The sequence below is a fragment of the Streptomyces sp. NPDC053541 genome (assembly GCF_044544705.1).
Classification (GTDB): Bacteria; Actinomycetota; Actinomycetes; order Streptomycetales; family Streptomycetaceae; genus Streptomyces.
Window position 1 is genome coordinate 387264 of record NZ_JBITXM010000001.1, and the last position, 55922, is coordinate 443185.

General features: G+C 72.8%; 56 protein-coding genes and 4 tRNA genes (2 of these 60 cut by a window edge). 40 read left to right on the top strand and 20 right to left on the bottom strand.

Going from position 1 to position 55922, the window contains the following annotated elements; translation table 11 throughout:
- On the bottom strand, nt 1–454 hold the 5' portion of the coding sequence (locus ACIGW2_RS01955) for an alpha/beta hydrolase (protein ID WP_391653246.1). The gene continues 449 nt to the left of window position 1, outside the view; only the first 454 of its 903 coding nucleotides appear in the window; its start codon is at nt 452–454; its stop codon lies beyond the left edge, outside the window.
- Nucleotides 455–572: 118 nt separating this feature from the next.
- On the opposite strand from ACIGW2_RS01955, the gene ACIGW2_RS01960 reads away from it, so the two are divergent.
- Nucleotides 573–1652 (top strand): helix-turn-helix domain-containing protein, encoded by a 1080-nt coding sequence (locus tag ACIGW2_RS01960; RefSeq protein ID WP_391653245.1) that lies wholly within the window; start codon nt 573–575, stop codon nt 1650–1652.
- Here the strand turns inward: ACIGW2_RS01960 and ACIGW2_RS01965 are convergent.
- A complete protein-coding gene (locus ACIGW2_RS01965; RefSeq protein WP_399840584.1) occupies nt 1649–2698 on the bottom strand; it encodes a HEAT repeat domain-containing protein in 1050 nt (349 codons plus the stop codon). The genes ACIGW2_RS01960 and ACIGW2_RS01965 overlap by 4 nt on opposite strands.
- Before the next feature lie 99 nt (nt 2699–2797).
- On the opposite strand from ACIGW2_RS01965, the gene ACIGW2_RS01970 reads away from it, so the two are divergent.
- Nucleotides 2798–3334: a DUF1203 domain-containing protein gene (locus tag ACIGW2_RS01970; protein WP_399840586.1), complete on the top strand. Its 537-nt coding sequence runs from the start codon at nt 2798–2800 to the stop codon at nt 3332–3334.
- Nucleotides 3335–3344: 10 nt separating this feature from the next.
- Nucleotides 3345–4046 carry a DUF6882 domain-containing protein gene (locus tag ACIGW2_RS01975; RefSeq protein WP_391653242.1) on the top strand — a complete coding sequence of 234 codons (702 nt, stop codon included), beginning with the start codon at nt 3345–3347 and terminating at the stop codon, nt 4044–4046.
- 93 nt (nt 4047–4139) lie between these two features.
- On the opposite strand, the gene ACIGW2_RS01980 is transcribed toward ACIGW2_RS01975, so the two are convergent.
- Nucleotides 4140–4592 carry a VOC family protein gene (locus ACIGW2_RS01980; protein WP_361575005.1) on the bottom strand — a complete coding sequence of 151 codons (453 nt, stop codon included), beginning with the start codon at nt 4590–4592 and terminating at the stop codon, nt 4140–4142.
- A 129-nt stretch (nt 4593–4721) separates the two neighbouring features.
- Here ACIGW2_RS01980 and ACIGW2_RS01985 point away from each other — a divergent pair, with 129 nt between their 5' ends.
- Nucleotides 4722–5039 (top strand): DUF6401 family natural product biosynthesis protein, encoded by a 318-nt coding sequence (locus ACIGW2_RS01985; RefSeq protein WP_361575008.1) that lies wholly within the window; start codon nt 4722–4724, stop codon nt 5037–5039.
- A 647-nt stretch (nt 5040–5686) separates the two neighbouring features.
- Here ACIGW2_RS01985 and ACIGW2_RS01990 read toward each other — a convergent pair.
- From ACIGW2_RS01990 to ACIGW2_RS02000, 3 genes are all read right to left on the bottom strand, one after another.
- A complete protein-coding gene (locus ACIGW2_RS01990; protein WP_391653240.1) occupies nt 5687–6526 on the bottom strand; it encodes a hypothetical protein in 840 nt (279 codons plus the stop codon).
- 96 nt (nt 6527–6622) lie between these two features.
- Nucleotides 6623–7675, bottom strand: a complete 1053-nt coding sequence (gene rarD / locus ACIGW2_RS01995) for an EamA family transporter RarD (protein WP_399840927.1) — start codon at nt 7673–7675, stop codon at nt 6623–6625.
- 197 nt (nt 7676–7872) lie between these two features.
- Complete coding sequence (locus ACIGW2_RS02000) at nt 7873–8748, bottom strand: SDR family oxidoreductase (RefSeq protein WP_391653239.1); 876 nt, start codon at nt 8746–8748, stop codon at nt 7873–7875.
- Between the two features lie 97 nt (nt 8749–8845).
- Here ACIGW2_RS02000 and ACIGW2_RS02005 point away from each other — a divergent pair, with 97 nt between their 5' ends.
- The 4 genes from ACIGW2_RS02005 to ACIGW2_RS02020 all read left to right on the top strand — a co-directional run bounded on the left by ACIGW2_RS02005 (nt 8846) and on the right by ACIGW2_RS02020 (nt 14595).
- Nucleotides 8846–9238, top strand: a complete 393-nt coding sequence (locus ACIGW2_RS02005; protein WP_399840589.1) for a winged helix-turn-helix transcriptional regulator — start codon at nt 8846–8848, stop codon at nt 9236–9238.
- A 91-nt stretch (nt 9239–9329) separates the two neighbouring features.
- Nucleotides 9330–10154 (top strand): hypothetical protein, encoded by an 825-nt coding sequence (locus ACIGW2_RS02010; RefSeq protein WP_391653237.1) that lies wholly within the window; start codon nt 9330–9332, stop codon nt 10152–10154.
- Entirely contained in the window at nt 10151–12397 is a 2247-nt protein-coding gene (locus ACIGW2_RS02015; protein WP_399840590.1) for a bifunctional serine/threonine-protein kinase/ABC transporter substrate-binding protein, read from the top strand. Before ACIGW2_RS02010 ends, ACIGW2_RS02015 begins: the two co-directional genes overlap by 4 nt.
- 2 nt (nt 12398–12399) lie before the next feature.
- Entirely contained in the window at nt 12400–14595 is a 2196-nt protein-coding gene (locus ACIGW2_RS02020) for a bifunctional serine/threonine-protein kinase/ABC transporter substrate-binding protein (protein WP_399840592.1), read from the top strand.
- A 15-nt stretch (nt 14596–14610) separates the two neighbouring features.
- Here ACIGW2_RS02020 and ACIGW2_RS02025 read toward each other — a convergent pair whose 3' ends face one another.
- The 5 genes from ACIGW2_RS02025 to ACIGW2_RS02045 all read right to left on the bottom strand — a co-directional run bounded on the left by ACIGW2_RS02025 (nt 14611) and on the right by ACIGW2_RS02045 (nt 21771).
- Complete coding sequence (locus ACIGW2_RS02025) at nt 14611–15663, bottom strand: 2-oxoacid:ferredoxin oxidoreductase subunit beta (protein WP_399840594.1); 1053 nt, start codon at nt 15661–15663, stop codon at nt 14611–14613.
- The gene (locus ACIGW2_RS02030; protein ID WP_391653233.1) at nt 15656–17593 is read right to left on the bottom strand and encodes a 2-oxoacid:acceptor oxidoreductase subunit alpha; all 1938 of its coding nucleotides are present in this window, start codon (nt 17591–17593) and stop codon (nt 15656–15658) included. The genes ACIGW2_RS02025 and ACIGW2_RS02030 overlap by 8 nt, the downstream gene beginning before the upstream one ends.
- A 295-nt stretch (nt 17594–17888) precedes the next feature.
- Complete coding sequence (locus tag ACIGW2_RS02035) at nt 17889–18548, bottom strand: response regulator transcription factor (protein WP_265864081.1); 660 nt, start codon at nt 18546–18548, stop codon at nt 17889–17891.
- Nucleotides 18549–18753: 205 nt separating this feature from the next.
- Complete coding sequence (locus tag ACIGW2_RS02040) at nt 18754–20040, bottom strand: sensor histidine kinase (RefSeq protein WP_399840596.1); 1287 nt, start codon at nt 20038–20040, stop codon at nt 18754–18756.
- A 549-nt stretch (nt 20041–20589) separates the two neighbouring features.
- Complete coding sequence (locus ACIGW2_RS02045) at nt 20590–21771, bottom strand: sensor histidine kinase (RefSeq protein ID WP_391653231.1); 1182 nt, start codon at nt 21769–21771, stop codon at nt 20590–20592.
- A gap of 152 nt (nt 21772–21923) precedes the next feature.
- Here ACIGW2_RS02045 and ndhC point away from each other — a divergent pair, with 152 nt between their 5' ends.
- The 14 genes from ndhC (at nt 21924) to ACIGW2_RS02115 (ending at nt 34695) form a co-directional block, all read left to right on the top strand.
- Nucleotides 21924–22388, top strand: a complete 465-nt coding sequence (ndhC, locus tag ACIGW2_RS02050; protein WP_391653230.1) for an NADH-quinone oxidoreductase subunit A — start codon at nt 21924–21926, stop codon at nt 22386–22388.
- The gene (locus tag ACIGW2_RS02055; protein ID WP_361575043.1) at nt 22379–22954 is read left to right on the top strand and encodes an NADH-quinone oxidoreductase subunit B family protein; all 576 of its coding nucleotides are present in this window, start codon (nt 22379–22381) and stop codon (nt 22952–22954) included. Before ndhC ends, ACIGW2_RS02055 begins: the two co-directional genes overlap by 10 nt.
- Entirely contained in the window at nt 22951–24054 is a 1104-nt protein-coding gene (locus ACIGW2_RS02060; RefSeq protein WP_399840599.1) for an NADH-quinone oxidoreductase subunit C, read from the top strand. The genes ACIGW2_RS02055 and ACIGW2_RS02060 overlap by 4 nt, the downstream gene beginning before the upstream one ends.
- The gene (locus tag ACIGW2_RS02065; RefSeq protein ID WP_399840600.1) at nt 24051–25019 is read left to right on the top strand and encodes an NADH-quinone oxidoreductase subunit H; all 969 of its coding nucleotides are present in this window, start codon (nt 24051–24053) and stop codon (nt 25017–25019) included. The genes ACIGW2_RS02060 and ACIGW2_RS02065 overlap by 4 nt, the downstream gene beginning before the upstream one ends.
- A gap of 2 nt (nt 25020–25021) precedes the next feature.
- Complete coding sequence (locus ACIGW2_RS02070) at nt 25022–25615, top strand: NuoI/complex I 23 kDa subunit family protein (protein ID WP_399840602.1); 594 nt, start codon at nt 25022–25024, stop codon at nt 25613–25615.
- Nucleotides 25612–26175 carry an NADH-quinone oxidoreductase subunit J gene (locus tag ACIGW2_RS02075; RefSeq protein WP_391653226.1) on the top strand — a complete coding sequence of 188 codons (564 nt, stop codon included), beginning with the start codon at nt 25612–25614 and terminating at the stop codon, nt 26173–26175. Before ACIGW2_RS02070 ends, ACIGW2_RS02075 begins: the two co-directional genes overlap by 4 nt.
- Nucleotides 26175–26540, top strand: coding sequence for an NADH-quinone oxidoreductase subunit NuoK (gene nuoK / locus ACIGW2_RS02080; RefSeq protein ID WP_361575057.1), 366 nt, complete (start codon nt 26175–26177; stop codon nt 26538–26540). Before ACIGW2_RS02075 ends, nuoK begins: the two co-directional genes overlap by 1 nt.
- Nucleotides 26537–28573 carry an NADH-quinone oxidoreductase subunit L gene (locus ACIGW2_RS02085; RefSeq protein WP_399840603.1) on the top strand — a complete coding sequence of 679 codons (2037 nt, stop codon included), beginning with the start codon at nt 26537–26539 and terminating at the stop codon, nt 28571–28573. The genes nuoK and ACIGW2_RS02085 overlap by 4 nt, the downstream gene beginning before the upstream one ends.
- A 27-nt stretch (nt 28574–28600) precedes the next feature.
- Nucleotides 28601–30154, top strand: a complete 1554-nt coding sequence (locus ACIGW2_RS02090; RefSeq protein ID WP_391653369.1) for a NuoM family protein — start codon at nt 28601–28603, stop codon at nt 30152–30154.
- A complete protein-coding gene (locus ACIGW2_RS02095) occupies nt 30151–31728 on the top strand; it encodes an NADH-quinone oxidoreductase subunit N (protein WP_399840604.1) in 1578 nt (525 codons plus the stop codon). The genes ACIGW2_RS02090 and ACIGW2_RS02095 overlap by 4 nt, the downstream gene beginning before the upstream one ends.
- Nucleotides 31729–31780: 52 nt before the next feature.
- A complete protein-coding gene (mscL, locus tag ACIGW2_RS02100) occupies nt 31781–32251 on the top strand; it encodes a large conductance mechanosensitive channel protein MscL (protein WP_399840605.1) in 471 nt (156 codons plus the stop codon).
- A gap of 166 nt (nt 32252–32417) precedes the next feature.
- Nucleotides 32418–33281, top strand: coding sequence for a zinc metalloprotease HtpX (gene htpX, locus ACIGW2_RS02105; RefSeq protein ID WP_361575069.1), 864 nt, complete (start codon nt 32418–32420; stop codon nt 33279–33281).
- A complete protein-coding gene (locus tag ACIGW2_RS02110) occupies nt 33278–33691 on the top strand; it encodes a YccF domain-containing protein (protein ID WP_391653221.1) in 414 nt (137 codons plus the stop codon). Before htpX ends, ACIGW2_RS02110 begins: the two co-directional genes overlap by 4 nt.
- On the top strand, nt 33691–34695 hold the full coding sequence (locus ACIGW2_RS02115; protein WP_399840606.1) for a hypothetical protein: 1005 nt from the start codon (nt 33691–33693) through the stop codon (nt 34693–34695). Before ACIGW2_RS02110 ends, ACIGW2_RS02115 begins: the two co-directional genes overlap by 1 nt.
- Here ACIGW2_RS02115 and ACIGW2_RS02120 read toward each other — a convergent pair.
- Nucleotides 34661–35893, bottom strand: a complete 1233-nt coding sequence (locus ACIGW2_RS02120) for an APC family permease (protein ID WP_399840607.1) — start codon at nt 35891–35893, stop codon at nt 34661–34663. The genes ACIGW2_RS02115 and ACIGW2_RS02120 overlap by 35 nt on opposite strands.
- Nucleotides 35894–35951: 58 nt before the next feature.
- Here ACIGW2_RS02120 and ACIGW2_RS02125 point away from each other — a divergent pair, with 58 nt between their 5' ends.
- On the top strand, nt 35952–36221 hold the full coding sequence (locus ACIGW2_RS02125; protein ID WP_356063673.1) for a GlsB/YeaQ/YmgE family stress response membrane protein: 270 nt from the start codon (nt 35952–35954) through the stop codon (nt 36219–36221).
- Nucleotides 36222–36237: 16 nt separating this feature from the next.
- Here the strand turns inward: ACIGW2_RS02125 and ACIGW2_RS02130 are convergent, their stop codons facing one another.
- From ACIGW2_RS02130 to ACIGW2_RS02140, 3 genes are all read right to left on the bottom strand, one after another.
- Nucleotides 36238–36870, bottom strand: a complete 633-nt coding sequence (locus ACIGW2_RS02130) for an alpha-ketoglutarate-dependent dioxygenase AlkB family protein (protein ID WP_399840609.1) — start codon at nt 36868–36870, stop codon at nt 36238–36240.
- Entirely contained in the window at nt 36863–37378 is a 516-nt protein-coding gene (locus ACIGW2_RS02135) for a methylated-DNA--[protein]-cysteine S-methyltransferase (RefSeq protein ID WP_399840610.1), read from the bottom strand. The genes ACIGW2_RS02130 and ACIGW2_RS02135 overlap by 8 nt, the downstream gene beginning before the upstream one ends.
- Nucleotides 37379–37444: 66 nt before the next feature.
- Complete coding sequence (locus ACIGW2_RS02140; RefSeq protein ID WP_356063680.1) at nt 37445–37936, bottom strand: YajQ family cyclic di-GMP-binding protein; 492 nt, start codon at nt 37934–37936, stop codon at nt 37445–37447.
- A 169-nt stretch (nt 37937–38105) separates the two neighbouring features.
- On the opposite strand from ACIGW2_RS02140, the gene ACIGW2_RS02145 reads away from it, so the two are divergent.
- Nucleotides 38106–38187 (top strand) — tRNA-Tyr (locus tag ACIGW2_RS02145).
- A gap of 72 nt (nt 38188–38259) precedes the next feature.
- On the opposite strand, the gene ACIGW2_RS02150 is transcribed toward ACIGW2_RS02145, so the two are convergent.
- Nucleotides 38260–38916: an NAD(P)H-binding protein gene (locus ACIGW2_RS02150; protein ID WP_391653216.1), complete on the bottom strand. Its 657-nt coding sequence runs from the start codon at nt 38914–38916 to the stop codon at nt 38260–38262.
- Between the two features lie 2 nt (nt 38917–38918).
- Nucleotides 38919–40202: an amidohydrolase family protein gene (locus ACIGW2_RS02155; protein ID WP_391653215.1), complete on the bottom strand. Its 1284-nt coding sequence runs from the start codon at nt 40200–40202 to the stop codon at nt 38919–38921.
- 252 nt (nt 40203–40454) lie between these two features.
- On the opposite strand from ACIGW2_RS02155, the gene ACIGW2_RS02160 reads away from it, so the two are divergent.
- From ACIGW2_RS02160 to ACIGW2_RS02185, 6 genes are all read left to right on the top strand, one after another.
- Nucleotides 40455–40527, top strand: a tRNA-Thr gene (locus tag ACIGW2_RS02160).
- Nucleotides 40528–40571: 44 nt separating this feature from the next.
- A tRNA-Met gene (locus tag ACIGW2_RS02165) sits at nt 40572–40644 on the top strand.
- Nucleotides 40645–40761: 117 nt separating this feature from the next.
- The gene (gene rpmG, locus ACIGW2_RS02170; protein WP_003948671.1) at nt 40762–40926 is read left to right on the top strand and encodes a 50S ribosomal protein L33; all 165 of its coding nucleotides are present in this window, start codon (nt 40762–40764) and stop codon (nt 40924–40926) included.
- 88 nt (nt 40927–41014) lie between these two features.
- Complete coding sequence (locus ACIGW2_RS02175) at nt 41015–41467, top strand: MaoC family dehydratase N-terminal domain-containing protein (RefSeq protein ID WP_391653214.1); 453 nt, start codon at nt 41015–41017, stop codon at nt 41465–41467.
- Nucleotides 41468–41469: 2 nt separating this feature from the next.
- Nucleotides 41470–41898 carry a MaoC family dehydratase gene (locus tag ACIGW2_RS02180; protein WP_391653213.1) on the top strand — a complete coding sequence of 143 codons (429 nt, stop codon included), beginning with the start codon at nt 41470–41472 and terminating at the stop codon, nt 41896–41898.
- A gap of 63 nt (nt 41899–41961) precedes the next feature.
- Nucleotides 41962–43020 carry a UDP-N-acetylmuramate dehydrogenase gene (locus tag ACIGW2_RS02185; protein ID WP_391653212.1) on the top strand — a complete coding sequence of 353 codons (1059 nt, stop codon included), beginning with the start codon at nt 41962–41964 and terminating at the stop codon, nt 43018–43020.
- Here ACIGW2_RS02185 and ACIGW2_RS02190 read toward each other — a convergent pair.
- Nucleotides 43017–43655, bottom strand: a complete 639-nt coding sequence (locus tag ACIGW2_RS02190) for an NAD(P)-dependent oxidoreductase (protein WP_399840612.1) — start codon at nt 43653–43655, stop codon at nt 43017–43019. The genes ACIGW2_RS02185 and ACIGW2_RS02190 overlap by 4 nt on opposite strands.
- 101 nt (nt 43656–43756) lie before the next feature.
- Here ACIGW2_RS02190 and ACIGW2_RS02195 point away from each other — a divergent pair, with 101 nt between their 5' ends.
- Nucleotides 43757–44353, top strand: a complete 597-nt coding sequence (locus ACIGW2_RS02195; protein ID WP_391653210.1) for a TetR/AcrR family transcriptional regulator — start codon at nt 43757–43759, stop codon at nt 44351–44353.
- Between the two features lies 1 nt (nt 44354).
- Here ACIGW2_RS02195 and ACIGW2_RS02200 read toward each other — a convergent pair whose 3' ends face one another.
- Together ACIGW2_RS02200 and ACIGW2_RS02205 are read right to left on the bottom strand one after the other, a co-directional pair.
- Nucleotides 44355–45386, bottom strand: a complete 1032-nt coding sequence (locus ACIGW2_RS02200; protein ID WP_399840614.1) for an adenosine deaminase — start codon at nt 45384–45386, stop codon at nt 44355–44357.
- 140 nt (nt 45387–45526) lie between these two features.
- Nucleotides 45527–46753 carry a pyridoxal phosphate-dependent aminotransferase gene (locus ACIGW2_RS02205; RefSeq protein ID WP_361575113.1) on the bottom strand — a complete coding sequence of 409 codons (1227 nt, stop codon included), beginning with the start codon at nt 46751–46753 and terminating at the stop codon, nt 45527–45529.
- 225 nt (nt 46754–46978) lie between these two features.
- Here ACIGW2_RS02205 and ACIGW2_RS02210 point away from each other — a divergent pair.
- From ACIGW2_RS02210 to ACIGW2_RS02250, 9 genes are all read left to right on the top strand, one after another.
- A tRNA-Trp gene (locus ACIGW2_RS02210) sits at nt 46979–47051 on the top strand.
- Between the two features lie 106 nt (nt 47052–47157).
- Entirely contained in the window at nt 47158–47442 is a 285-nt protein-coding gene (secE, locus tag ACIGW2_RS02215; RefSeq protein WP_356063698.1) for a preprotein translocase subunit SecE, read from the top strand.
- Nucleotides 47443–47486: 44 nt separating this feature from the next.
- Entirely contained in the window at nt 47487–48383 is an 897-nt protein-coding gene (nusG, locus tag ACIGW2_RS02220; RefSeq protein WP_361575116.1) for a transcription termination/antitermination protein NusG, read from the top strand.
- A 158-nt stretch (nt 48384–48541) separates the two neighbouring features.
- On the top strand, nt 48542–48976 hold the full coding sequence (rplK, locus tag ACIGW2_RS02225) for a 50S ribosomal protein L11 (RefSeq protein ID WP_128980827.1): 435 nt from the start codon (nt 48542–48544) through the stop codon (nt 48974–48976).
- An 80-nt stretch (nt 48977–49056) separates the two neighbouring features.
- On the top strand, nt 49057–49785 hold the full coding sequence (rplA, locus tag ACIGW2_RS02230) for a 50S ribosomal protein L1 (protein WP_361575120.1): 729 nt from the start codon (nt 49057–49059) through the stop codon (nt 49783–49785).
- Between the two features lie 320 nt (nt 49786–50105).
- Complete coding sequence (gene rplJ, locus ACIGW2_RS02235) at nt 50106–50636, top strand: 50S ribosomal protein L10 (RefSeq protein ID WP_361575123.1); 531 nt, start codon at nt 50106–50108, stop codon at nt 50634–50636.
- Between the two features lie 119 nt (nt 50637–50755).
- Nucleotides 50756–51142, top strand: a complete 387-nt coding sequence (gene rplL / locus ACIGW2_RS02240; protein ID WP_356063708.1) for a 50S ribosomal protein L7/L12 — start codon at nt 50756–50758, stop codon at nt 51140–51142.
- Nucleotides 51143–51685: 543 nt separating this feature from the next.
- Entirely contained in the window at nt 51686–55168 is a 3483-nt protein-coding gene (rpoB, locus tag ACIGW2_RS02245; protein WP_356063710.1) for a DNA-directed RNA polymerase subunit beta, read from the top strand.
- 102 nt (nt 55169–55270) lie between these two features.
- A protein-coding gene (locus ACIGW2_RS02250) for a DNA-directed RNA polymerase subunit beta' (protein WP_361575128.1) crosses the window boundary here: on the top strand, nt 55271–55922 show its 5' end (the start). It continues 3248 nt past the right edge of the window; the window shows 652 of its 3900 coding nt (coding positions 1–652); its start codon is at nt 55271–55273; the stop codon falls past the right edge of the window.

The following is a 55922-nucleotide window of genomic DNA, read 5'->3' on the forward strand; positions in this document are numbered from 1 at the left end:
CGCCGGCGCTGTGCCCGGCGACCGCGATCCGCGCCGGGTCGACGCCGAGCCGGCCGGCCCGCGCGGCGGCCCAGGAGAGCACGGCGCAGGCGTCGTCCAGGGAGGCGGGGAAGGGGTTCTCCGGGGACAGCCGGTAGCCGACGGAGAGCACCACCGCGCCGGAGGTGAGGGCGAGCCGGGTGGCCCACGGGTGCTCGCTGTCCACGTCGCCCGTGACGTGCCCGCCGCCGTGCAGCCAGACGACGGCGCCGCGCGCCCCGTGCGGGCGGTAGACCCGGACCGGCACGTCCGGACCGCCGGCGACCGGCACCGCGACGTCCTCGATCTCCAGGCCGGTGACGTCGGGCAGCGGCACGGAGGCGGCGAGCTCGGAGAAGAGGGAGCGGACGCCGGCCGGGTCGGCGAAGTCGGCGTGCGGGAACAGCGGTACGAATGCTTCGAGTTCGGGATCCATGACGCCCATCCTCACGACCCGGCCGCGACGGGTCAGCCGCCGTCCGTCGCGCATGCGGGACCGATCGCGCACCGATCGGCGCGGCGCGGCCCGGGCCGGGGCCTCTAGGCTTCCGGGCATGGAGGCACTGGCCCTGCGGCTGTCGGGACTCGATCCGTACGTCGGCGGCGCGATCCGGATCGTCGCGTTCTACGACACGCTGATGCGCCGCCGCGTCGACCTCCCGGCGCTCGCCCGCGCCTCGGCCGGCCTGGCGGAGTGCGTCACCGGAATCCGGCTGCACGGCACCGGGCGGGTGGTCCGGGCGTCGCCCCTGGGCACGGAGGCCACCGGGCCGGCGGCGGGGGAGGAGGGGGCGGTGTCGACGGCGGTGCCGGTCACGCTCGACGAGGAGGAGATCGGCGTGGTGTGGCTGGAGCGGTCCGGCCCGCCGAACCCGCTCGACGAGGTGCTGCTCGACCGCCTCGCCCTCGCGGTCGCGGCGGCCGTGGAGCGCTACGGCCCGGCCCGTACGACCATGGCCGATCCGGCCCTCGTCGAACTGGCCGTCGGCACCGGCACGGACGAGGCGGCCCGGGCCCGCGCCCTGCGGCTGCTCGGCTTCGCCGCCGGGGCGCCGCTGCACCTCGCCGCGGTGCGCTCGGCGGTGCCGCTCGACCGGGTCGGCGCGCTGGTCTGCCCGGGGGGCCTGGTGAAGGCGGCGGTGCTCGCCGGCCCCGGCGGGGGCACCGGGGTGCTGCTCGCCACCGCCGTGGACCGGTCCGCCTTTCCCGAGGGGGTACGGGCCGGGCTCGCCGACTCCGCGGGACCCGAGCCCCTCGACGCGACCTGGCGCCGGGCCCGCACCGCGCTGCGCTTCGCCTCGGCCCGTGAACCGGTCATCGTCCACGCCGAGTTGGGCGCGCTTGCCCTTCTCGCCGAGGTCCCGCCCGCAGCCGCCCGGGCCAACGCCGACGTGACGGCCCTGTCCCGGTTCGCCGCCGGCGCGAGCCCGGAGGACCTGGAGACCCTGGACGCCTACTGCGCCACCGGCTCACTGCGCCGCGCCGCCGACCTGCTCCACCTCCACCACAGCAGCGTCTCGCGCCGCCTCGACCACCTGTCCCGCACCCTCGCCCTCGACCTGACGACCCCGACGGGCCTCACCCGGGCACGCCTCGCGCTGACGACGTGGCGGCTCCTGGAGGACACCGCCTAGTCCCTCCGCGCCTCCGGGTCCTCGTCCTCGCGCACGTCCTCGTCCTCGCCCTCGTCCTCGTCCCACAGCAGGGACACCGTCTCCCGCACCCGCGCGTCCGGGTCGTTCGCGAGGAGCGTCAGCAGGGCGACGGCCTCCGGGGTCGCGCGGTGCACCAGGCCGTCGACCACGGCGTCGCGTACCCGTGGGTCGGGGTCGCGGGCCAGGTCGGCCAGGAGCGCGTCGGCGCCCGGGGTGTCGCGGTAGGCGATGCTCTCGGCGACCGCCCGGCGCACCGCCGCGTCCGCGCCGTCGTCGGCCAACTCCCGCAGCAGCGCGTCCACTCCGGGGGTGGACCAGTGTGCGACGGCCGCGGCGAGCAGCTGTCGCACCTCCGGGTCCGGATGACCGGTGAGCCGCGCGACCCGCGGCAGCGGCCCGCGGCGCCGCAGCCGGTACCAGCGCAGCACCTCGCACAACGCGGCCGTGTCGCCGTGGATTTCGGCCCGGAGTTCGGCGCGGCCGAGCCGGGCGAGGAGGGTGCCGGCGGGGAGCGCCGGGCCGTAGTCGGGCCGGGCGCGGCGTTCCGCCAGCCGGCGGGAGCCGTAGAGGCCCGGCTCCCGGCAGGCCTCGCAGACGCAGGGTGCGGTGCCGTGCGCGTCGGGCCGGTACCGCCAGCCGTGCAGCTGCCGCACCTCCCGCACGTACCGCACCTCCCGGCGCGCCACCGCCCGGGGCAGGAACACCTCCCACCCCCGCGGGTCGTCGAGCTCCCGGATCCGCCGCACGGCCCCGGCCGCCGTCGTCACCTCCGGCTCCCGCTCCCCGTACCGCCCGACGGTCACCCGCTCCCCGTCCGGCAGCCGTACGTGCACCGCCACCAGCCCCCGAGGCCCGGGCCGCCGGGCCAGCTCGCGCAGCCACTGGTGCGTCAGCGCGTACGAGTCCAGCACGGGAAACAGGAACACCCCGCGCCGCTCCCGGTGGGCGGCCCGCGGGGCCTTGATCCCGCCGCGCCGGATCCGCGCGGCATGGACGGCGGGGGCGAGGTGCACGAAGGTGGCCATCCGCCGATGCTAGGCGCGGGCGCGGGAGCGGGAGCGGGCGCGAGCGCGAGGTCCGAATACCGCCGGTGACGGGGGTCGCGCGCGCGTGAGCATGGGGCCATGACCACCTACACCGCACGCGCCATTCCCCCCACCGCCCTCGCCCAGCTCCGCGCCGTCGACGACGCGGGGCGCACCTGCCGGCCCTTCACGGCGGACGAGGAGACCGCCGGGAACCCGCTCCGCTGCTGCCTGCGCCTGTCGCGGGTGGGGGAGCGGATCGCGCTCGTGTCGTACGCGCCGCTGCGCAGGTGGGCGGCGGAGCACGGGGCCGAGCCCGGGGCGTACGACGAGCAGGGGCCCGTCTTCGTCCACGCCGGGGAGTGCGGCGGGCCCGACCCGGCGCCCACCGCGTACCCCTTCGACCGCCCCGGCGCACTGCGCACCCTGCGGCGCTACGACGCCCGGGGCCGGATCGTCGGCGGGCGGCTCCTGGAGATCCCGGAGGCGCCCACCGAGGGCTTCGACCGGGCGTTCGCGGAGGCCTTCGCCGACCCGGCGGTCGCGCTGGTGCACGTACGGGCCGTGGAGTACGGCTGCTTCCACTACGAGGTGAGGCGGGCCCCCGGTACGTCCGGAGCCCCTGACGCCCCCTAGGGTCGACCGCATGGTGCAGACATTCAGCGACGCGTTCCTGTTCGAGGCCGAGCGGCATGCCGCCTGGGGCGCCGCCCAGTTGGAGGCCCTGATGGACTTCCTGCCCGACGGCGACTGGTCGGCCGACCTGCCCGGCTGCAGCTTCCGGCAGGGCGGGGTCGAGCTGCGGGTCGGGGTCCTCGGGACGTACGACATGAACGACGCGTCCTGGATGTGGGGTTGGGCCAACCCCGGCCTGCGCGGCACCGAAGTGGCCGCGCTCGCCGGTGCGGTCGAGCGGTACGGGCGGGCGCACGGCATCCCCGAGTTCACCGCGGAGGTCCTCGACCTGAGCGGCTTCGAGGACCCGCGGCGGGCCGCCGAGACGCTGGCCTTCGCCGGGATGGGCGTGGCCGAGGCCCCCGGCTACATCGGCGCGCCCGCCGGACCCACCACCCAGGTCTACTTCCTGCCGGACGACCCGCAGGTGCCGCGCCCCGCCCTGGACCCGGTCGCGCTGCCCCGCACCCTGCTCACCGGCGCCGGGCTGATCGGCCGCTCGCCCCGGCACGTCGTCGAGGGCTACTTCGACCACCACGGCGTCCCCTACCGCGCCGAGCCCGCCCGCCTGGTCGCCGAACTCCCGCACGGCGGCGGCGCGGCCGAGGTCTCCTTCGACTCCCTCGGGCGCATCGCGGGCGTCGAGCTGAAGGTGCTCCCGGCCAGGGGCTGAGGCGTCACCCGTACGACGTGAGGAAGCCGGGTACGGGGGCGCTCAGCGGCCCCGCCGCCCAGTGGCGCAGGCGGCGCAGGCGGCGCAGGCGGCTCAGTGCACGCAGAACTCGTTGCCCTCCGGGTCCTGCATCACCGTCCACGCGCCGCCCGCCTCCGCCACCTCGCGCACCACCTTCGCGCCGAGGCCGGTGAGCCGGTCGACCTCCGCCGCGCGGGTGCCGGCCGGCGGGTGCAGGTCCAGGTGGAGGCGGTTCTTGCCGGCCTTCGGCTCGGGAACGCGCTGGAAGAGGATCCGGCGCCCGAGCCCGGTGTCGGTGGCCGGGTCGAAGGGCTCGTCCGGGTGCCGGACGGCCGCGAGGTCGCGCCAGGCGAGCCGGCCCCGGACGGTGAGGGTGGCCTCGGCGGGGGCGGCGCCCGCGTCGAGCAGCCGGGAGACGAGGGGACTGTGGTCCTCCTCGTGGTAGGCGAGGGCGGCGGCCCAGAAGGCGGCCTGCGCGTGCGGGTCCGTCGCGTCGACGACGAGCTTCCAATGGAGTGCTGTCATCGTCCCGTTATACGGGTCGGCACCGACAAGCGCCCCCGGAATCGGGCCGCCCGCCCCCGGCGGCTGCCGCCCGCGCCGTGCGACGAAGCTCACGGCCGAATGCCGCTCCGCCGCGCGTAATGTAAAGGAATGAACGATTCGCCCGACTGCCCCCTGGTCGGTGTCGTCGCCACGTACATGCCCCGGCTCTCGGAGTTCGGCTTCGAGCCGGGACTGGTGGCCGCCGTCGATCAGCACGCGGCGGCCGTGTGCGACGCCCTGATCCCGGCCCAGCGCGGCCCCCGCCCGCGCACCGTCCGCCGCGAGGAACTCGCGGACTACGTCCTCGGCTTCACCGACTGGCTGACCGAGGTCGACTGGGTCGAACCGGTCGGGCACGACTTCGCCACGCTGCGGCTGACCGCCGTCTGCTGGCTGATCCGCGAGCACGACCTGCTGGCGGCATAACCGCCGCGTCGGCGCCGACGGCGTGCGCCGGGCGAGCCGCCCGGCCCCCGGGGATGCCCCGCACCACCACGGCGCCCGCCCGGGTGCCCGGGGCCTCCGGGGTGGCGTACGTGCCGTACGTCTTCGGCCTGACGGCCTCCTGCCCCGGCATCGGCCCCGGGCGCGCCAACCGGCCCCACCCGGCACCGCGTCGCCGCCCGGTCACCCCGCCCTGCCGGACCACACGGGCCCGCCCGCGACCCCCGGACCGCTCCGGACCCTCCGGGTCACCCCGCCCTGCCGGACCACACGAGGCCACCCGGGCCCGCCCGCGACCCCCGGACCGCTCCGGACCCTCCGGGTCACCCCGCCCTACCGGACCACACGGGGCCGCCCGCGACCCCCGGACCGCTCCAGACCCTCCGGGTCACCCCGCCCTACCGGACCACACGGGCCCGCCCGGGGGCACCCGGGCCCCCGGGCCGCTCCGGGCCCTCCGGGTCACCGCGCCCCACCGGACCACACGAGTGCCACCCGGGCCCGCCCGGGACTCCGGACCGCTCCGGGCCCTCCGGGTCACCGCCCCTACCGGCCCGCCCCGTCCTACCGGCCCGCACGGGGCCGCCCGGGGGGCACCCGCGACCCCCGGACCGCTCCGGACCTCCGGGTCACCGCGCCTGCGGCGGCTCCTCGCCACCGGCCCACTTGCCGGGGTGGCCCGGCTCGCGGCGTTCCGTCGAGCCCTGGCGCTCCTGGGCCGAGGGCAGGCCCTGCTGGGCGTCCTGGCGGCCCTGCTGGTAGGCCGAGATCTGGTCCTTCGCGCGGGCGGTCTCCGTCTCGGCGGCCGACAGCCAGCGCTCCCAGCGGGAGCGCATCGGGGTGATCATGCCGCCGCCGACACCGACGATGACGACGCCCGCGATCGTCGCGAGCACGGCGGTCAGCACCGGGCCGGTGATCGCGGTGGCGATGCCGGCCTGGCCGAGCGCGGCGATGACGCCGAGCGCCACGATGAAGGCCCAGGCCGCGGTCGCGACGACCTTGCCGTACGACATCTGCGAGAGCGCGCTGCCGATGATGTCCCGCACGGCGCGGGCGATGGCCATCGCCACGACCACGATGACGCAGGCGACGATCGCCCGGGGCAGCCAGGCCACGATGCCGTTGATCATGACGCTGACCGGGTTGGGGCCGAAGACCCCGAAGGCCAGCTGCAGGGCGATCAGCAGGATCGCGTAGTAGAGGATCTTGGTGATGATGCCGGTGGCGTCGTACTTGGAGCCCTTCAGCGTGTTGGCGACACCGCTGCGTTCGGCCATCCGCTCGAAGCCGACGCGGCGCAGCAGCCGGTCGGCGACGCGGGCGATCAGCTTCGCCACGAACCAGCCGATGAGCAGGATCGCGAGGAAGCCGATGAACTTGGGGATGAACTCGGCGATCGCCGACCAGGCGTCGGTGAAGCCCTGTCCGAAGTCCACCGAGAGGGCGAGGGGGAGGGGGTGCGACATGGCGCGGTCTCTCTTCCCGGAGAGGCGGCGGGCCCGCCCTGGGGGCGCGCCCCTTGGCTCCCGACGTAACACCGAGCCCGCGGCCCTCGCCCGCCGTCAGCGCCCGGGCTGCGCCGATGGGGTGGAAAGGACATCCGGAGGGATCACCCCGGCCCCGACCCCGGCCCCGCCCGCGGTAGCCCCCACCGGACCGGCCTCCACCGGACCGGCCTCCACCGGACCGGCCTCCACCGGACCGGCCTCCACCGGACCGGCCTCCACCGGACCGGCCCCCACCGCGGCGGCCTCCGCCTCCGCCTTCGCGCTCTCCACCGCCGCCCGGCTGCGGCGGGCCGTGCGCAGGGCGTCCCAGCTGAGGATGGTCAGCGCCAGCCACACCAGCGAGAAGCCGGCCCAGCGCTCCGCCGGCATCGCCTCGTGGAAGTAGACGACGCCCAGCAGGAACTGGAAGACGGGCGCCAGGTACTGGAGCAGGCCGAGCGTCGAGAGCGGGACGCGGATGGCGGCGGCGCCGAAGCAGATCAGCGGGACCGCGGTCACCAGGCCGGTCGCGGCGAGCAGCGCCGCGTGCCCGGCGCCGTGCGCGCCGAAGGCCAGCGAGCCCTGGCTGCCCAGCCAGAGCAGATAGGCGAGCGCGGGCAGGAACTGCACGGCGGTCTCGGCGGCCAGCGACTCCAGGCCGCCGATGTTCACCTGCTTCTTCACCAGGCCGTAGAGCGCGAAGGAGAAGGCGAGGGTGAGCGAGACCCACGGCGGGCGGCCGGCGCCGACCGCGAGGACGACGACCGCGGTGAAGCCGACGCCGACGGCGGCCCACTGGGCCGGGCGCAGGCGTTCCTTCAGTACGAGGACGCCGAGGGCGATGGTGACGAGCGGGTTGATGAAGTAGCCGAGCGAGGACTCGACGACCCGGCCGTTGTTGACGGCCCAGATGTAGACGCCCCAGTTGACGCTGATCACGGTCGCGGCGACGGTGATCAGGCCCAGCTTGCGCGGGCTGCGCACCAGCTCGCGGATCCAGTCCCAGCGGCGCAGCGCGAGCAGCGCGAGGCCGACGAAGGCGAGCGACCAGACCATGCGGTGGGCCAGGATCTCGACCGCGCCGGCCGGCTTGACCAGCGGCCAGAAGAGCGGGACCAGGCCCCACATGCCGTAGGCGCCGATCCCGTAGAGCAGTCCCGCCCGTGCCTCGTTCTTCTTCGTCTCCACCGGACCTCCCGCCCTGTCGGCCCTGCGCCGCGCATCCCTGACGAAGGTAGCGCCGAGCAGGGCCGGCTGTCATGTCCGTATCGCCATACGGTACTGACGGATCTTGGAGCGCTCCCGGAGGGCGGCCGGGCGGTCGTTCAGGAGGCGGCCGGGGCGGCCAGGGCGGCCGCGATCGTCTCGGCGATCGGCGTGGTGGGGCGGCCGATGAGCCGGGACAGGTCGTCGCCGCGGGCGGCGAGCGCGCCGCGCGCGACGGCCTCGTCGACGTCGACCAGGATCTCGGCGAAGGGCCCCGGCACCCCGGCGCCGAGCAGGATCTCCAGGTGGGTCGCGGCGGGCACGTCGGTGTGGACGACCGGCTTGCCGGAGAGCCGGGCGACCTCGGCCGCGTACTCGGCGAAGGACCACGACACGTCGCCGCTCAGCTCGTACGCCCGGCCGAGGTGCTCGTCGAGCGGGCCGGTCAGGACGGCGGCGGCCGCGGCGGCGTAGTCGGCGCGGGTGGCGGAGGCGACCCGGCCCTCGCCGGCGTTGGTGACGACGGCGCCGTGGGCGAGCACGGGCGCGAGGTTCTCGGTGTAGTTCTCCGTGTACCAGCCGTTGCGCAGGAAGGTGTACGGCAGGCCGGAGTCGAGGATCGCCCGCTCGGTCGCCTTGTGCTCGTCGGCGAGGAGGAAGTCCGCCTCCGGTCCGCCGAGGACGCCGGTGTACGCGAGCTGGGCGACCCCGGCGGCCTTGGCCGCGCTGATCACGGCGGTGTGCTGGGCCACCCGCTGCCCGACCTCGCTGCCGGAGATCAGCAGCACCCGGTCCCCGGCGGCGAAGGCCCCGGCCAGCGTCTCGGGCCGGGAGTAGTCGGCGACGCGCAGCTCGACGCCGCGCTCGGCCAGGTCCGCGGCCTTCGCCTTGTCGCGGACGACGGCGGCGAGCCGCTCGGCGGGCTCGGTGGCGAGGAGGGCGTCGATGACGAGGCGGCCGAGCTTTCCGGTGGCTCCGGTGACGACGATGCTCATGGGTCTCTTCCTTCACTCCGGGGTCGGTGACGTGCCCACTCACCGTAGGTCAGGCGCTAACCATTCGAAAGTACACACTTTGAAGTAAGGTACTGGTATGCCGGTAAGTGGGAACAGCGGGAAGAAGCCCGACGTCAACGACGCGATGTGCCCCTCGCGCCTCGTCCTGGAGCACGTCACCAGCCGCTGGGGCGTGCTGATCCTCATCGCCCTGCTCGACCGCTCGTACCGCTTCGGCGAACTGCGCCGGAAGATCGGCGGCGTCAGCGAGAAGATGCTCACCCAGACCCTCCAGACCCTGGAGCGCGACGGCTTCGTGCACCGCGCCGCCCAGCCGGTCATCCCGCCCCGCGTCGACTACAGCCTCACCCCCCTCGGCACCGAGGCCGCCCGCCTGGTCGCCGCACTCGGCCGCTGGACCGAGCAGCGGCTGGACGCCGTCCAGGAGGCGCGGGTGCGTTACGACACGGCACGCGAAGCGTCCCAATAACGGTGTAACCAGGGCGGGTTGGGGCCACCCGGCGTACGATCACCCCCCTGTGGGGGATTCCGTGACCAGGGTGGGGGAAATCGTGGCGCACGTGAGGCGAAGACTGCTGCGCGCCTGCGGGGCGACGGCGGCGGGCGGGGCGTTACTGCTCGCCGGCTGCTCCGGAGGGGGCGGCGACCCCGGCGGAGGGAGCACGGGCAGGGGCGACGGCAAGGGCGGCGGTACGAGCGCGAGCGCGCCGGCCACCGCGCAGCCGACCCCCACCCCCACCGCCCTCGACTTCACCCCCGACCCGAAGCGCGCGCCCAAGACCGCCGCCGAGGCCCGGCGCATGGCCCTGGCGATCGTCGCCGGCCCGGAGTCCTGGGGCCCCGACTACGTCAAGCGCGCCCCGTACCTCAGCGCCCCCGACGCCTGGCCGGTCCTCGACGAGAACTGCACGTGGGAGATCGAGGCCCCGCCCCGCTCCGTCCTGGCCAGCGTCACCGCCTACAGCGAGATCCCGGCCGCCGGCGGCAAGGGCCCGCTGCGGGTCGCCGCGACCGTCACCGTGCACCGCACCGAGTCCGACGCCGACTGGGAGATGGCCGAGACCCTGGAGGAGGCGCTGCGCTGCCCCGAACAGCAACTGCGCGAGGGCGAACGCGTGACCAACCTCGGATCCATCGGCGTGCCCTACGGGCAGGGCGGCAACGGCCATGCCACCGACACCCTCGTCGAGCACGGCACCTACGTCAACGACGCGTTCAAGGGGCAGCACACGTACAGCTGGTACGAGGCCCGCATCGGCCAGATCACCGTCGCCACCGTCGTCAAGGGCGCCCCCGGCCACACCGAGGACGCCACCAGCGTCCAGACCCAGGCCCAGGTCACCATGGAGGCACGCATCAAGGAGCAGCTGGGAGCCCGCTCGTGACCACGAACCCCGGCGCGCTCCAGCCGCTCCTGCCGTCCGACCCCTCCTCGATCGCCGGACACCGCCTCCTCGGGCGGCTCGGCGCCGGTGGCATGGGCGTCGTCTACCTCGGCCGCACCGACACCGGCGCGCTCGCCGCCGTCAAGGTCACCCACGCCGACCAGGCCGACGAGGCCGACTTCCGGGCCCGTTTCCGCCGCGAGGTGGAGGCCGCCCGCCGGGTCACGAGCCCCTGGGCCGTGCCCGTCACCGGCGCCGATCCCGACGCGCCCGAGCCGTGGATGGCGACGGCCTTCGTGCCGGGACCCTCCCTCGGCGAGGCCGTCCGCGCGCACGGGCCGCTGCCCGAGCGGTCGGTACGGATCCTGGGCGGCGCCGTCGCCCGCGCGCTCGCCGCCGTGCACGCGGCCGGGATCGTGCACCGGGACGTGAAGCCCGGCAACGTCCTGCTCGCCGTCGACGGGCCCCGGCTCATCGACTTCGGCATCGCCCGCGCGACCGGGGAGACCGGGCTGACCTCCACCGACATGGTCGTCGGCACGCCCGGCTTCCTCGCGCCCGAGCAGGCCGAGGCCCGCTCGGGCGACATCGGCCCGGCCGCCGACGTCTTCGCCCTCGGCTGTCTGCTCGCCTTCGCCGCCACCGGCCGCCCGCCGTTCGGCACGGGCGCCCTCGACGCGCTGCTGTACCGCACGGTGCACGACGAGCCCGACCTCGAAGGCGTACCGGAGGGGCTCCTCGGCCTGGTACGGGAATGCCTGGCCAAGGAGCCGGCCGGACGGCCCTCCGCCGAGGAGATCGCCGGCCGGCTCACCGAGGACACCCCCGGAGCCCCGGCCGACTGGCTGCCCGCGCCCGTCGTCGCCACCATCGCCGCCCGCTCGGCGGCCATGCTGGCGCTCCCCGACATCGACCCGACCGCGTCCGGCACCGACCCGGCGGACCCCTCCGCCGCCACGGGACGGCCCAGCAGGCGCGGCGTGCTGCTCGGCGCCGGGGCCGCCGTCCTCGCGGCCGGCGGCGGCGCGCTCGCCCTCGTCCGCCCCTGGCGGGACGACGACACGGACGGGAAGGGGAAGGCCCCGGCGCCGAAGGCCGGGAACACCTGGACCGTCGGCGTCTTCGCCGACCTCTCCGGGCCCGCCGGGGAGATCGGCCGGGCCCAGGAGCGCGGCGCCCGGCTCGCCGTCGAGCGCTTCAACGCCGTGCACAAGGGCCGGCCCTTCACCCTCCGGCTCAAGGTCGCCGACGACCGCGGGGACCGCGACGGCGCCTTCGCCGTCGCCCGCCGGCTCACCGCCGACCCCACCCTGATCGCCGTCCTCGGCCCCACCTCCGACGACACCGGCATCGCCGCCCTCCCCGCCTTCGAGGAGGCCGGCGTGCCGCTCGTCACCACCTCGGCCGGCTACAACCTCTTCACCCTGCGCGGCGAGACCGGCCTTCCGCCGAACACGACCGTGCTGCGCGCCATCCCGAGCCACTTCACGGCGGGCACCTTCCTCGCCTGGTCCACCACGCTGCTGCCACAGGTCCGCCGCCCCGGGGTCCTCCAGGAACGCACCGACGACCAGTACAGCTGGCAGTACGTCAGCGGCGCCCGCTTCGGCTTCCGGGAGGCAGGGCTCACGCCGCACTACCGGGTGGTCCCGGGCCGGGCCACCGACTACCGCCGGATCATCGGCGAGATGATCGACGCCGGCATCGACACGTACGTGCACTGCGGTGTCCGCTCCACCGCCGTGCTCGCCGCCCGTGCCCTGAACGAACTCGGCTTCACCGGGCCCCGGTTCACCGGGCAGCACGTCCTCGGGTCGCGCTTCCTGAAGGAGGCCGGGAGCGCCGCCGAGGGCTGGTTCGTCTGCGCGCCCGTCATCGACCCCGTCCAGCGGGCCGCCGACCCGAAGCAGAAGCCGGCCGACCGCACCCTCACCCAGGGCTTCCTCGACGCCTACCGCGAGCGCTACCGCACCACCCCGGACTTCTACGCCGGCGAGTCCTTCGACGTGGTCAACATGGTCACCTCCTTGCTCGCCGCGAACGCCCGCAAGGGCCCGCTCAGCCGCAAGGGCCTGTGGGAGAAGCTGACCAAGCAGCAGTACACCGGGGCCATGGGCGGCTACCAGTTCGACGGGCGCGGCGAACTCAGGGGCGTGGGCACCTTCCTCTACGGCGTGAGGAACGGCGCCTACACGTTCATCGGCAACGCCCCCGCCGCGCCCCAGAACAAGAAGAAGGGCTGACGGTGCAGCCGCTCAGGAAGGCCGACCCGTCGGCCGTCGCCGGCTACCGGCTGCTCGGCCGGCTCGGCGCCGGCGGCATGGGCGTGGTCTACCTCGCCCGGTCCGCCGGCGGCGCGCTCGCCGCGCTCAAGCTGATCCGCGCCGAGCACGCCGCCGACCCCGGCTTCCGGGCCCGCTTCCGCCGCGAGGCGGCCACCGCCCGGACCATCACCGGCCGATGGGTGGTCCGGGTCCTCGGCGCCGACCCCGAGGCCCGCGAGCCGTGGCTGGCCACCGAGTACGTGCCCGGGCCCTCGCTCGCCGAGGCCGTCGCCCTGCACGGGCCGCTGCCCGAGACGACCGTCCGCGCCCTGGGCGCCCGGCTCGCCGCCGCCCTCGACGGCATGCACACGGCCGGGCTCGTCCACCGGGACGTCAAGCCCGGCAACGTCCTGCTCGCCCTCGACGGGCCCCGGCTCATCGACTTCGGCATCGCCCGGGTCAGTGGCGCCACCGCGCTCACCGCCACCGACGCGATGATCGGCACCCCCGGCTTCCTCGCCCCCGAACAGGCCCGGGTCACCGACGCAGGCGAGGTCGGCCCGCCCGCCGACGTCTTCTCGCTCGGCTGCGTCCTCGCGTACGCGCTGACCGGCCGCCGCCCCTTCGGTACGGGCGGGGTGGCCGCGGTGGTCTACCGCACCGTCCACGGCGAGCCCGACCTCGACGACCTCCCGGACACCCTGCTCCCGCTCGTCACCGCCTGCCTCGCCAAGGACCCCGCCGACCGGCCGGACGCCGCCGAGGTGCGCGACGCCCTCGGCCCGTCCGAGGGTCCGCCGGAGGGCGACTGGATGCCGCCGGGCCTGCCCGCGCTGATCGCCGAGCGCTCCTCGCGGGTCCTGGACCTGCCGGTCGCCGACCCGACGATGCTCGACCCCGGGAAGCCGCCGCGGACCTCCCGGCGCCGCTTCCTGGCCCTCGGCGCCGCCGGGGCCGTCGCCGGCGCCGGCGGCCTCACCGCCTGGCTGCTCGGCCGCGACCAGGCCGGCGCGACGGGCGGCACGGGCGGCGGCACCGACGGCGGGACGGTCAGGAGCGCGTACACGCTCGGCGTGGTCACCGACCTCAGCGGCCCGACCCGGGCGGACGGGCGCGCCCAGGAACGCGGGCTGCGGCTCGCCATGGAGACCTTCAACGCCCGCGCGGACCGGCCCTTCGACCTGGCGCTGAAGGTGACGGACCACGGCGGGGACCCGAAGCGGGCCGCCGCCGGGGCCCGCGAGCTGCTCAAGGACCCGGCCCTGGTCGCCGTGCTCGGCCCGACGACCCCCGACACGGCCGTCGCCGTGGTGGACGCGCTCGTCGAGGCGAAGATGCCGGTGCTCAGCGTGGTGGCGGCGGTGCCCGCCGGGACGACCATCCGCGGCCAGACGCCCGACCTGCGCACGTACTTCGAACCGCGGCCCTACTCCCAGGCCCTGATCGTGCCCTTCGTCCGCTATCTCAGCGAGCACCACCTGGACCGCACCGCCGTCGTCGAGGACCGGGCCGCCGGCACCTACGCCTGGCTCGCCGCCCAGGGCATGCGGCAGGCGCCGCCCGCCCGCGGCACGGTCACCGTGCACCAGGTCGCGGCGGACGGCGAGGACTTCGGCCCGGCGGTCCGGGCCGCGCTCGCCACGTCCCCGACGGGCGTGATGTACGCGGGGAACTCGCCGCGCCGGGCAGCCCTGTGCGCGAAGGCGCTGCGGCAGCAGGGATACCGGGGCCCGTGCGGCAGCGTCGAGCCCGCGCTCCGGCCGGAGTTCCTCGCCGTGGCGGGCCCGGCCGCCGAGGGCTGGTACTTCGGCACGGGCTATGTCGATCCCGACACGGTCCCGGCCGCGAAGGAGTTCGCCGCCGCCTACCGCAAGCGCTGGGGGCTCGCCGCCTCGGACCCCGTCGACCACTACGCGGCGGAGTCGTACGACGTCCTGTTCTGGCTGGGGCAGGCGCTGCGGACCGCGCTCGCCAGGAACCCGGAGCGCCCGGGCGCGGCGATGTCGACCGTGCTCATGAAGGACGACCGGGCGTACCGCGGGGTGGCCAGGTCCTACGAGGCCCTGCCCGCCGACGCCTCGCGCGCCTCCCTCGACGGGCTGACCCTCTGGCGGATCGAGGGCGGAAAGCCCCGCTGCCTCGGCCCGTTTGCCGAGGCAGCGAAGCGGAACGACTGACCGCGCGTACGGAGGTCAGCCCACCACCGTCCAGGTGTCCTTGCCCGTGAGCAGCTGGGCCAGGTCGCCCTTGCCGTGCTGTTCGACGGCCTGCTCCAGCTGCTCCGCCATCAGCGTGTCGTACACCGGGCGCTCCACGGACCGGAAGACGCCGATCGGGGTCTGGTGGAGGGTGTCGGGGTCGGCGAGGCGGGACAGGGCGAACGCGGTCGTCGGGGAAGCGGAGTGGGCGTCGTGGACGAGGATGCGGGACTCGTTGTCCGGGGTCACGGTGACGACCTCCAGGTCGCCGGTGGCCGGGTCGCGGACCACGCCCTTGTGGAGGTCGGCGCCGAAGCGGATCGGCTGCCCGTGCTCCAGGCGGATCACCGCCTCCTTGGCCTGCTCGTTGTCCTTGAGGACCTCGAAGGCGCCGTCGTTGAAGATGTTGCAGTTCTGGTAGATCTCCACCAGCGCCGTGCCGTTGTGGTCGGCGGCCTGGCGCAGCACCTCGGTGAGGTGCTTGCGGTCGGAGTCGACGGTCCGGGCGACGAAGGTGGCCTCGGCGCCGAGCGCCAGGGACACCGGGTTGAAGGGCGCGTCCAGGGAGCCCATCGGGGTCGACTTGGTGATCTTGCCGAGCTCCGAGGTGGGGCTGTACTGGCCCTTGGTGAGGCCGTAGATCCGGTTGTTGAAGAGCAGGATCTTCAGGTTGACGTTGCGGCGCAGCGCGTGGATCAGGTGGTTGCCGCCGATGGACAGCGCGTCGCCGTCACCGGTGACCACCCATACCGACAGGTCGCGGCGCGAGGTCGCCAGGCCGGTGGCGATGGCCGGGGCGCGGCCGTGGATGGAGTGCATCCCGTAGGTGTTCATGTAGTACGGGAAGCGGGAGGAGCAGCCGATGCCGGAGACGAAGACGATGTTCTCCTTCGCCAGGCCGAGTTCGGGCATGAAGCCCTGCACGGCGGCGAGGACGGCGTAGTCGCCGCAGCCGGGACACCAGCGGACCTCCTGGTCCGACTTGAAGTCCTTCATGGACTGCTTGGCCTCGGCCTTGGGCACCAGGTTCAGCAGCGGCTCACTCATCGATGACCTCCTTGAGGGCCGCGGCGAGCTGCTCGGCCTTGAACGGCATTCCGTTGACCTGGTTGTGGCTGCGGGCGTCGACGAGGTACTTCGCCCGGACGAGGGTGGCGAGCTGGCCCAGGTTCATCTCGGGCACGACGACCTTCTCGTACCGCTTCAGGACCTCGCCGAGGTTCTTCGGGAAGGGGTTGAGGTGGCGCAGGTGGGCCTGGGCGACGGGGTGGCCGGCGCGCCGCAGCCGGCGGACGGCGGCGGTGATCGGCCCGTAGGTGGAGCCCCAGCCGAGCACCAGGGTGGTGGCGCCGTCCGGGTCGTCGACCTCGACGTCGGGCACCTGGATGCCGTCGATCTTGGCCTGCCGGGTGCGGACCATGAAGTCGTGGTTGGCCGGGTCGTAGGAGATGTTGCCGGTGCCGTCCTGCTTCTCGATGCCGCCGATGCGGTGTTCGAGGCCGGGCGTGCCGGGCAGCGCCCAGGGGCGGGCCAGGGTCTCGGGGTCGCGCTTGTACGGCCAGAAGACCTCGGTGCCGTCGGCCAGGGTGTGGTTCGGGCCGGTGGCGAACGTGGTGGTGAGGTCCGGCAGTTCGGCGGTGTCCGGGATCCGCCAGGGTTCCGAGCCGTTGGCCAGGTAGCCGTCGGACAGCAGGAAGACCGGGGTCCGGTAGGTGAGCGCGATGCGGGCCGCGTCCAGGGCCGCGTCGAAGCAGTCGGCCGGGGTCTTCGGCGCCACGACCGGCACCGGCGCCTCGCCGTTGCGCCCGTACATGGCCTGGAGGAGGTCGGCCTGCTCGGTCTTGGTGGGCAGACCCGTGGACGGGCCGCCGCGCTGGATGTCGACGATCAGCAGCGGAAGTTCGAGGGAGACGGCGAGGCCGATGGTCTCGGACTTGAGCGCCACACCGGGGCCGGAGGTGGTCGTCACGGCCAGCGAGCCGCCGAAGGCCGCGCCGAGCGCGGCGCCGATGCCGGCGATCTCGTCCTCGGCCTGGAAGGTGCGCACGCCGAAGTTCTTGTGCTTGCTGAGCTCGTGCAGGATGTCCGAGGCCGGGGTGATCGGGTACGAGCCGAGGTAGAGCGGCAGGTCCGCCTGGCGGGCGGCGGCGATCAGCCCGTACGACAGGGCCAGGTTCCCGGAGATGTTGCGGTACGTGCCGGTGGGGAAGGCCCGGGTGGCCGGGGCCACCTCGTAGGAGACGGCGAAGTCCTCGGTGGTCTCGCCGAAGTTCCAGCCGGCCCGGAAGGCGGCCACGTTGGCCTCGGCGATCTCGGGCTTCTTGGCGAACTTCTGGCGCAGGAAGGCCTCGGTGCCCTCGGTCGGCCGGTGGTACATCCAGGAGAGCAGCCCGAGCGCGAACATGTTCTTGCTGCGCTCGGCCTCCTTCCGGGAGAGGCCGAACTCCTTCAGCGCCTCCACCGTGAGCGTGGTGAGCGGCACCGGGTGCACGTGGTAGCCGGCCAGCGAGCCGTCCTCGAGCGGGGAGGTCTCGTAGCCCACCTTGGCCATGGCGCGCTTGGCGAACTCGTCGGTGTTGACGATGATCTCGCCGCCGCGCGGCACGTCCCCGATGTTGGCCTTCAGGGCCGCCGGGTTCATCGCGACCAGCACGTTCGGGGCGTCGCCCGGGGTCAGGATGTCGTGGTCGGCGAAGTGCAGCTGGAACGAGGACACACCCGGCAGCGTGCCGGCGGGGGCGCGGATCTCCGCGGGGAAGTTCGGCAGCGTGGAGAGGTCGTTCCCGAAGGACGCCGTCTCCGAGGTGAACCGGTCACCCGTGAGCTGCATGCCGTCGCCCGAGTCACCCGCGAAACGGATGATCACCCGGTCGAGCCGGCGGACTTCCTTCGCGGAACCGTGCTCGGCCGTCGCCGGGGCACTGCGCTGCTCCCCGACCAGGGCCTCACCGGCCTCGCTGCTGACCTGGCTGGTCACTGAACTGGACCTCCCTCGCGGCAAGGGTTCTCTCCGTCGAGACGGTCGCCCGCGGAGAAGGCTCGGGAGACGGCCGGCTGCCCGGCCGTCCCGTGGCCCACCCTACGACTGTGAGGGTGGCCTTCCCGGGACTTCTCGCATCCTGGACCTCGTTTCGAGACGCCCGTGACGCCTTTATGTGGTCAATTGTCGCTCCCCGCGGACGGTCGAGTCCAGCCGCGGGTCACGTTGCGCCGATCCTCGGTCACGCGGTGTCACGCCGGTCGCGTGCCCTGTCTGACAGGGTGTCAGGCGTTCAGGAGTTGAGGTAGGTCAGGACGGCGAGAACTCGACGGTGATCCCCGTCACTCGGTGACAGCCCCAGCTTCAGGAAGATGTTGCTGATGTGCTTCTCCACCGCGCCGTCGCTCACCACCAGCTGCTTCGCGATGGCCGAATTCGTGCGCCCCTCCGCCATCAGGCCGAGGACCTCCCGCTCGCGCGGGGTCAGCCCCGCGAGCACGTCCTGCTTCCGGCTGCGGCCCAGCAGCTGCGCCACCACCTCCGGGTCGAGCGCGGTGCCGCCCCGGGCCACCCGCACGACCGCGTCCACGAACTCGCGGACCTCGGCCACCCGGTCCTTCAGCAGATAGCCGACCCCGGTGCTCGAACCGGCCAGCAGTTCGGTGGCGTACTGCTCCTCCACGTACTGCGAGAGCACCAGCACCCCGAGCCCCGGGTGCTCCTTCCGCAGCCGCACCGCCGCCCGGACGCCCTCGTCCGTGTGCGTCGGCGGCATCCGCACGTCGGCGACCACCACGTCCGGCAGCGCGCCCTCGCCGGCCAGGTCGGACACCGTCTTCACCAGCGCCTCGCCGTCGCCGACCCCGGCCACGACCTCGTGCCCCAGATCGGTGAGGAGCCGCGTCAGCCCCTCGCGCAGCAGCACCGAGTCCTCGGCGATCACGACCCGCACCCCTGCGGCGCCGCCGCCGTCCGGCCCCATGTCCGGTCCCATGCCCGGTCCCATCCCCGTCACGCCCCTGTCTCCTCGATGCCGGCCTTCAGCATCGCAGGAGGAGGGACGCAGCGGAGGGGAGGAGGGTTCAACTCGGCCAGGGGCGTCGTACGGGGCAGGCGGGCCGGCGTCCTGGCGACCGCAGGGGTGGCACCCCGGGCGATCAGCCCCGCCAGGGGATCTCGGCGGTGACCGTCGTCGGGCCGCCGGCCGGGGAGTCGACGGCGAGGACCCCGTCGACCGCGTCCAGGCGCTCGGTCAGCCCGGCGAGGCCGCTGCCGGCGGCCGGGTCGGCGCCGCCGACGCCGTCGTCCCGCACCTGGAGCATCAGCCGGCCCCCCGTCCGCCACACGTCCACCCACGCCCGGCGGGCCCGGGAGTGCTTCGAGACGTTCTGCAGCAGCTCCGACACCGTGAAGTAGGCGATGCCCTCGATCGCCGCCGCCGGCCGCCCGGGCAGGTCCACCTCCACCGACACCGGCACGGTGGACCGCGCGGCCAGCGCCGAGAGGGCGGCGTCGAGGCCGCGGTCGGTGAGGACGGCGGGGTGGATGCCGCGGGCCAGGTCGCGCAGCTCCTGGAGGGCGAGCTTCACCTCGCCGTGCGCCTCGTCGACCATCGCCGCCGCGGCCAGCGGATCCGCGGCCATCTTCTCCTTCGCGAGGCCCAGGTCCATGGCGAGGGCCACGAGCCGGGCCTGGGCGCCGTCGTGCAGGTCGCGCTCGATGCGGCGCAGGTCGGCGGCGGCGGTGTCCACGACCACGCCCCGGTCCGACTCCAGCTCGGTGACCCGGCTGGCCAGCCGCGAGGGCCCGAGCAGCCCCGTCACCATCAGCCGGTCCACCGCGACCAGGCCCCGCAGGACCCACGGCGCGAGCAGCACGAAGACCAGGCCCACCAGGCAGGTCACGGTGACCTCGAAGGGCGAGTCCAGATAGACGGAGTGCGCCTCGTCGCCGTAGACCTGCAGCCCGGCCTGCCCGGCGTACATCGGGAGCACCCACTGCCACACCGGATACGTGAACAGGGCCCAGCCCCACGTCCACAGCGCCACCGTCACCGTGAAGGCGAACACCGCCCACGGGAAGTGCAGCAGCGCGTAGAGCAGGTGCCGCCAGGACGCCCCGCTCTTCAGGGTCGCGCCCATCCAGGACAGCGCGCCCCCGGTCTTCCCGCGGGCCGGCTCCGGCGCCGGCACGTCGAGCCCGAGCAGCCCGCGCGCCCGCGCGCGCTCCACGGCCCCGAACCCCCGGCACGTCGCGAGCGCCCCGGCCAGGACCGGGATGCCGAGGAAGGTGACGAGGAGCCCGGCACCCGCCGACACCAGGGCCACGGCGAGACAGAAGGAGACGATGCTCAGCGGGAAGCCGGTCAGGACGTAGCCCAGCTCGCGCCAGGTGCGCCCCTCGACGGGGGCGCGGAGGCCGGCGGGCAGGCGGTGGGTGGCCATCGGAGATCCGTTTCTCGCGCGGTGCGGTCGGGGGAGGGGCGGGGCGCCCGCTCGGGTTCCACCCTCGCGGGCGGGAGGGTGCCGGGACCATGAGGCGGGTGGGCGTCTGCGGCGGGGGGTTTTCCCTACCGGCGGGCGGTACGGGCGCCCCGGCCTCCGGCCCCCCGCGTTACGGCCCGGGTCCCGGAGGTACGGGGTAGCGCGGCCGGCGGTTCGGCCCGGCCCCTGGCCCGGCGTTACGGCCCGGGTCCCGGAGGTACGAGCCCTGGCCGCGGAGGTACGGGGCAGGGCGGCCGGCGGCACGGGCAGCACCGCCGGCGGTTCGGCCCGGCCTCCGGCCCCCGGCGTTACGGCCCCGGTCCCGGCGGCGCGGGCAGCACCGCCGGCGGTTCGGCCCGGCCTCGGCCCCTGGCGTTACGGCCTCCGGCCCCCGGCGTTACGGCCCGGGTCCCGGAGGTACGGGGTAGTGCGGCCGGCGGTTCGGCTCGGCCTCCGGCCCTGGCGGTACGGGGCAGCGCCTCCGTCCGCGGCACGGGCCGGGCCTCGCCCCTACGGCACCGCCCCGCCGCCCGGCGCCGTGCCCCGGTCCCGGTCGCGCCAGGGGAGTTCGGCGGTGACGACGGTCGGGCCGCCGGTCGGGGAGTCGACGGCGAGGACGCCGTCCACGGCGCCGAGGCGCTCGCCGAGGCCCGCGAGGCCGCTGCCGGCGGCGGGGTCGGCGCCGCCCGTGCCGTCGTCCCGCACCTGGAGCATCAGGCGGTCCTCCGTCCGCCAGACGTCGACGGCGGCGGACCGGGCGCGGGCGTGCTTGGAGACGTTCTGCAGCAGCTCGGAGACGGTGAAGTAGGCGATGCCCTCGATCGCGTCGGCGGGCCGCTCGGGCAGGTCGACGGTGACCTTCACCGGCACCGTGCAGCGCGCGGCGACCGCCGAGAGGGCGGCGTCGAGGCCGCGGTCGGTGAGGACGGCGGGGTGGATGCCGCGGGCCAGGTCGCGCAGCTCCTGGAGGGCGAGCTTCACCTCGCCGTGCGCCTCGTCGACCATCGCGGCGGCCGCCTCGGGGTCGTCGAGCAGCTTCTCCTTGGCCAGGCCGAGCCCCATGGCGAGGGCCACGAGCCGGGCCTGGGCGCCGTCGTGCAGGTCGCGCTCGATGCGGCGCAGGTCGGCGGCGGCGGTGTCGACGACCACGCCCCGGTCCGACTCCAGCTCGGCGATACGCCGCTCCAGCTCGTCGGAGGGGGAGAGCAGCCCGCGCACCATCGCCCGGTCGACGTTGGCGAGCCCGCGCGCCACGAACGGCAGCACCGGCCACAGCACGAGCAGCGACACCAGGGTCACGGCGAAGGTGAGCACGCCCCAGGGCAGCCGGATGAAGCCGTACAGCTGGCTGCGCCAGGCCACCGGGTCCTTCAGCTGTGCCCACAGCCACGGCAGGAAGCCGTCCCGGTGCGGCAGGCGGCTCGGGCTCTCCACGTGCACGCCGAGCAGCCCGCGCGCCCTGGCCCGCTCGGCGCTCGCCATGCCGCGCGCCCCGGCCAGGCCGAGCGCGAGCAGCGGCAGGCCGATCACGGTGACCGACAGGCCCGCGCCGAGGGCGATCGTCACCACCGCGTACACGAACCCGGCCAGCGCGCACGGCAGATCGGCGAGGAGGTGCGCGACCTCCTTCCAGGTGTGCCGGCCGTAGGCGAGGCGTGCGGGCGGCGGCGGGGTGTCGGTGAGGCTGCTCATGGGGTCAAGGCTGCCTGCCGGGGGACCGGACACGCCATGGGGGAGGTGGCCGCAGGGGAGGGGGGGATATCCCCACCGGGGCCTGCTTACGCTCCCTTTAGCAGGGCCTAGACTCGCGTGCGTAAGACACCGATACCGAGGGGCGGACGGACGTGCGGGAACCGACCGTCGTCGCGGCGGAGCACGCGGCGGCACGCGTGACCGACCACGCGACGAGCCACGCCACACACCACGTGACGAGCCACGCGGCGGACTACTTCGAGACGTACTCCGTCGTCGGACTGCTCGCCGTGCTCGGCGTGCTCTTCGTCGCGGTCGCCTTCGGCGCGGGCCGGCTGCTGCGCCCCGTCGTGCCGACCCCCGAGAAGCTCCTCACCTACGAGTGCGGCGTCGACCCGGTGGGAGAGGGCTGGGCCCACACCCAGGTCCGCTACTACGTCTACGCGTTCCTCTACGTGATCTTCGCCGTCGACTCGATCTTCCTCTTCCCCTGGGCCACGGTCTTCGCCGCGCCCGGTTACGGGGCCACGACGCTGGTCGAGATGTTCGTCTTCCTCGGCTTCCTGGCCGTCGGCCTGCTCTACGCGTACAAGAAGGGCGTCCTGGCATGGCTGTGACCCCCCTGCCCGCCCCCACGCTGGGCCCGCTCGCCCGACTGGCGCCCGAGCCGATGAAGGTGGTCCTGAACTGGGGCCGCCGCTACAGCCTGTGGGTCTTCAACTTCGGCCTCGCCTGCTGCGCGATCGAGTTCATCGCCGCGTCGATGGCCCGCCACGACTTCATCCGGCTCGGCGTGATCCCCTTCGCGCCCGGCCCGCGCCAGGCCGACCTGATGATCGTCTCCGGCACGGTGACGGACAAGATGGCGCCGGCCGTGAAGCGGCTCTACGAGCAGATGCCCGAGCCGAAGTACGTGATCTCCTTCGGCGCCTGCTCCAACTGCGGCGGGCCCTACTGGGACTCGTACTCCGTGACCAAGGGCGTGGACCAGATCATCCCGGTCGACGTCTACGTGCCGGGCTGCCCGCCCCGCCCGGAGGCGCTGCTCCAGGGCATCCTCAAGCTCCAGGAGAAGATCGCGCGGGAGAGCCTGGACGAGCGGTACGGGGCGGCGCCCGCGCCGTCCGTCGCCCAGCTCACCAGCCCGCTGGTCGCCCCGCCCGCGCCGGGAGGCACTGCGTGAGCGAGAACTTCGCGGACGGCTACGCGGCGCTCCCCGACGCGGTGACCGAGCTCTTCGGGGAGGAGGCGACGGCGGAGCGCGGCTACGACCTGCTGACCGTCGACGTCCCCGTCGGCTCCTGGATCGCCGCCCTGGAGATCACCCGCGACAAGCTGGGCCTCACCTTCTTCGACTGGCTGAGCGCGGTCGACGAGCCGGGCACGGGCCTGCGGGTGTGCGCCCACGTGGCGTCCGTGGGACCGGGCGGCGTGCGCCGCCTCCTCGTGCGTACGACGGTGCCGCACGCGGCCCCGTCGCTGCCGTCCGCCGTCGCGGTGTACGCGGGCGCGGCCTGGCACGAGCGCGAGACCCACGAGATGTTCGGCGTCACCTTCACCGACCACCCGCACCTGGTGCACCTGCTCCTCCCCGAGAACTTCGAGGGCCACCCCCTCCGCAAGGACTTCGTGCTCGCCGCCCGCGTCGCCAAGGCGTGGCCGGGGGCCAAGGAGCCGGGCGAGTCCCACGACCCGAACGCGCCGAAGCGCCGCCAGATGCTGCCCCCCGGCGTCCCCGACCCCAACGACTGGGGCCCCCTCAAGGGCCAGCTCCCCCCGGCCCCGGCCCGTCCCGCCCGCGCGGCCGCCGGCGACCGCCCGGTCCGCCGCACCCGTACGGCCGGCGAGGGCTCCGCGAGCCAGGCGCCGGGCACGGACCGCCCGGTCCGCCGTACCCGTACGGCGGCCGAGGGCTCCGCGAGCCAGGCCACCCCCACGCCCCCGGCCGCCCCGGGCCCGGAGGCACCTTCGGCACCTTCGGCACCGGCCGCCGGTCCGCGCCGGAACCGCAGCGCGAGCGCCGGGTCCGCCAGCCAGCGGGCGGCCGAGGGCGCCGCGCCGCCGGAGCGGCCCGCACCCCCGTCCCGTACCCGCAGCTCGGACGCCCCCTGGCACCACGCGCGGCCCGCCTTCGACGAGGAGGCCGCCCCGGAACAGGGCGCAGCCGCCCCGGAGTCCGAGGCGCCGGCGGCGCCCGCCCAGGACGAGCCCGCCCCGGAGCCCGAGACCACCCCGACCCCCACCCCCGATCCCGACCACCCCGCCGGAGGCGATCCCGCGTGACCGACGTACTCGACGTCGCCCTCCGGCTCCTCGTCGTCTTCGGCGTCTTCCTGGTCCTGCCGCTCGTCGTCGGCCAGACCGAGCACAAGGTCATGGCGCACATGCAGGGGCGGCTCGGGCCCATGTACGCCGGTGGCTTCCACGGCTGGGCGCAGCTCGTCGCGGACGGCGTGAAGTTCGCGCAGAAGGAGGACGTCGTCCCGAAGGACGCCGACCGGCGGGTGTTCCAGCTCGCGCCGGCCGTCGCGCTCCTGCCGTACCTCCTCGTCCTCGTCGCGATCCCGATCGGCCCCGGCGAGGGCGCCGTGGGCCGGGTCGTCGACGCCGGCGTCTTCTTCGTGCTCGCCGTGATGGGCGTCGGGGTGCTCGGCAGCCTGATGGCCGGGTGGGCGTCCGCGAACAAGTTCAGCCTGCTCGGCGCGCTCCGCACCGCCGCCCAGCTGCTCGCGTACGAGCTGCCGATGCTGCTCGCCGCCGCGTCCGTCGCGATGGCGGCCGGCACCGTGTCGCTGCCCGGGATCCTGTACGCCTTCGAGTGGTGGTGGGTGCCCTGGCAGATCGTCGGCGCGCTGGTGTTCTTCACCGCAGGGCTCGCCGAGCTCCAGCGGCCGCCGTTCGACATGCCGGTCGCCGACTCGGAGATCATCTTCGGCGCGTACACCGAGTACACCGGTCTGCGCTTCGCGCTGTTCCTGCTCGCCGAGTACGCCGGCATCGTCGTGCTCTGCGGCCTCACCACCGTCCTCTTCCTCGGCGGCTGGCACGGGCCCGGCGGCGCCGACGGCCTCGGCTGGGTGTGGACCCTGCTGAAGACCGCCGTCCTCGCCTTCGTCGTGATCTGGCTCCGCGTGTCCTACCCGCGGCTGCGCGAGGACCAGCTGCAGAAGCTGGCCTGGACGACCCTCGTACCGCTCGCCCTCGCGCAGATCGCGCTCACCGGCATCGTGAAGGTGGCGATCCAGTAGCCATGCCTCCCATCCCTGGTTCCGGCCTCGCCAAGGGGCTCGCCGTCACCCTGCGCACGATGACGCGCAAGTCCGTCACCGCGCAGTACCCGGACGCGCAGCCCGAGCTGCCGCCCCGCACCCGCGGGGTCATCGGGCTGTTCGAGGAGAACTGCACGGTGTGCATGCTGTGCGCCCGCGAGTGCCCCGACTGGTGCATCTACATCGACTCCCACAAGGAGACGGTGCCGCCGGCCGCCCCCGGCGGCCGCGAGCGCAGCCGCAACGTCCTCGACCGCTTCGCCATCGACTTCTCGCTCTGCATGTACTGCGGGATCTGCATCGAGGTGTGCCCCTTCGACGCGCTGTTCTGGTCGCCGGAGTTCGAGTACGCGGAGACCGACATCCACGAGCTGACGCACGAGCGCGACAAGCTCCGCGAGTGGATGTGGACCGTGCCGGAGCCGCCCGCGCTCGACCCGCGCGCGGAGGAGCCGAAGGAGATCGGCGCCGCCCGCAAGGCCGCCGAGAAGGCCGCCGCCGCCGAGGCCCAGGCGCAGGCGTCGCAGACGCGGTCGGAGACCCACGGCCCGGCCGGGCAGGAGGGCCCGCAGTGATCCTCGCCGCCCCGTCCAGCCACGGCTTCCTCTCGCCCACCGGCGTCGAGATCGCCTTCGTCCTCGTCGGCCTCGTCACCCTCGGCGCGGCCCTCGTCTCCGTCACCACCAAGCAGCTCGTCCACGCCGCCCTGTGGCTGGTCGTCGCGCTCGGCGGGCTCGCCGTCGAGTACCTCCTGCTCACCGCCGAGTTCATCGCCTGGGTGCAGGTGCTGATCTACGTCGGCTCCGTCGTCGTCCTGCTCCTCTTCGGGCTCATGCTCACCCGCGCCCCCATCGGGCGCTCCCCGGACGCCGACTCCGGCAACCGGCCGGTCGCCCTCGCCGTGGCGGTCGCCGCCGCCGCGGCCCTGGTGTGGGTGGTCGTGGACGCCTTCCGGACCACCTGGATCGACCTCGAAGGGCCGGCCGCCGGCTCCACGAAGGTGACCGGCGAGATCCTCTTCCAGCACTGGGTGCTGCCCTTCGAGGCGCTGTCCGTGCTGCTGCTCGCGGCCCTGGTCGGCGCCCTCGTGCTGTCCCGCAAGAAGGCCCCGGAAGCCCCCGAGGAGACGGACTGATGCACCTCGCCTACCCGGCCGTCCTCGCCGCGCTCCTCTTCTCCGTCGGCCTGTACGGCGTCCTCGCCCGCCGCAACGCGATCCTGGTCCTGATGTCCGTCGAGCTCATGCTCAACGCCGTCAACCTCAACCTGGTCGCCTTCGACGTGTGGCTCCGCGACACCCTGCACGCGGGCCAGGCCCTCACCCTCTTCACCATCGCCATCGCCGCCGCGGAGATCGGCATCGGTCTCGCGATCGTCCTCATGGTCCACCGCAACCGCGGCACCTCCGACGTCGACCGCCTCCGCGACACCAAGGAAACCGGGGACGCGGCCGACGAGGCCCCCGCACCCGCCGACGAGAAGGCCGAGGCCACCGCGTGACCACCACGACCCTCGCCGTCCTCGTCCCCCTCCTCCCCTTCCTCGGCGCCGCCGCCGGCCTGCTCCTCGGCCGCACCGCCCCCGGCTTCCTCCGCCCCCTCGCCGTCCTCCCGACGCTCGCCGCCGCCGTCCTGGCCGTGCTCGTCGCGGTCCGGCAGGGCGGCGGGAAGGCCATCGACGCCGGCACCCAGCTCACCCCGACCGGCTCCGTGCCGATCGACCTGGCCCTGCACATCGACGGCTTCGCGGCCCTGGTCGCGGTCCTCGTCGGCGTGGTCGCCACCTGCGTGCAGATCTACTCGACCGGCTATCTGCGCCAGGACCCGCGCTACTCCTCGTACGCGGCGCTCGTCTCCCTCTTCACCGCCGCGATGCTGCTCGTCGTCTACTCCGGCGACCTGATGGTGCTCCTGGTCGGCTGGGAGATCATGGGCATCTGCTCGTACTTCCTGGTCGGGCACTACTGGGAGACCCCCGAGGCCCGCTCGGCCTCCCTCAAGGCCTTCCTCGTCACCAAGCTCGGCGACGTGCCCTTCCTCATCGGCCTCTTCGCCCTCGCCGCCGACGCGGGCACCTTCCGGATCACCGGGGTGCTCGGCGCGGTCGCCGCCGGCGGCCTCGATCACCCCACCCTCGTCGCGCTGCTGCTGCTCGCGGGCGTCGCCGGCAAGTCCGCGCAGTTCCCGCTGCACACCTGGCTGCCCGACGCGATGGCCGGCCCCACCCCCGTCTCCGCGCTCATCCACGCGGCGACCATGGTCGCCGCCGGCATCTACTTCGTCGCCCGCCTCCTGCCCGTCTTCGCCGCCTCCGGCGCCGCCCTGACCGTGCTCGCCGCCATGGCCGCGCTCACCATGGTCGGCTCCGCGCTCGCCGCGCTCGCCCAGGACGACATCAAGCGGGTCCTCGCCTACTCGACGATCGGCCAGCTCGGCTACATGTCCGGCGCCCTCGCCGTCGGCGACCGCGGCGCCGCCGTCTTCCACCTCCTGTCCCACGGCGCCTTCAAGGCGCTGCTCTTCCTCGCCGCCGGCGCGGTCATCCACGCCGCCGGCACCAACTCGCTCACCGCCATGTCCCGGATGAGCGGACTCACCCGGCGCGTCCCCGACGCCTACTGGACGATGACCGTCGGCCTGCTCGCGCTCGCCGCGATCCCGCCCTTCGCCGGCTTCTTCTCCAAGGAGGCCGTCCTCGTCGCCGCCGAGCACACCGCCACCGGCGAGCGCACCGTCGCCCCGGCCGGCGCCGGCTGGATCGTGCTCGTCGCCGGACTGCTCACCGCCCTGCTGACCGCCGCGTACGCGACGCGCCTCTGGCTGCTCGCCTTCCGCGGCCGGGGCGCCGAGGCCCCCGACCACGGGCGCCAGCCGATCGCCATGACGACCGTCCTGTGGGTGCTCGCCGTGCCCTCCCTCGGCTTCGGACTCACCGCCGGTTACCTCGACGACTGGTTCGACGGACACCCGCTGACCCCGACCCTGGTCACGGCCGTCCTCGGCACCGGCCTCGCCGTGGTCGGCGCCGCGCTGACCTACGCGATCCGGCGCACCCTCGTGGCCCGCACCGCGCCGCCCCCGGCGGCCGTCCGGGGCGTCCCGGTCGGCGCCGCGCCCGCGCCCGCCGCCGGCGCGCTCGCCGGACCCACCGTCGCCCACCCCGACGCCGAGGCCGGCCAGGTCGAGGCGGAGGCCCTGGACCTGCCGCACCCCGCGGTGGACCCGGCCGACCCCGGCCGTGCCCTGCTCGGCCCGCTGCACCCGCACGCCGCCGACGGCTTCCACCTGGACGCGGTCTACCGGACCCTGTTCGTCCGGCCCGTGCAGGCCGGCGCCTTCCTGGTCCGCTTCCTCGACCGCGAGGTCGTCGACACCTACGTACGCGGCGCGGGCGACACCGCCAAGGGCCTCGGCTGGCTCGTCCGCCGCGCCCAGACCGGCAACGTGCAGACCTACCTGAGCGCGCTGCTCGCCGGCTCCGTCGTCCTGGCGGTCGTCGCCGTCGTCCTCGCCAACGTCGCCGCCGGAGCGTGAGCCGTGATCGATATCAGCGAATCCGTGATGCAGTTCCTTCTCGCGTTGATCGTCGCCGGCCCGCTCCTCGGCGCCGCCGCCGCCCTCCTGCCCGCCCCGCCCGGACTGAAGGGGAAGTCGCCCGACCAGGCCGTGCTCCGCCACGGCGTGACCGTCACCGGCGTGATCCTCCTGGCCGCGATCGTCCTCGCGCTCGGCTTCGACCACGACCACCCGTCGAGGATGCAGGCCACGACCGACATCACCTGGATCAAGGCACTCGACGTGCGGATCCACCTCGGTGTCGACGGCATCTCGCTCCCCCTCCTGCTCCTGACCGCGCTGCTGACCTTCCTCTGCGCGCTGTACAGCTACTTCAAGCCCCCGGCGGGCCCCGCTGCCAAGGGCTTCGTCGCCCTGCTCCTCGTCCTCGAGTCCGGCACCCTGGCGACCTTCGCCGTCCTCGACCTCGTCCTGTTCTTCCTGGCCTTCGAGACGGTGCTCGTCCCGATGTACTTCCTCATCGCCCGCTGGGGCGGCGCCGGCCGGCAGGCCGCCGCCTGGAAGTTCATCCTCTACACGCTGCTCGGCTCCGTCGTGATGCTGCTCGGCCTCCTCCTCGTCGGCATCAAGGCGGGCACCTTCGACATGGTGGCACTGGCCACTGACAACGGCCGCGGACTCACCACGTCCGTGCAGGTCATCGCCGTTCTCGCGATCGGGATCGGGCTCGCCGTGAAGACCCCGATGTGGCCGCTGCACAGCTGGCTCCCGGACGCCCACACCGCCGCCCCGACCGTCGGCTCGGTGCTCCTCGCCGGCGTGCTCCTGAAGATGGGCACGTACGGCTTCGTCCGCATCGTGCTGCCGGTCGCCCCCGAGGGCATGCACACCTTCGCCCCGTACCTGGCCGCCTTCGCCGTCGCCGGGATCATCTACGGATCGCTCGCCTGCCTCGCCCTCGCGAAGCCCGGCGGCAAGGGCGACCTCAAGCGGCTCATCGCCTACTCCTCCGTCGGCCACATGGGCTTCGTGCTCCTCGGCATCGCCACCATGACCCCCACCGGCGTCAACGGCGCGCTGTTCGCCAACATCGCCCACGGCCTCGTCACCGGCCTGCTCTTCTTCCTGGTCGGCGCCGTCAAGGACCGCTACGGCACCGCCGACCTCGACACCCTCGCCGGGGCCACCGGCGCCGCCCTCTACGGCCGCGCCCCCCGCCTCGGCGCCCTGCTCGCCTTCGCCGCCGTCGCCTCCCTCGGCCTGCCCGGCCTGGCCGGCTTCTGGGGCGAGATGCTCGCCCTGTTCGGCGCCTTCGAACCCGCCGCCGGGCTCAGCCGCCCCGCCTTCCTCACCTTCATGGCGATCGGCGCCTTCGGCACCCTGCTCACCGCCGGCTACCTCCTCGTCGTGGTCCGCCGGGTCTGCATGGGCGGCCCCCGCCCGGCGGGCGAGGCCGCGATCGCCGACGTCCAGGGATACGAGTTCGCCGCCTGGACCCCGCTCGTCGCCCTCACCGTCCTCGCCGGCCTGTGGCCCGCCGTCCTCCTCGGCCTCACCGACCCGGCCGTCCAGCAGCTCCTCGCGGGAGGCAACCAGTGAAGCCGGCCCAGCTCGCCCAGGACCTCACCCAGGGCCCCGCCCCGGGCACGGCCCTCGCCCAGGGCGCGGAGCTCGTCCAGTCCGTCGACTGGCTCGCCATCGCGCCGCCCACCCTCACCGCCCTGGTAGCCCTGGTCGTCCTCGTCGCCGACCTGTTCGTCCCCGAGGCGCGCAAGCGGCTCCTCGGATGGACCGCGATCGGCGGCCTGGCCGCCGCGCTCGCGCTGCTCGCCCCGCTGCGCGCCGCCGACCGCTCCACCTTCTGCCTCACCGCCGCCACCGAGCTGCGCGCCTGCAGCTACACCGCCGACACCTTCACGCTGGTCATCCAGTTCCTGGTGCTCGCGGGCGCGCTCGTCACCGCACTGCTCTCGCTCGACGCCACCGGGGGCACCCGCCGCGGGCTTCCCGCCGGCGAGTACTGGTTCCTGCTGCTGTCCTCCGCCGCCGGCGCCGCCCTGCTGCCCGCCTCCCGCGACCTGGCCACCCTCGTCGTCGCCCTCGAAGTGGCCTCGCTGCCGGCCTTCGCGCTCGTCGGCCTCAAGCGCGGCGACCGCATGTCCGGCGAGGCGGCGCTGAAGTTCTTCCTGTCCTCGGTCACCGCCACCGCCGTGACCCTGCTCGGTGTGAGCTTCGTCTACGCGGCCACCGGCACCCTCCACCTGACCGAGGTCGCCCAGCGCCTCGGCGACGTGCCCGGCCAGCTGGAGACCCTCGCCCGGGCGGGCGTGGTGCTCACCCTCGTCGGCTTCGCCTTCAAGACGGCCGCCGTCCCCTTCCACTTCTGGGTCCCGGACACCTATGTCGGCGCGCCGCTGCCGGTGGCCGCCTACCTCTCCGTGGTCGGCAAGGCCGTCGGCTTCACCGGGATCATCCTGGTTACCGTCGTGGCCTTCCCGTCCTACGCGGACGTGTGGGGCCCCGCGCTCGCCGTGCTCGCCGCGCTCACCATGACCGCGGGCAACGTCGCCGCCCTGCGCCAGAGCGCCACGCGCGCGAGGAGCGCGGTCCGCCTCCTCGCCTGGTCGTCCGTGGCCCAGGCCGGGTACCTCCTGGTGCCGGTCGCCGCCGCCGCGTACTCCAGCGACGACCAGATCGGCTCCACCGTCGCGTACGCCCTGATGTACGCGGCCGTGAACCTCGGCGCCTTCGCCGTGGTCGCCCTGGTCGGCCGCGACCGGCCGGAGCACCGGATCGCGGACCACCGCGGCCTGTACGCGGCGAGCCCGGCCGCCGCCCTCGCGATGGCCTTCTTCCTCCTGAACCTGGCCGGACTGCCCCCGGGTATCATCGGGCTCTTCGCCAAGGTGACCGTCTTCTCGACGGCCGTCGACGCGGGCCTCGGCTGGCTGGCCGTGGTCATGGGCGTCAACGTCGTGATCGGCCTCGCGTACTACCTGCGCTGGACGGCGCTGCTGTTCCGGGGGCCCGTGGACGGGCCCGAGGGCCCGGTCGTACGGACGAGGGCCACGGTCCCGGTCACCCTGGCGGTCGGGCTGACGGCGGCCGCGGGCGCGGTGCTGTCGGGCTGGCCGCAGTTCGCGCTCCGCTACGCCTCGCAGAGCCTGTTCTGATCCCCCCACCTCCCCCCCACTTCCCCTCAGACCCCACAAGGAGCGGAACCCCGTGCTGAACGGTTTCAAGGACTTCATACTTCGCGGGAACGTCGTCTCGATGGCCATCGGTCTCGCCGTCGGTTCGGCGTTCACCGCCGTCGTGACCGGCTTCAGCAAGGCCTTCATCACCCCGCTCATCGGTCTCGCCACCGGCTCGGTCGGCGACTTCAGCGAGGCGAAGTTCACCGTCGGCAAGACGGTCTTCCCCTACGGCCTGGCGATCGCCGCGACCATCGCGTTCGTCATCACCGCGGCCGTCCTCTACTTCCTCTTCGTCGTCCCCATGGCGAAGTTCCAGGCCAAGTTCGCCAAGGAAGAGGCGGCCGACCCGAAGTCCGCGAAGCGGGACTGCCCCCACTGCTTCACCGAGATCCCGGCCATCGCCACCCGCTGCGGCCACTGCACCAGCGAGGTCGAGCCGCTCGAAGAGGCGCTGGCCAAGGCCGCCCTGGCCAAGACCCCGGTGCCCGCCCAGCGCTGACCCGCGCCCGCCCCGGCCCCCTCACCCGTACGGCCCACAGCGCACCCCCGGCGACCTGGGGAACCCGAGCTTCCCGCCTGGCGTTGACCAGGAGGGGAGGGTCCACTGGACGGTGGACCCCCGCAGAGCGAAGGGTTCCCCTGCCGCACCACTTGGAGGGCGTACCGTGCACCGCCGGCACAACGGGCTGAGGACCGCCGTCCTCCTCGGAGGGCTCTCCGCCCTCATCATCGTCATCGGCAGCTTCTTCGGGCGTACGGGCCTGATCGTCGCGGTCGTCGTGGCGCTCGGCACCAACGCGTACGCGTACTGGAACAGCGACAAGCTGGCGCTGCGCGCCATGCGCGCCCGGCCCGTGAGCGAGTTCGAGGCCCCGGCGCTCTACCGGATGGTCCGCGAGCTCTCCACGCAGGCCCGCCAGCCCATGCCACGGCTCTACATCTCGCCCACCCAGGCGCCGAACGCCTTCGCCACCGGCCGCAACCCGCGCAACGCCGCCGTGTGCTGCACCGAGGGCATCCTCGCCCTCCTCGACGAGCGCGAGCTGCGCGGGGTCATCGGGCACGAGCTGAGCCACGTCTACAACCGGGACATCCTGATCTCCTCGGTGGCCGGCGCCCTCGCCTCGGTGATCATGTTCCTGGTGAACTTCGCCTGGCTGATCCCCGTCGGCCGCTCCAACGACGACGAGGGCCCCGGCATCCTCGGCTATCTCCTGGTGCTCATCCTCGGCCCGATCGCCGCCTCGCTCATCCAGCTGGCCATCTCCCGCTCCCGCGAGTACGAGGCCGACGCCTCCGGCGCCCAGCTCACCGGCGACCCGCTCGCCCTCGCCAGCGCCCTGCGCAAGCTGGAGGCGGGCACCAAGCAGCTCCCGCTGCCGCCCGAGCCCAAGATCGAGACCGCCAGCCACATGATGATCGCGAACCCCTTCCGCCCGGGACAGGGGATGTCCAGAATGTTCTCCACCCACCCGCCGATGGCGGAGCGCATCGCCCGGCTCGAGCAGATGGCAGGTCGTCGCCCGTGAAGACAATCCTCAACATCATCTGGCTGGTCTTCAGCGGCTTCTGGCTGTTCCTCGGCTATCTCGCCGCAGGGCTGATCCTCTGCATCACGATCATCGGCATCCCCTTCGGCATCGCGGCCTTCCGCATCGCCGTCTACGCCCTGTGGCCCTTCGGCCGCACCGTCGTCGACCGCCGCGACGCCGGCGCCCCGTCCTGCGTGGGCAACGTGCTGTGGCTGATCCTCGCCGGCTGGTGGCTCGCGCTCGGCCACATCGTCACCGGCGTCGCCCAGTGCGTCACGATCATCGGCATCCCGCTCGGCATCGCCAACTTCAAGATGATCCCGCTGTCGCTGCTCCCGCTCGGCAAGGAGATCGTCCCCACCGACCAGCCCCACCCCGGCTACGGCTACGGCTACCAGGGCCGCTAGTGGACACCCCCAGGTACGCGCTGCTGTCCGGGATCCACGCCGTCGCCCTCTGCAAGGACGTCGACGGACTGTACGGGGAACCCGCCCCGCTGCCCCGGGTGGTCCACGAGCTGCGCGGCTGCGAGCCGCGCGGCGAGCTCGCCAGGGCCGTCACCGAGGCCGTCGTCGAGGGCACCAGCCCGCTCGGCACCCTCCACGTCCGCACCCCCGACGCCCACACCTGGACCTTCACCGGCGTACGGGTCCTCGGCGGCCGCGGCGACGTCGTCACCATCGAGTCCGACGGCGGCCCCACCCGCTCCTACGCCGCACCGCCCGCCGTCCCCTGCGGCAACCTCGTCCGCGTCACTGAACCCGAGCCGCCCGAGCGCACCCACACCGAGGTGACCTTCCTCGGCTGCTCCCCGCGCGGGAAGCTGCGCGACGCGCTCGCCGCCGGCGCGACCGAGTTCGGCGCGGTCCGCTACGAGGTGCTCCGGCGCGTGGGCAGCGGCTTCCACCAGGCGGACGCGGGCCGCATCACCGCCTGGGACACCTCCGCCACCCACCGCGGCCTGCTCGACCTCACCGTGGCCTTTCCCCGCACCGGACTGATACCCCCGCAGCGGCGCCGGGTCTGGGACGTGTTCTTCGGTTACGGCGCCCCCGCCGAGCCCGGCACCTGGCGCCGCTTCGGCCGCGCGGAGCGGGAGGAGTGGCTGAACCAGGCCGCCCTGCGCGGCACGTACGGCGTCCCCGGGATCGTCCCCGGAGGCACGTACGAGCTCGACGGCACCGACATCGAGGACGAGACCTCCTTCGACTGCGCCCTCGGGGAGGCCGTCCACGGCCCCGGCCGGGCGTTCTCCGGCAGCCTCGCGCACGTCACGCTGGTCTGGCGGAACGCGGACGCCTCCCGCTCCCGGATGGGCGTCCTGCCCTACGCGGCGGAGCACCGCCCGCCCTCGTTCGAGGAGCTCGTGGACCGGCTCAGGTCCGAGGGGGCTCGGGTCGTCCTCGCCTGACCGCGTGCGCCACCACGCCCACCGCGAGCACCCCGAGGCCCGCCAGCACCGAGGCCGGCGGCAGCGAGAAGGCGAGGGCCGCGCAGCCCGCCAGGCCCAGCACCGCCAGCGGCCGGTCCCGGCGGCCCAGCGTCCAGGCGGAGGCGTTGGCGATCGCGTAGTAGACCAGCACCCCGAAGGACGAGAAACCGATCGCGCCCCGCACGTCCACCAGCGCCACCACCACGGCCACCACCGCGCCGACCGCGAGCTCCGCGTGGTGCGGCACCCGGAAGCGCGGGTGCACGGCCGCGAGCGCGGCCGGCAGGTGCCCGTCCCTGGCCATGGCCAGGGCGGTCCGGGAGACCCCGAGGATCAGCGACAGCAGCGAGCCCAGCGCGGCGACCGCCGCGCCCACCGTGACCACCGGCACCAGCCAGCCCGCCCCCGCCGCCCGCGCCGCGTCCGCGAGCGGGGCCGCGGAGGCCGCCAGGGCGTTCGGGCCGAGCACGGCGAGCACGGACACGGCGACGGCCGCGTAGACCACGAGCGTGATGCCGAGCGCGAGCGGCACCGCCCGCGGGATCGTGCGCTCCGGGTCGCGCACCTCCTCGCCGAGCGTGGTGATCCGCGCGTACCCGGCGAACGCGAAGAACAGCAGCCCGGCCGCCTGCAGCACCCCGCCGGCCGGCACCTCCCCGGCCAGCGCGAGCCGCCCCGCCTGACCGGCCCCGGCGATCGTCGCGACCACGGCCGCCAGGACGGCCAGCACCACCGCCACCACGATCCGGGTGACCAGCGCGGACTTCTGCATGCCCCGGTAGTTGACGGCGGTGAGCAGCACGACCGACGCCACCGCCACCGTGTGCGCCTGCTCCGGCCACACGTACGCGCCCACGGTCAGCGCCATCGCCGCGCAGGACGCCGTCTTGCCGATGACGAAGGCCCACCCGGCCAGATAGCCCCAGAACGCGCCGAGCCGCTCCCGCCCGTAGACGTAGGTCCCCCCGGAGGCCGGATAGCGGGCGGCGAGCCGGGCCGAGGCCATGGCGTTGCAGTAGGCCACGACCGCGGCGACGCCGAGCGCCGGGAGGAGTCCCGGCCCGGCCGCGCGGGCCGCTGGCCCGAGCGCCGCGAAGATCCCGGCGCCGACCATCGAGCCGAGCCCGATGACGACGGCGTCGAACACCCCGAGGGTGCGGCGCAATTCCTGTGTCATGCTCCGCACATTAGTGGGGCCCGGCAACCACCTGGACCTCGCGGGCGTCCTCCTGGGCATGAGCATCATCAGCTGGATCGTTCTCGGCCTGCTCGCGGGCGTCATCGCCAAGGTCCTGCTCCCGGGCCGCGACCCGGGCGGCCTCATCGGCACGACGGTCATCGGCGTCGTCGGCGCCTTCCTCGGCGGCTGGCTGTCCGCCCGTTTCCTGGACCGCCCGATCACCCAGGACTTCTACGACGGCGCCACCTGGATCTCCGCGATCGGCGGCTCCCTGGTGCTGCTCATCGCGTACCGGATCCTGTTCGGCCACTCGCGCGAACGCTAGGGGGTGTCCGGGGCCCTCAGAGCCCCGTCTCCCTGAGCGTGACGTTCAGCCGCCCCCTGAGCCCCAGACCGGGGGCGGCCGTCCCCGCGTACACCCTCGGCACCCCGTGGAAGGCGAACCGCGACGGCCCGCCGAACACGAACAGGTCCCCGGACTCCAACTCCACGTCCGTCCACGGCCGTCCGCGGCCCTCGGCGTTCCCGAGCCGGAACACGCACGTGTCGCCCAGGCTCAGCGAGACCACCGGCGCCGGCGACCGCTCCTCGCGGTCCTGGTGCATGCCCATCCGCGCGCCCTCGCCGTAGAAGTTCACGAGCGCGGTGTCCGGAGCGAAACCTTCGACGGCGCCGCCGTACGCCTCGGCCAGCGCCGCGCGCCCCAAGTCGCCCAGCCAGTCGGGCACTTCCGCCAGGTTCTCCTCCCGGCCGAGATAGCGGTACGGCACCCAGCGCCGCCCCAGACACAGCGAGCGCACCGACATCACCCCGCCGCCCGGCAGCACCGTGTGCTCGTACGCGGTCGGCCCCCGGCCGAACTCCCGGCAGGCCGCCACCAGTTCCCGCTGCCGCGCGAACGACAGCCAGCCGGGCACGTGCACCGCACCCGGCGCCGGCTCGCTCCGCTCGCGCGGGAACAGTCCCTCAGTCACCGCTCGCGAGGGCCCCTTCGAGCGCCAGCAGCCGCTCCTTGCGGTCCAGCCCGGCCGCGTAGCCGCGCAGACTCCCGTCGGCCCCGATCACCCGGTGACAGGGCCGCACCACGAGCAGCGGATTGCGCCCGATCGCGGTCCCCACGGCCCGCACGCCGGCCCCGGACGAGCCGACCCGCCGTGCGATGTCCCCGTACGAGACGGTGGCGCCGTACGGGATCTCCTCCAGGGCCGTCCACACCTGCCGCTGGAAGACGGTCCCCGTCTCCTCGTACGCCAGGTCGAAACCGTCCCGCCGCCCGGCGAAGTACGCGTCGAGCTGCCCCGCGACCTCCTCGAACGCCGCCGGGTCGCACGTCCAGGCGTCCTCGACGCGGACGCCGCCCTTCTGGCCCTCCAGCGACAGCGACCGCAGCACGAGCGAACCCCCGTCGGCGACCCGCCCCACCAGGAGCATCGTGCCGAGGGGGCCGTCGACGTGGGCGTAGAGAGTGCTGTTCGTCGTCATGCGTCCAGTGTGCGAGCCCCACCCGCGGCGCGGCTGGCGGTTTTCGGACACCGCACTCGGGCGGTCCTACCGGTAGTTCACGAACTGCAGGGCGAAGTCGAAGTCCTTGCCCTTCAGCAGCGCGATGACGGCCTGCAGGTCGTCCCGGCTCTTCGACGTGACCCGCAGCTCGTCGCCCTGCACCTGCGCCTTGACGCCCTTGGGGCCCTCGTCGCGGATGACCTTGGCGACCTTCTTCGCGTTCTCCTGGGAGATGCCCTCCTGGATGGAGGCGAAGAGCTTGTACTCCTTGCCGGACAGCTGCGGCTCGCCCTCGACGTCCAGCGACTTCAGCGAGATGCCCCGCTTGATCAGCTTGGACTCGAAGACGTCGAGGATCGCCTTGACCCGCTCCTCGCCGTTCGCCTGCATCAGGATCTTCTCGCCCGACCAGGAGATCGAGGCGTTGGTGCCCTTGAAGTCGTAGCGCTGCGTGATCTCCTTCGCGGCCTGGTTGAGGGCGTTGTCGACCTCCTGCCGCTCGACCTTGGAGACGATGTCGAAACTGGAGTCGGCCATGAGGTGAGGCTCCTTGCTCGGATGCGTTCGGTACAGCGCAAAGCGTAGCCACCGGCCCCGTCGCAGACCCGTGATCAATCCGGTGGCGAAGCACCCCTGGGGATCAGGTATTGTTTACGTCGTTGCCAGGGAGCGCAGCCGAAAAGCGGCTCCGGGGCAGCGATCCCATGGCGGTGTGCCCGAGTGGCCAATGGGAGCGGACTGTAAATCCGTCGGCTTAGCCTACCCAGGTTCGAATCCTGGCGCCGCCACGCGATGCAGAAGGTCCCCGGTGTTCGCACCGGGGACCTTCTCGCGTTCGCCGGGCTGGCGCCCGGCCGGGGTCAGTTGCCGGCGATGTCCTTCACCGCCACCGACAGCGGGACGCCGCCCGAGATCAGTTCCAGGGTCAGGCCGGCGGTGGCCGGGGTGTCGAGGAGTTCGGCGAGGGCGGCGGCCACGTCGTCGCGGGGGACCGGGCCGCGGCCCGTGTGGGCCTCCAGGCGGACCAGGCCCGTGCCGGCGTCGTCGGTGAGCATGCCGGGGCGCAGGACCGTCCAGTCGAGGCCCGGGCGGGAGCGGATGTCGTCGTCGGCCGCGCCCTTGGCGCGGAGGTAGGCGTCGAAGACCTCGTCGCCCCGGTGCCCGGCGTCGGCGCCCATCGAGGAGACCACGAGGAAGCGCCGTACCCCCGCCGCCTCGGCCCCGTCGGCGAACAGGACCGCCGCCGCCCGGTCCACCGTCTCCTTGCGGTCCGCGCCGCTGCCCGGGCCCGCGCCGGCCGCGAAGACGGCCGCGTCCGCGCCCTCCAGGACCCGTCTGACGTCCCCGGGCGAGGCCGCCTCCAGGTCCAGCACGACCGGCTCGGCGCCGGCCGCCAGCAGGTCGTCCGCCTGTTCGGCGCGGCGGATGATCCCCACCGGGTCGTGGCCCCGCGCGGCGAGCAGCCGCGCCAGCCGCAGGCCGATCCGTCCGTGTCCTCCAGCGATGACTACGCGCATACTCACGACCGTACGACGCCGGGTCCGCCCGGGCCTCCCGAGTCCGGCCGCGGCGGGCGGGTCTGCCGGGGCAGGTCCAGGGCCGCCGCCGAGTCGCAGTACTCCCGCACCGCACTCGTCCGCGCCACCACCCGCCCCCGGTGCACCACGATCCGGCTGTACGCGAGGGAGAGCACGCCCGCCAGCCGCTCGCCCCGCACCGCCAGGAGTTCCGCCGGGAAGCCCGCCTCCACCCGTACCTCCGGCAGCCCCATCGCGGCCCGGGCCTCGCCGCTCACCGCCGCGTACGCCTCGGGCGCGGGCAGTCCGCCCAGCGAGGCCAGCAGGTACGCGGCCTCCAGCGGGTCGCCGCGCCCCACCGGGTTGGACACGTCCCGCAGCGCCCCGCCGCCGGCCGCCACCCGCACCCCGGCCGCGCGCAGCAGCCGCACCGGGGCCGTGCCCCGCGCCCCCGTCGCCCCGCAGCCGCCCTGCGGCAGGCAGACCACCGTCACGCCGGCCGCCGCCAGCTGGTCCGCCGCCCTGCGGGCCTGCTCGGCGGGCAGCCGCGCCAGCCCCGCGCACGGGCCGATCGTCACCCCCGGCCGCAGCCCCCCGGCCATCGCGGCGAGCCGGGCGAGCCGGGCCGGGTCGGCGCCGTCGGTGTGCAGGTCCACCGGGCAGCCGTGCTCGGCGGCGACCTCCAGGAGCGCCTCCACGTAGCCCGTCGGGTCCGGGTCCAGGTCGGGGCAGCCGCCGACCACCCCGGCGCCCATCTTCACCGCGTCCCGCAGCATCGCGAGCCCGTCGGCGCCGGCCGCCCCGGTCAGCAGCCGGGGCGTCGCCACCGTCGTCAGGTCGGCCAGCCCGCGCAGCGAGCGCCGTGCCTGCAGCGCCGCCTCCAGCGGCCCGAGCCCGTGCACGTCGCCGATCCGCACATGGGCGCGCAGCGCCGTCGCGCCGTGCCCGAGCTGGAGCAGGGCGGCCTCGGTGACCCGGCGCTGGACCTCCTCGGTCGCGTACGAGACGGGGCCCGGGGTGTCCGCGGTGAGCGCCGTGTCGAGGTGGGCGTGGGGTTCGGCGGGCGCGGGCAGGAGCAGATAGCCGGACAGGTCGACGCGGGCGCCGACGGCGGCCAGGCTGCCGGCCGTGCCGACGGCCTCGATCCGCCCGCGGCCGAGCCGCACGTCCACGGTCCGGCCGTCGGTCAGCCGCGCGTTCGCGAGCAGCAGCGACGCGGCCTCGGCGGCGGTGGCCGGGGCGCGGTCGTCGGGCGACGGCTGGGGCTGCTTGCTGTCGGCTGACAATCGGGCTCCTCGGGGTCCGGGCAGACGGCTCGCCAAGATCAAGATCACGCAGCGTGGGCCCGAGCCTAGGGGCGCCCGGAGCCGCCAACGAGGAGGAGCGCAATAGTCGTACTGATGACTGCACGAGTGGCCTAGGGGGCGTCCTGGGGCCGCCGGGAAGGCGCCGCGAAGCCTCCGTGAAGGCGCCGCCGGGAGGGTGCGGGAAACGGATTTGGGTGATGGGCCGCAGACCGTGTAATGTCTTCCTCGCTCGCCCCAATAGCTCAGTCGGCAGAGCGTCTCCATGGTAAGGAGAAGGTCTACGGTTCGATTCCGTATTGGGGCTCTGGTGAAGAGGAACCCGCCTTCGGGCGGGATCCGAATCATCAAAGCGGTGTAGCTCAGTCGGTAGAGCAAGCGGCTCATAATCGCTGTGTCACCGGTTCAAGTCCGGTCACCGCTACACACGGTAGCCGATTGTGGGGTCGGTCCTGCGATCGGCTACTCTTTCATGTTCCCTCTCTGTCTCCGACACGAGAGGGGCCCAGTCCATCCCATCCGTCCGTCAAGGAGCACTCACGTGGCTGCCACCGACGTCCGCCCGAAGATCACGCTGGCCTGCGTGGAGTGCAAGGAGCGGAACTACATCACCAAGAAGAACCGGCGCAACAACCCGGACCGTCTTGAGATGAAGAAGCACTGCCCTCGCTGCAACGCGCACACCGCGCACCGCGAGACGCGCTAAACAGGCTCGTACACGAGGCCGTCCCCAGCCGGGGACGGCCTCGCGTCGTTTCTACGCAAGAGATCCAGGAGCAGGAGGTTTCGAGGCCATGGCGCTCGACCAGTCCTTCGTGGGCCGGACCTATCCGCCCACCGCGCCGTACGAGGTCGGCCGCGAGAAGATCCGCGAATTCGCCGAGGCGGTCGGTGACGCCAACCCCGCGTACACCGACCCGGAGGCGGCCAAGGCCCTCGGCCACCCGGACGTCGTCGCCCCGCCGACCTTCGTGTTCGCGATCACGTTCAAGGCCGCCGGCCAGGTGATCGAGGACCCGCAGCTGGGCCTGGACTACAGCCGCGTGGTGCACGGCGACCAGAAGTTCGCCTACACCCGCCCGGTCCGCGCCGGTGACCGCCTCTCGGTGACCAGCACCATCGAGGCGATCAAGTCCCTCGCCGGCAACGACATCCTGGACATCCGCGGCGAGGTCCACGACGAGACCGGCGAGCACGTCGTGACCGCCTGGACCAAGCTCGTGTCCCGCGCCCCCGAGGAGGCCTGACCGTGACCGCGAAGATCGCCTACGACGAGGTCGAGGTCGGCACCGAGCTGCCCGCGCAGACCTTCCCCGTGACCCGCGCCACGCTGGTGAGGTACGCCGGCGCCTCCGGTGACTTCAACCCGATCCACTGGAACGAGAAGTTCGCCAAGGAGGTCGGCCTCCCGGACGTCATCGCCCACGGCATGTTCACCATGGCCGAGGCGATCCGCGTCGTCACCGACTGGGCCGGCGACCCGGCCGCCGTCGTCGAGTACGGCGTCCGCTTCACCAAGCCGGTCGTCGTCCCCAACGACGACCAGGGCGCCGTGATCGAGGTCTCCGCCAAGGTCGCCGCCAAGCTGGACGACCAGCAGGTGCGCGTCGACCTCACCGCGACCAGCGCCGGGCAGAAGGTGCTTGGCATGAGCCGGGCCGTGGTCCGGCTGGCGTGACGCCGGCAGCGTGACGAGCGACACGGGCCCTTCCCTTCGGGAGGGGCCCGTACCCTTGTCCCCGTGCAGCTCCTCCACGACGCCCCCCTCGCGCCCCTGACCACCTTCCGGCTCGGCGGCCCCGCCGCCCGGCTCGTCACCGCCACCACCGACGACGAGGTCATCGCCGCGGTCCGCGAGGCCGACGCCGCCGGGGACCCGTTGCTGATCATCGGCGGCGGATCCAACCTGGTCATCGGGGACAAGGGCTTCGACGGCACCGCGCTGCGCATCGCCACCACCGGCTTCAGCCTCGACGGGACCCGGCTGGAGGTCGCCGCCGGCGAGGTCTGGACCGACGTCGTCGCCCGGACCGTCGAGGCCGGGCTCGCCGGGATCGAGTGCCTGGCCGGCATCCCCGGGTCCGCCGGTGCCACCCCGATCCAGAACGTCGGCGCGTACGGGCAGGACGTCTCCGCCACGATCACCGAGGTCGTCGCGTACGACCGGCGCGGCGAGGAGACGGTCACCCTCACGAACGCCGAGTGCGCCTTCTCGTACCGGCACAGCCTCTTCAAGGACCAGCCCGACCGTTACGTGGTGCTGCGCGTCCGCTTCGAGCTGGCGGACGCCGGTGGGATGTCGGCGCCGATCGCGTACCCGGAGACCGCGCGGGCCCTCGGGGTCGAGGCCGGGGACCGGGTGCCGCTGGCCGTCGCCCGCGAGACCGTCCTGAAGCTGCGGGCCGGCAAGGGCATGGTCCTGGACCCGGAGGACCACGACACGTGGTCGGCGGGCTCCTTCTTCACCAACCCGATCCTCACGGCGGGGGAGTACGAGGCCTTCCTCGGCCGGGTCGCCGAGCGGCTCGGCCCCGACGTCGCCCCGCCCGCGTACCCGGCGGGCGAGGAGGGGCGGATGAAGACCTCCGCCGCCTGGCTGATCGACAAGGCCGGCTTCACCAAGGGCTACGGCTCCGGGCCCGCCCGGATCTCCACCAAGCACACCCTCGCGCTGACCAACCGCGGCGAGGCGACCACCGAGGACCTGCTGGCCCTCGCGCGCGAGGTCGTCGCCGGGGTGCGGGACGCGTTCGGGGTGACCCTGGTCAACGAGCCCGTCACCGTCGGCGTCGAGCTCTAGTACGCCACTCCCACGCCCTGCCGCACCGTCGCCGGGTCGTCGACCGTCGCCAGCATCGCGTGCGCCACGTCCGCGCGGGCGAGGGTGCGGCCGCGGGGTGGGTTGCCGCCGATCACCCGGCGATAGCGGCCGGTGGCCGGCTTGTCCGTCAGCTTCGGCGGGCGGACGGAGGTCCAGTCGGTCGCGCTCGCGGCGAGCTCGGCCTCCATGGCGCGCAGATCGGTGTAGACGTCCTTGAGGACGGAGTTGATGATCGCGAGCATCGCCTTGTCGGCGACGCCCTGACCCTCCGGGACCGGGCCCACGGGCGCGGCGCTGACCACGACCAGGCGGCGGGTCGTGGTGGGTTCCATGGCGCGCAGGACGGCGCGGGTCAGGCGGGCGGCGACGCCGGTGGCCGCGTCGGCGCGGTTGCGGGCGCCGAGGCCGGAGAGGACCGCGTCCCGGCCGGCCACCGCAGGGCGCAGGGCCGCGGGGTCGGACAGGTCGGAGCGGAAGACGTCGAGCCGGGGGCCGGTGACGGGGAAGCGGGCCGGGTCGCGGACGACGGCGGTCACCTCGTGGCCCGCGTCGAGGGCCTGGCGGACGATCTCCTGGCCGATGCCGCCGGTGGCACCGAAGACGGTGAGCTTCATGGCACACCCTCCTGTCGGGGTGGGTAAGTGTTCACTCACCCCTAGGGTGGGTAAGCACTCACTCACTCGTCAAGCCGTCAGGCCGTCCATCGGGAGCATGCGTGGAGCAGAAGCCGACCCGGACCCGGATCATCGACGCCGCCCGGGACCTCATGCACACCGCCGGCCTGGCCCGCACCACCACCAAGGAGATCGCCAAGGCGGCCGGCTGCTCCGAGGCGGCGCTCTACAAGTACTTCTCCAGCAAGGAGGAGCTCTTCGTCACCGTCCTCAACGAACGGCTGCCCCGGCTCGGCGACCTCCTCGGCACCCTCGCCGTCGACCCCGAGGGCCGCACGGTCGAGGAGAACCTGGTCGAGATCGCCCGCCGCGCCGCGCTCTTCTACGAGCAGACCTTCCCGATGGCCGCCTCCCTCTACGCCGAGCCGCAGCTCAAGGCGCGCCACGAGGAGATCATGCGCGGGCTCGGCCGCGGCCCGCACATGCCGATCGAGGGCCTCGCCGAGTACCTGCGCGCCGAGCAGCGGCACGGGCGCATCGCGGCCGACGCCGACCCGCTCGCCGCGGCCTCCCTCCTCCTCGGCGCCTGCGTGCACCGGGCCTTCGCCTGGGAGATGACCCCGGGCGGCCGGCCCCCGCAGGACCTCGACGCCTTCGCCCGCTCCATCGCCCGCACCCTCATGGCGGGGATCGGCTGACTCACGCGGCCGGCGCCGCCAGCCAGTCGTCGATCCCCGACAGCAGCTTCGCCCGGACGTCCTCCGGCGCCGCCGAACCCCGCACCGACTGGCGCGCCAGCTCGGCCAGCTCCTCGTCCGTGAAGCCGTGGTACCGGCGCGCGATCTCGTACTGCGCGGCCAGGCGCGAGCCGAAGAGCAGCGGGTCGTCCGCGCCGAGCGCCATCGGCACGCCCGCCTCGAACAGGGTGCGCAGCGGCACGTCCTCCGGCTTGTCGTACACCCCGAGCGCCACGTTCGACGCCGGGCACACCTCGCAGGTCACCCCGCGCTCGGCGAGCCTGCGCAGCAGCCGCGGGTCCTCCGCGGCCCGTACGCCGTGCCCGACGCGGGCCGCCCGCAGGTCGTCCAGGCAGTCCCGTACGGAGGAGGGGCCGGTCAGCTCGCCGCCGTGCGGGGCCGCGAGCAGGCCGCCCTCGCGGGCGATCGCGAAGGCCCGGTCGAAGTCGCGGGCCATGCCGCGCCGCTCGTCGTTGGAGAGCCCGAAGCCCACCACGCCCCGGTCCGCGTAGCGCACCGCGAGCCGGGCCAGGGTGCGGGCCTCCAGCGGGTGCTTCATGCGGTTGGCGGCGACCAGGACCCGCATCCCCAGCCCGGTGTCCCGGGAGGCCGCGTCGACCGCGTCCAGGATGATCTCCAGGGCCGGGATGAGGCCGCCGAGCAGCGGCGCGTACGAGGTGGGGTCGACCTGGAGCTCCAGCCAGCCCGAGCCGTCCCGGACGTCCTCCTGCGCGGCCTCCCGCACCAGGCGCTGGATGTCCTCCGGCTCGCGCAGGCACGAGCGGGCCATGTCGTACAGGCGCTGGAAGCGGAACCAGCCGCGCTCGTCGGTGGCCCGCAGCTGCGGGGGCGTACCGCTCTTCAAGGCGTCCGGCAGGTGCACCCCGTACTTGTCGGCCAGTTCGAGCAGGGTCGAGGGCCGCATCGAACCGGTGAAGTGCAGGTGCAGGTGGGCCTTGGGCAGGGTGCTGAGATCGCGGGAAGGGTGCTCCATTGGCCGATCCTGCCTTACCCGAACGGCGGTATGCACGGCGATTCCCCGATCGGGACCTTGCTCGAACGTAAAAACTGCCCCCCGCTTCGCGAGAAGCGGAGGGCAGTCGGAGCGCCTCCGAAAATCCGGAGGGCGTCGGATCAGTCGCGGGCCTCCGCGAGCAGCTTCTGGATCCGGGACACGCCCTCGACCAGGTCCTCGTCGCCCAGCGCGTAGGACAGGCGCAGATAGCCCGGGGTGCCGAAGGCCTCGCCCGGGACGACCGCGACCTCGGCCTCGTCCAGGATCAGCGCGGCCAGCTCGACCGAGTCCTGCGGGCGCTTGCCGCGGATCTCCTTGCCGAGCAGCGCCTTCACCGACGGGTAGGCGTAGAAGGCGCCCTCCGGGGTCGGGCAGTAGACGCCCTCGATCTCGTTGAGCATCCGCACGATGGTCTGGCGGCGCCGGTCGAAGGCCTCGCGCATCTTGGCGACCGCGTCCAGGTCGCCGGAGACGGCGGCGAGCGCGGCGACCTGGGCCACGTTGCTCACGTTGGAGGTGGCGTGCGACTGCAGGTTGGTCGCGGCCTTCACGACGTCCTTCGGGCCGATGATCCAGCCCACCCGCCAGCCGGTCATCGCGTACGTCTTGGCGACGCCGTTCACGACGATGCACTTGTCGCGCAGCTCCGGCAGGACCGCCGGCAGTGACACGGCGGAGGCGTCGCCGTAGACCAGGTGCTCGTAGATCTCGTCGGTCAGCACCCACAGGCCGTGCTCGACGGCCCAGCGGCCGATGGCCTCGGTCTCGGCCTCGGTGTAGACGGCGCCGGTCGGGTTGGAGGGGGAGACGAAGAGGACGACCTTGGTCTTCTCCGTGCGCGCGGCCTCCAGCTGCTCCACGGACACGCGGTAGCCGGTGGTCTCGTCGGCCACGACCTCGACCGGGACGCCGCCGGCGAGGCGGATCGACTCGGGGTACGTGGTCCAGTACGGGGCCGGGACGATGACCTCGTCGCCCGGGTCGAGGATCGCGGCGAACGCCTCGTAGATGGCCTGCTTGCCACCGTTGGTCACGAGCACCTGGGACGGGTCGACCTCGTAACCGGAGTCGCGCAGCGTCTTGGCCGCGATCGCCGCCTTGAGCTCGGGCAGGCCGCCGGCCGGCGTGTAGCGGTGGTACTTGGGGTTCTTGCAGGCCTCCACGGCCGCCTCGACGATGTAGTCCGGCGTCGGGAAGTCGGGCTCACCCGCGCCGAAGCCGATGACCGGGCGCCCGGCGGCCTTGAGGGCCTTGGCCTTGGCGTCGACGGCGAGGGTGGCGGACTCGGAGATCGCACCGATCCGGGCGGAGACCCGGCGCTCGGTGGGAGGGGTAGCAGCGCTCATACGGCCATCGTCCCAGACCCCGTCCGGGCCCGGCACACAGGTTTCACGGAGCGGACAGGAACGGTCAATCCCGGTCGTACGCACGGTTCGCGGGGCCGTGCCGGGCGCCCTTCGGCAGGTCGGCGCGGTTCCTGTTCGACGTAGGGGCCCATGACCACGTACACTCACTGCTCGTTGGCCCGCACCGACCACATCTCACGATGCGGTAGGTTGGGGGAACCACAAAGGGTCGTAGCTCAATTGGTAGAGCACCGGTCTCCAAAACCGGCGGTTGGGGGTTCAAGTCCCTCCGGCCCTGCTACACACACCGCCAGGTTGTGTGCGCATGTACGTACTCCTTGCACCGCCGTGCGGCTCCAATTCCGGGCGCGGCACGGCCACGACCCGGAATCAGGTGAGACATCGTGACGGATGCCGTAGGCTCCATCGACATGCCTGATGCCGAGGATGCCGCGCCGGAGTCCAAGAAGACCCGGAAGGGCGGCAAGCGCGGAAAGAAGGGCCCTCTCGGCCGTCTCGCGCTGTTCTACCGCCAGATCATCGCGGAGCTCCGCAAGGTCGTCTGGCCCACTCGCAGCCAGCTGACGACGTACACCACTGTGGTGATTGTCTTCGTTGTCATCATGATCGGTCTCGTGACCGTGATTGACTATGGCTTCCAGGAAGCAGTCAAGTACGTCTTCGGCTGACTTTTTGTTCCACCCCATCTGTAGCGCAGGAAGAAGCAGCCACCGTGTCTGACGCGAACCTGAACGACGCCTTCGAGTCCGAGCCCGTCGAGGACGAGCTGGACATCGTCGAGGCGGCCGACGAGGACCAGGCCGAAGCTGCGGACGCCGAGGCCGGCGAGGCCGCCGAGGAAGCCGCCGTCGAGATCGAGGACGAGACCGACGAGGTCGCGGACGTCGAGGACGAGGACGGCACCGAGGTCGCCGAGATCGAGGCCGCCGAGGAAGAGGCCGAGGAGGCCGACGAGGTCGAGGACGCGGTCGAGGCCGAGCCCGCCGCCCCGGTCGACCCCATCGCCGCGCTCCGCGAGGAGCTGCGCGGCCTGCCCGGCGAGTGGTACGTGATCCACACCTACGCGGGCTACGAGAAGCGCGTGAAGGCCAACCTGGAGCAGCGCGCCGTCTCGCTGAACGTCGAGGACTTCATCTACCAGGCCGAGGTCCCCGAGGAAGAGATCGTCCAGATCAAGAACGGCGAGCGCAAGAACGTCCGGCAGAACAAGCTGCCCGGTTACGTGCTCGTCCGCATGGACCTGACGAACGAGTCCTGGGGCGTCGTCCGCAACACCCCCGGTGTCACCGGCTTCGTCGGCAACGCCTACGACCCGTACCCGCTGACCCTGGACGAGATCGTCAAGATGCTCGCCCCGGAGGCCGAGGAGAAGGCCGCCCGCGAGGCCGCCGAGGCCGAGGGCAAGCCGGCTCCGGCCCGCAAGGTCGAGGTCCAGGTGCTCGACTTCGAGGTCGGCGACTCGGTCACCGTCACCGACGGCCCCTTCGCCACGCTCCAGGCGACGATCAACGAGATCAACGCCGACTCGAAGAAGGTCAAGGGCCTCGTCGAGATCTTCGGTCGCGAGACCCCGGTCGAGCTCAGCTTCGACCAGATCCAGAAGAACTGACGACTCAAGTTTCCGGACAGGTCAGAGGGGCTGCACAGCCCCTCTGACCTGCTCGGTTTTTGGACGCGCAGCTATACCCGTTATCGTTGTGCGGTATGCCTCCATCCGGATGACCGGATGGATCGGCTGAAAACTCTCACTAGGACCCGGAGAGAGCTATGCCTCCCAAGAAGAAGAAGGTCACGGGGCTTATCAAGCTCCAGATCAACGCCGGTGCGGCCAACCCGGCCCCGCCGGTCGGCCCCGCGCTGGGTCAGCACGGCGTCAACATCATGGAGTTCTGCAAGGCCTACAACGCCGCGACCGAGTCGCAGCGCGGTTGGGTCATCCCGGTGGAGATCACGGTCTACGAGGACCGTTCCTTCACCTTCATCACGAAGACCCCGCCGGCCGCGAAGATGATCCTCAAGGCCGCGGGCGTGGAGAAGGGCTCCGGCGAGCCGCACAAGACCAAGGTCGCCAAGATCACCGAGGCGCAGGTCCGCGAGATCGCCACCACCAAGATGCCCGACCTGAACGCCAACGACCTGGACGCCGCCGCGAAGATCATCGCCGGCACCGCCCGTTCCATGGGCATCACGGTCGAGGGCTGATCAGTCCTTCGCAGTCCCCAGTGGTAGGGCCAAGCGCTGGCCCGCACCACGACTCCACACCTGAACCCACAGGAGCAGAAGTGAAGCGCAGCAAGTCCCTCCGGGCTGCCGACGCCAAGATCGACCGGGAGAAGCTGTACGCCCCGCTCGAGGCCGTGCGTCTGGCCAAGGAGACCTCCACCACCAAGTTCGACGGCACCGTCGAGGTGGCCTTCCGTCTGGGCGTCGACCCGCGCAAGGCCGACCAGATGGTCCGTGGCACCGTGAACCTTCCGCACGGCACCGGTAAGACCGCCCGGGTCCTGGTCTTCGCGACCGGTGACCGTGCCGAGGCCGCGATCGCCGCGGGCGCCGACATCGTCGGCTCCGACGAGCTCATCGACGAGATCTCCAAGGGCCAGCGCCTGAACGAGTTCGACGCCGTCGTCGCCACCCCGGACCTCATGGGCAAGGTCGGCCGCCTCGGCCGCGTGCTCGGTCCGCGTGGTCTCATGCCGAACCCCAAGACCGGCACCGTGACCCCCGATGTCGCCAAGGCTGTCAACGACATCAAGGGCGGCAAGATCGAGTTCCGCGTCGACAAGCACTCGAACCTGCACTTCATCATCGGCAAGGTGTCCTTCGACGACACCAAGCTGGTGGAGAACTACGCGGCGGCCCTGGAGGAGATCCTCCGTCTGAAGCCGTCCGCCGCCAAGGGTCGCTACATCAAGAAGGCCGCCATCACCACCACGATGGGCCCCGGCATTCCGGTCGACGCCAACCGCACCCGCAACCTCCTCGTCGAGGAGGACCCGGCCGCGGTCTGAGCTTCTGAAGCTCGCTAGACGGTCATCGGGCCCCGCACCTTCCAAGGTGCGGGGCCCGATTTGCCTTTCCTCGACCCCTTCCTGTACTCTTCTGAGGAAGCCAAAGACCGCTGGTCGTCGCTGTGCCTGCAAGGGCGCGGTGGCCGAAGGATTCGCTGAGATGCGAGCGACCCGCGCAGGTGACAGTGGAAGAGTTCCCGCCCCGGTGCGTTTCGTTCCGGATCGGTCGAGCTGAGCCCCGTGCGCCTGCGCCCGGGGCGTTTTCGTTTGTTCAGCCCCTTCTGAGCGGTCCTCATCACCCGGAAGGAGGCTGACGCACTATGCCGACGCCCAACAAGGCTGCATCGGTGGCCGAGCTCGCGGACGCGTTCCAGAGCTCCACCGCCGCCGTGCTGACCGAGTACCGGGGTCTCACCGTGGCCCAGCTCAAGACGCTGCGCCGTTCCCTCGGTGAGAACGCCCAGTACGCCGTGGTGAAGAACACGCTGACCAAGATTGCGGCCAACCAGGCTGGGATCACCGCGCTGGACGACCACTTCGCTGGTCCGACGGCGGTCGCCTTCGTCACCGGTGACCCGGTGGAGTCGGCGAAGGCTCTGCGTGACTTCGCCAAGGAGAACCCGAACCTCATCATCAAGGCCGGTGTCCTTGACGGTAAGGCTCTCTCCGCCGACGACATCAAGAAGCTTGCGGACCTCGAGTCCCGCGAGGTTCTGCTCAGCAAGCTGGCCGGCGCCTTCAAGGGCAAGCAGTCCCAGACTGCCTCGCTCCTCAAGGCTCTGCCGTCGAAGTTCGTCCGCACCGCGGAGGCGCTTCGTGCCAAGCAGGCCGAGCAGGGCGGTGCCGAGTAATTCGGCTCGCGCATTGATCCGTACCGCCATACGGGCGGAACGGGTCACAGCGGGCCGTCAGTACGCCCGCCTCACATGAACATCCGGCACCTGCCGAATTAGTGGAAGGATCGCCCATCATGGCGAAGCTCACCCAGGACGAGCTGCTTGCCCAGTTCGAGGAGATGACCCTCATCGAGCTCTCCGAGTTCGTGAAGGCCTTCGAGGAGAAGTTCGACGTCACCGCCGCCGCGGCCGTCGCCGCTGTCGCCGCCCCGGTCGGTGGCGGCGCCGAGGGTGGCGCTGTTGAGGAGAAGGACGAGTTCGACGTCATCCTCACCGGCGCCGGCGACAAGAAGATCCAGGTCATCAAGGTCGTGCGCGAGCTGACCTCCCTGGGTCTGAAGGAGGCCAAGGACCTCGTCGACGGCACCCCGAAGCCGGTCCTCGAGAAGGTCAACAAGGAGGCCGCTGACAAGGCCAAGGAGGCGCTCGAGGGCGCCGGTGCCGCCGTCGAGGTCAAGTAACACCTCGTCGCGTCAGCGACTCTCGCAGGGCGTGTAACGCTCGCAGCGTGAAGGGCGATCATCCATCTGGGTGGTCGCCCTTCGGCGTTCCCGGAGACGGCGTGGCGGCGGTCGTGCGGGCCCGGGGGAGCGGAGTAAGGTGATCTTCGCCGTGCGCCGCGCAGCGGCGGGGGCCTTGACGAACAGCACGGACCGCGCAATTCTCAGGACGCGTCGTCACATCGATCCGATTCCGAGGCATGGATCGACGACCGAACGGGCAGTATCGAGGTGCGCCGCACGGCGCGAGGCATCGCGGAGTTGAGAGCAACGAGGGTCGCGAAGAACTCGCCCTGGACATCAGTGGGCCAAGTGGCTACACTGACCCTTTGCGCTGCCTGTTAGCTGTCCCCTGCCCGTCACCAGGGGCATACCCTCGCAACCGCTTCGCTGGTCGACCCACTCTGACCTGGCCTTTTGGCCATTCGGATCATCGTCTTCCACGGGGCTCCGCTAGGGACCGGTACGCGCGCAGTGAGTCCGAGCCCTCGGAAGGACCCCCTCTTGGCCGCCTCGCGCAACGCCTCGACCAATACGAACAACGGCGCCAGCACCGCCCCGCTGCGCATCTCCTTTGCAAAGATCAAGGAGCCCCTCGAGGTTCCGAACCTCCTCGCGCTCCAGACCGAGAGCTTCGACTGGCTGCTCGGCAACGCCGCGTGGAAGGCTCGCGTCGAGGCCGCCCTTGAGTCGGGACAGGACGTCCCCACGAAGTCCGGTCTGGAGGAGATCTTCGAGGAGATCTCCCCGATCGAGGACTTCTCCGGGTCGATGTCGCTGACCTTCCGCGACCACCGCTTCGAGCCGCCGAAGAACTCGATCGAAGAGTGCAAGGACCGGGACTTCACCTACGGTGCCCCGCTCTTCGTCACCGCCGAGTTCACGAACAACGAGACCGGCGAGATCAAGTCCCAGACGGTCTTCATGGGCGACTTCCCGCTCATGACCAACAAGGGCACCTTCGTCATCAACGGCACCGAGCGTGTCGTCGTGTCGCAGCTCGTGCGTTCGCCCGGCGTCTACTTCGACTCCTCCATCGACAAGACGTCCGACAAGGACATCTTCTCCGCCAAGATCATCCCGTCCCGGGGTGCCTGGCTGGAGATGGAGATCGACAAGCGCGACATGGTCGGCGTGCGCATCGACCGCAAGCGCAAGCAGTCCGTCACCGTCCTCCTGAAGGCCCTCGGCTGGACCACCGAGCAGATCCTGCAGGAGTTCGGCGAGTACGAGTCCATGCGCGCCACCCTGGAGAAGGACCACACCCAGGGCCAGGACGACGCGCTGCTCGACATCTACCGCAAGCTCCGTCCGGGCGAGCCGCCGACGCGCGAGGCCGCCCAGACGCTGCTGGAGAACCTGTACTTCAACCCGAAGCGCTACGACCTCGCGAAGGTCGGCCGCTACAAGGTCAACAAGAAGCTCGGCGCCGACGAGCCGCTGGACGCGGGTGTCCTCACCACCGACGACATCATCGCGACCATCAAGTACCTGGTGAAGCTGCACGCCGGCGAGACCGAGACCATCGGTGCCAACGGCAGCGAGATCGTCGTCGAGCCCGACGACATCGACCACTTCGGCAACCGTCGTCTGCGCAACGTCGGCGAGCTCATCCAGAACCAGGTCCGCACCGGTCTGGCCCGCATGGAGCGCGTCGTCCGCGAGCGCATGACCACCCAGGACGTCGAGGCGATCACGCCGCAGACCCTGATCAACATCCGGCCGGTCGTCGCCTCCATCAAGGAGTTCTTCGGCACCAGCCAGCTGTCGCAGTTCATGGACCAGAACAACCCGCTGTCCGGGCTGACGCACAAGCGTCGTCTGTCCGCGCTCGGCCCGGGTGGTCTGTCCCGTGAGCGGGCCGGCTTCGAGGTCCGAGACGTGCACCCGTCCCACTACGGACGCATGTGCCCGATCGAGACCCCCGAAGGCCCGAACATCGGTCTGATCGGTTCGCTCGCCTCGTACGGCCGGATCAACCCCTTCGGCTTCATCGAGACGCCGTACCGCAAGGTCATCGACGGCCAGGTCACCGACGAGGTCGACTACGTCACGGCCGACGAGGAGGACCGCTTCGTCATCGCCCAGGCGAACGCGACCCTGAACGACGAGCTCCGCTTCACCGAGCCGCGCGTCCTGGTCCGCCGCCGTGGCGGCGAGGTCGACTACGTCTCCCCGGCCGACGTCGACTACATGGACGTCTCGCCGCGCCAGATGGTGTCGGTCGCGACCGCCATGATCCCCTTCCTCGAGCACGACGACGCCAACCGTGCCCTCATGGGCGCGAACATGATGCGTCAGGCCGTCCCGCTGATTAAGTCGGAGGCCCCGCTCGTCGGCACCGGCATGGAGTACCGCTGCGCCACCGACGCCGGCGACGTGCTCAAGGCCGAGAAGGACGGTGTCATCCAGGAGCTGTCCGCGGACTACATCACCGTGGCCAACGACGACGGCACCTACATCACGTACCGCCTGGCCAAGTTCTCCCGCTCGAACCAGGGCACCTCGGTCAACCAGAAGGTCGTCGTCTCCGAGGGCGACCGCGTGATCGAGGGCCAGGTCCTCGCCGACGGCCCCGCCACCGAGAACGGTGAGATGGCGCTCGGCAAGAACCTGCTCGTGGCGTTCATGCCGTGGGAGGGTCACAACTACGAGGACGCGATCATCCTGTCGCAGCGCCTCGTGCAGGACGACGTCCTCTCCTCGATCCACATCGAGGAGCACGAGGTCGACGCCCGTGACACCAAGCTCGGCCCCGAGGAGATCACCCGGGACATCCCGAACGTCTCCGAGGAGGTCCTGGCCGACCTCGACGAGCGCGGCATCATCCGCATCGGTGCCGAGGTCGTCGCCGGCGACATCCTGGTCGGCAAGGTCACCCCGAAGGGCGAGACCGAGCTGACCCCGGAGGAGCGCCTGCTCCGCGCGATCTTCGGCGAGAAGGCCCGTGAGGTCCGTGACACCTCGCTGAAGGTGCCGCACGGCGAGACCGGCAAGGTCATCGGCGTCCGCGTCTTCGACCGCGAGGAGGGCGACGAGCTTCCCCCGGGCGTGAACCAGCTGGTCCGCGTCTACGTCGCCCAGAAGCGCAAGATCACCGACGGTGACAAGCTCGCCGGCCGTCACGGCAACAAGGGTGTCATCTCCAAGATCCTCCCGATCGAGGACATGCCCTTCCTCGAGGACGGCACCCCGGTCGACATCATCCTCAACCCGCTCGGCGTCCCGTCCCGAATGAACCCGGGACAGGTCCTGGAGATCCACCTCGGCTGGCTCGCCAGCCGCGGCTGGGACGTCTCCGGCCTCGCCGACGAGTGGGCGCAGCGCCTCCAGGCCATCGGTGCCGACCAGGTCGCCCCCGGCACCAACGTCGCCACCCCGGTCTTCGACGGTGCGCGCGAGGACGAGCTCGCGGGTCTGCTCCAGCACACCATCCCGAACCGCGACGGCGAGCGCATGGTGCTCCCGTCCGGCAAGGCGCGCCTGTTCGACGGCCGCTCCGGCGAGCCGTTCCCGGACCCGATCTCCGTCGGGTACATGTACATCCTCAAGCTCCACCACCTGGTCGACGACAAGCTGCACGCCCGCTCGACCGGCCCGTACTCGATGATCACCCAGCAGCCGCTGGGTGGTAAGGCCCAGTTCGGTGGTCAGCGCTTCGGTGAGATGGAGGTGTGGGCGCTGGAGGCTTACGGCGCCGCGTACGCCCTCCAGGAGCTGCTGACGATCAAGTCCGACGACGTGACCGGCCGCGTGAAGGTCTACGAGGCCATCGTCAAGGGCGAGAACATCCCTGAGCCCGGCATCCCCGAGTCCTTCAAGGTGCTCATCAAGGAGATGCAGTCCCTGTGCCTCAACGTGGAGGTGCTGTCCTCGGACGGCATGTCCATCGAGATGCGCGACACCGACGAGGACGTCTTCCGCGCTGCGGAGGAGCTCGGCATCGACCTGTCCCGGCGCGAGCCGAGCAGCGTCGAAGAGGTCTGACGGGAGTCCGGTGCGGGGGCTCAGCCACTGAGCCCCCCGCCGGCCCCAGGACCCCCGTATCAGACCCACAGCCTTAACAACCCTGAGAGGGATTGACGCATAGTGCTCGACGTCAACTTCTTCGACGAGCTCCGGATCGGTCTGGCCACCGCTGACGACATCCGCCAGTGGAGCCACGGCGAGGTCAAGAAGCCGGAGACCATCAACTACCGCACCCTGAAGCCCGAGAAGGACGGACTCTTCTGCGAGAAGATCTTCGGTCCGACCCGGGACTGGGAGTGCTACTGCGGCAAGTACAAGCGCGTCCGCTTCAAGGGCATCATCTGTGAGCGGTGTGGCGTCGAGGTCACCCGCGCCAAGGTGCGCCGCGAGCGGATGGGCCACATCGAGCTGGCCGCCCCCGTCACGCACATCTGGTACTTCAAGGGCGTTCCGTCGCGTCTGGGCTACCTGCTCGACCTCGCCCCGAAGGACCTGGAGAAGGTCATCTACTTCGCGGCGTACATGATCACGTACGTCGACGAGGAGCGCCGCACCCGCGACCTGCCCTCCCTGGAGGCGCACGTCTCCGTGGAGCGCCAGCAGATCGAGAACCGCCGCGACTCCGACCTGGAGAACCGGGCCAAGAAGCTCGAGGCCGACCTGGCCGAGCTGGAGGCCGAGGGCGCCAAGGCCGACGTGCGCCGCAAGGTGCGCGAGGGCGCCGAGCGCGAGATGAAGCAGCTCCGTGACCGCGCCCAGCGCGAGATCGACC

Coding starts and splice junctions, on each gene's coding strand:
- ACIGW2_RS01975 (WP_391653242.1), top strand. CDS start 3,345: ATGGTGCAGACATTCAGCGACGCGTTCCTGTTCGAGGCCGAGCGGCAT.
- ACIGW2_RS02040 (WP_399840596.1), bottom strand. CDS start 20,040: ATGGCCACCCACCGCCTGCCCGCCGGCCTCCGCGCCCCCGTCGAGGGG.
- rarD (WP_399840927.1), bottom strand. CDS start 7,675: ATGTGGGGCCTGGTCCCGCTCTTCTGGCCGCTGGTCAAGCCGGCCGGC.
- ACIGW2_RS02045 (WP_391653231.1), bottom strand. CDS start 21,771: ATGAGCAGCCTCACCGACACCCCGCCGCCGCCCGCACGCCTCGCCTAC.
- ACIGW2_RS02025 (WP_399840594.1), bottom strand. CDS start 15,663: ATGAGTGAGCCGCTGCTGAACCTGGTGCCCAAGGCCGAGGCCAAGCAG.
- ACIGW2_RS01985 (WP_361575008.1), top strand. CDS start 4,722: ATGAACGATTCGCCCGACTGCCCCCTGGTCGGTGTCGTCGCCACGTAC.
- ACIGW2_RS02055 (WP_361575043.1), top strand. CDS start 22,379: ATGGCTGTGACCCCCCTGCCCGCCCCCACGCTGGGCCCGCTCGCCCGA.
- ACIGW2_RS02125 (WP_356063673.1), top strand. CDS start 35,952: ATGAGCATCATCAGCTGGATCGTTCTCGGCCTGCTCGCGGGCGTCATC.
- ACIGW2_RS02205 (WP_361575113.1), bottom strand. CDS start 46,753: ATGAGCGCTGCTACCCCTCCCACCGAGCGCCGGGTCTCCGCCCGGATC.
- ACIGW2_RS02190 (WP_399840612.1), bottom strand. CDS start 43,655: ATGAAGCTCACCGTCTTCGGTGCCACCGGCGGCATCGGCCAGGAGATC.
- ACIGW2_RS01970 (WP_399840586.1), top strand. CDS start 2,798: ATGACCACCTACACCGCACGCGCCATTCCCCCCACCGCCCTCGCCCAG.
- rplK (WP_128980827.1), top strand. CDS start 48,542: ATGCCTCCCAAGAAGAAGAAGGTCACGGGGCTTATCAAGCTCCAGATC.
- rplL (WP_356063708.1), top strand. CDS start 50,756: ATGGCGAAGCTCACCCAGGACGAGCTGCTTGCCCAGTTCGAGGAGATG.
- ACIGW2_RS01990 (WP_391653240.1), bottom strand. CDS start 6,526: ATGTCGCACCCCCTCCCCCTCGCCCTCTCGGTGGACTTCGGACAGGGC.
- ACIGW2_RS02150 (WP_391653216.1), bottom strand. CDS start 38,916: ATGCGCGTAGTCATCGCTGGAGGACACGGACGGATCGGCCTGCGGCTG.
- ACIGW2_RS02120 (WP_399840607.1), bottom strand. CDS start 35,893: ATGACACAGGAATTGCGCCGCACCCTCGGGGTGTTCGACGCCGTCGTC.
- ACIGW2_RS02005 (WP_399840589.1), top strand. CDS start 8,846: ATGCCGGTAAGTGGGAACAGCGGGAAGAAGCCCGACGTCAACGACGCG.
- ACIGW2_RS02135 (WP_399840610.1), bottom strand. CDS start 37,378: ATGACGACGAACAGCACTCTCTACGCCCACGTCGACGGCCCCCTCGGC.
- ACIGW2_RS02175 (WP_391653214.1), top strand. CDS start 41,015: ATGGCGCTCGACCAGTCCTTCGTGGGCCGGACCTATCCGCCCACCGCG.
- ACIGW2_RS01965 (WP_399840584.1), bottom strand. CDS start 2,698: ATGGCCACCTTCGTGCACCTCGCCCCCGCCGTCCATGCCGCGCGGATC.
- ACIGW2_RS02140 (WP_356063680.1), bottom strand. CDS start 37,936: ATGGCCGACTCCAGTTTCGACATCGTCTCCAAGGTCGAGCGGCAGGAG.
- nuoK (WP_361575057.1), top strand. CDS start 26,175: ATGCACCTCGCCTACCCGGCCGTCCTCGCCGCGCTCCTCTTCTCCGTC.
- ACIGW2_RS01960 (WP_391653245.1), top strand. CDS start 573: ATGGAGGCACTGGCCCTGCGGCTGTCGGGACTCGATCCGTACGTCGGC.
- ACIGW2_RS02070 (WP_399840602.1), top strand. CDS start 25,022: ATGCCTCCCATCCCTGGTTCCGGCCTCGCCAAGGGGCTCGCCGTCACC.
- ACIGW2_RS02200 (WP_399840614.1), bottom strand. CDS start 45,386: ATGGAGCACCCTTCCCGCGATCTCAGCACCCTGCCCAAGGCCCACCTG.
- ACIGW2_RS02000 (WP_391653239.1), bottom strand. CDS start 8,748: ATGAGCATCGTCGTCACCGGAGCCACCGGAAAGCTCGGCCGCCTCGTC.
- ACIGW2_RS01980 (WP_361575005.1), bottom strand. CDS start 4,592: ATGACAGCACTCCATTGGAAGCTCGTCGTCGACGCGACGGACCCGCAC.
- rplJ (WP_361575123.1), top strand. CDS start 50,106: ATGCCGACGCCCAACAAGGCTGCATCGGTGGCCGAGCTCGCGGACGCG.
- ACIGW2_RS02090 (WP_391653369.1), top strand. CDS start 28,601: ATGCAGTTCCTTCTCGCGTTGATCGTCGCCGGCCCGCTCCTCGGCGCC.